This is a genomic window from Pseudomonas fluorescens, from assembly GCF_019212185.1.
GTDB lineage: Bacteria > Pseudomonadota > Gammaproteobacteria > Pseudomonadales > Pseudomonadaceae > Aquipseudomonas.
Genome location: NZ_CP078138.1, coordinates 407,843 through 464,037 on the forward strand (window position 1 = coordinate 407,843; position 56,195 = coordinate 464,037).

Here is a 56,195-nt window from a genome sequence, read left to right on the forward strand (position 1 = left end):
TTCTGGGCCATCATCACCGCCCCCCGAGTGCTGGCGGCGTTGAAGTTGAGCTTCGGCACCGCGCTGTGCGCAGCCGTGATCAACGGCATCATCGGTACGCTGCTGGCCTGGGTGCTGGTGCGCTACACCTTCCCAGGGCGCAAAATCATCGACGCGATGATCGACCTGCCGTTCGCCTTGCCGACGGCGGTCGCCGGTATCGCCTTGACCGCGCTCTACGCACCTAATGGTTTGGTCGGTCAGTTTGCCGCGGACCTCGGTTTCAAGATTGCCTATACCCCCCTGGGTATCACCCTTGCCCTGACGTTTGTGACCCTTCCGTTCGTGGTACGTACGGTACAACCGGTGTTGGCCGATATCCCCAAGGAAATCGAAGAAGCCGCCGCGTGCCTGGGTGCCAAACCCCTGCAAGTGTTCCGCTACATCCTGCTGCCGGCGCTGCTGCCAGCCTGGCTGACCGGCTTCGCCCTAGCGTTCGCGCGCGGTGTCGGTGAGTACGGTTCGGTGATCTTCATCGCCGGCAACATGCCGATGAAAACCGAAATTTTGCCGTTGCTGATCATGGTCAAGCTCGACCAATACGATTACACCGGTGCCACTTCCATTGGCGTGTTGATGCTGGTGGTTTCCTTTGTCCTGTTGCTGCTGATCAACCTGTTGCAGCGGCGCATCGAAACCCCATAAGGAGGCGCGAACCATGTCCCAATCGTCTATTAGCGCCGCATCCTCGGCCAACGCCGCCCGCCGTGGCAGCCCCGGCGCCCGGCGCGTCCTGATTGTCCTGGGCTGGCTGATCTTTGCCCTGTTCCTGCTGTTGCCGTTGTTTATCGTGGTGTCCCAGGGCCTGAAACTGGGCCTGGGGGCTTTCTTCGCCGCGATCTTCGAACCGGACGCCCTGTCCGCGCTGAAGCTGACGGTAATCGCCGTGCTGATCTCGGTGCCGTTGAACCTGGTGTTCGGCGTCAGCGCCGCCTGGTGCGTGAGCAAGTACTCGTTCCGTGGCAAAAGCATGCTGGTGACCCTGATCGACTTGCCGTTCTCGGTGTCGCCGGTGATCGCCGGTCTGGTCTATGTGCTGATGTTCGGCGCCCAGGGCTTCTTCGGCCCGTGGCTGTCGGATCACGACATCCAGATTGTCTTCGCCTTGCCGGGCATCGTTCTCGCGACAATCTTCGTTACCGTGCCGTTCGTGGCCCGTGAGCTGATCCCGCTGATGCAAGAGCAGGGCACTCAGGAAGAGGAAGCCGCACGCCTGCTGGGCGCCAACGGCTGGCAGATGTTCTGGCATGTGACCGTGCCGAACATTAAATGGGGTCTGATCTACGGCGTGGTGCTCTGTACAGCGCGGGCGATGGGTGAATTTGGCGCGGTGTCGGTGGTGTCCGGGCATATTCGCGGGGTGACCAACACCTTGCCGTTGCACGTCGAGATCCTCTACAACGAGTACAACCACGTCGCCGCCTTTGCCGTCGCGAGCCTGTTGCTGATCCTGGCGCTCTTCATCCTGCTGCTCAAGCAGTGGAGCGAAAACCGTATTAACCGCCTGCGCGCCAGCGCCGCGGAGGAATAATTCATGTCGATCGAAGTGCGTAACGTCAGCAAGAATTTCAATGCGTTCAAGGCGCTGGACAACATCAGCCTGGACATTCAAAGCGGTGAGTTGGTGGCTTTGCTCGGCCCGTCCGGCTGCGGCAAGACCACTCTTTTGCGGATCATTGCCGGCCTGGAAACCCCGGATCAAGGCAACATCGTGTTCCACGGTGAAGACGTCTCCGGCCACGACGTGCGTGATCGCAACGTCGGTTTCGTGTTCCAGCACTACGCGCTGTTTCGCCACATGACGGTGTTCGACAACGTCGCGTTCGGCCTGCGCATGAAGCCGAAGAACCAGCGTCCAAACGAAAGCCAGATTGCCGCCAAGGTCCACGAATTGCTGAACATGGTGCAACTGGACTGGTTGTCGGATCGCTACCCGGAACAGTTGTCCGGCGGTCAGCGCCAGCGTATCGCCCTGGCCCGCGCTCTGGCGGTGGAACCCAAGGTGCTGCTGCTCGACGAGCCATTCGGTGCCCTCGACGCCAAGGTCCGTAAAGAACTGCGCCGCTGGTTGGCGCGCCTGCATGAGGACATCAACCTGACCTCGGTGTTCGTGACTCACGACCAGGAGGAGGCGATGGAAGTCGCTGATCGCATCGTGGTGATGAACAAGGGCGTGATCGAACAGATCGGCTCACCAGGCCAGGTCTACGAGAATCCGGCCAGCGATTTTGTCTACCACTTCCTCGGCGACTCGAACCGTTTGCACCTGGGCGAGGACAATCATGTGTTGTTCCGTCCCCATGAAGTGTCGCTGTCGCGCCATGAACTGGAAGATCACCACGCAGCGCAAGTGCGCGACATCCGTCCGTTGGGCGCGACCACTCGGGTGACCCTCAAAGTCGAAGGGCAGAGCGAGTTGATCGAGGCGGAAGTGGTCAAGGACCACGACAGCCTGACCGGCTTGGCCAAGGGCGAGACGTTGTTCTTCAAGCCGAAGGTTTGGCAGAAAGTCGCGAACATCTAGGTTCACTCGTCAAAAAAATGTGGGAGCGGTCCTTAGGGGGGCGGTTCACGCTGCCACATTTTTCTTGCTCACCCGCACCGGCCCCGAGCGCTGTTCGATCTGCTGCTTGAGCTCCTGGCGCATCCCCAGCAGAAACGCCAACTCCGCTACCACAAACAACGGCCCGACGATCAACCCCGACACGTCATCGACAAACGCCGGCTTCTTGCCTTCGTAGTAGTGCCCGACAAACTGGATCACCCAGCCCACCACAAACATCCCGATCCCGCTGCTGAGCCACACCATCGTGCTCTGCGCCGCCAGCGCGTGTCCGGCCCAAACCGACAGCCCCATCAGCACCGTCATCAGCACCCCCAGCGCCAGCTCAAGGCGCAGGTAGAACCACGCCGAAAACAACGCCACGATGACTGCCGGTGAAATCCAGAGGCTGCCCACGACCCATTCGGGGCGCGACAGCAGCACGGCCACCGCCACCACAATCAACGGAATCCCGATAAAGTGACTGGCGATGTTGCGCGGGTCACGGTGGTAGGCAGCGTATTGACTGAGATGGTCAACGAGGCTTTTCATTGTTATTTCCTCCTGTAGGGATGTCGATCATGCCCTGCGGTCCGTCGGCGCTCTGTCAGCCAGACGACAATCAGCTTGGAGAGTGCATGCAAATCCCGGTCTGGCGTTCGCGCCTGATGCAAGGCCAGTGGTTCAGCCACCTGGCGCCTGAGTTACAGGATAGTCTGCTGGCCCTGGCCCGTGTGCGACGGCTGACGCCGGGGCAGCGCCTGTTCGGCCGGGGCGACGCGCCCTGTGGTTTGTACGCGGTGCTCGAGGGGGCGGTGCGAATCGGCGCGGTGAGCGAGCAGGGCAAGGAAGCGCTGTTGAGTCTGATCGAGCCGGCACAGTGGTTCGGCGAGATTTGCCTGTTCGACGGCCAGCCACGAACCCACGACGCCTACGCTGTGGGGCCTTGCACCCTGCTGCAGATTCCCCAGGCGGCGCTGCTCGCCTTCCTCGACGAACACCCTCGTTACTGGCGCCAGCTGGCGTTATTGATGAGCCATAAATTGCGCCTGACCTTCATCAATATCGAGCAGTTGACCCTGCTGCCAGCACCAGCCCGCGTCGCCCAGCGCTTGCTGATGATCGCCGACGGCTACGGTGAAATCGAACCGGCGCGCCGGGTATTGCAGTTGCCCCAGGAGCAGTTGGCGCTGCTGTTGTCGTTGTCACGGCAGACCACCAATCAGATCCTCAAGGATTTGGAAAGCCAGGGGCTGCTGCGGATTGGATACGGCACGATCGAGATTCTCGATGCCGCAGGCCTGCGGAACATGGTTTGAAGGATTACCCCAACCCATCCCGAAACTGCCCCGGCGTCATGCCCGTCCAGCGTTTGAAAGCGCGGCTGAAGCTGCTGGTGTCGGCGAACCCCAGCAGGTAGCTGATCTCGCTGAGTGAACACTGCGGGTCGCGCAGATGCAGCAGGGCGAGGTTTTCGCGGCTTTCGTTGAGCAAGGTGTCGAAGCGACAACCCTCGTCCGCCAGGTGGCGTTGCAGGCTGCGCAAGCTCAGGTGCAGGGTATGGGCGATGCGTTCGGCGCTGGGCTCGCCTTCGGGCAATTGCTCCTCGATGGCATCGCGGACCTTGCGTTCCCAGGTCAGCGGCTTGAGTTGCGCCAGGGTGCGTTTGAGCACGGTTTCGTTGTGCTCGGCCAACTCCGGGTTGGCGTCGTCCAGGTGGCTGTCGAAGTCATCAAGAGAGAATTCCAGGCGGTCTTGCGCGGCGGCGAAATGCACCGGGGCGCGGAATACCTTGTGCCAGGGGTGCGGATCCGCCGGTTGCGGGCGGCGCAGGTACACGGCCAGCGGCGCGTATTCACGACCCAGGCGATTGCGGCAGGTGCGCACGTAGATCGCAGCGAAAGCATCGATGGCTTCCGGTGCCGGTGCCGGGCTGTTCTCGGGAACGCTGAGGGTGAAGCAGTAGCGGTCCTCGTCACGGCTCAGGTGCAACTCCAGGGCGTCGCTGACCACCTGGTGATAGCGCACGATGCGCTCGAACACTTCGCGCAGACTGCCGCTGGCCACCAACGCATAGCCCAGTGCGTGAAAGGTGGTGGGGCTGACGAAGCGCGAGACCCGCAGGCCGATCGCCGGGTCGCCGCTGACCTGCACCGCCAATTCCCACAGGCGAGTGGTGGCTGATAGCGGGTAGCGGGCATTCGGATCGTCCATCAGTTGCGGGTCGAGTCCGGCCTGCAGGCACAGGGCGCCGCTGTCCAGGCCCAGGGCATCGAGTTGTTTGCGCAGTGCGCGCGTCCAGCTGGCGAGGGAGGTGGGTTCAATCATGATGATTGGCGCTTCCGGTCAACAGGTTGGCGTCCACAGCTAGCGCCCGGGGCGACCGCGCAAGGCAGCATGCGAACCTCAATAACCAGAGGATGGAAGCATGCACGGTACTTCTGCAAGTCCCGATCGCCTGAATGCCCAGCAACGTTCGGCGCATATTCGTGAAGTGGTGCTGGCCAAGGGTGTCGAATTGCGTGAGCGCTATCCGTTGCTCAAGCATCAGGATGCGTTGGGAGCGGGCATCCTGGCGTTCGCCCTGGCCGGGATGGTCGGCTCGGCGGTGTTGTACATCAACGGTCACCTGGTGTGGTGGGCGTGCCTGCTGCTCAATGCTTTTCTGGCGTCGTTGACCCATGAGCTGGAGCACGACCTGATCCACAGCATGTATTTCCGCAAACAGCGCGTGCCCCACAACCTGATGCTCGGGCTGGTCTGGCTGGCGCGGCCGAGCACCATCAATCCGTGGATCCGCCGCCACTTGCACCTCAATCACCACAAGGTGTCGGGTACCGAGGCCGACATGGAGGAGCGCGCCATCACCAATGGCGAACCCTGGGGTGTCGTGCGTCTGTTGATGGTCGGCGATAACCTGATGGCGGCGTTGATTCGCCTGTTGCGGGCGCCCACCTGGGCGCATAAGTGGAGCATCCTGCGCCGGGTGCTCAAGGTCTATGCACCGCTGGCGTTGCTGCATTGGGGCGCGTGGTACGTGTTTCTCGGCTTTCACGCCATCACCGCCGTGGCTTATCTGGCGGGCACTTCCGTGCCGTGGTCGGACTCCACGCTGGCGGTCATGCAGGTGATTGATATCGCGGCGGTGGTGATCATTGGACCGAATGTCTTGCGCACCTTTTGCCTGCACTTTGTCAGCTCCAACATGCACTACTACGGCGACGTCGAACCGGGCAACGTATTGCAGCAGACCCAGGTGCTCAACCCCTGGTGGCTGTGGCCGCTGCAGGCGTTCTGCTTCAACTTCGGCAGCAGCCACGGTATCCATCATTTCGTGGTCAAGGAGCCGTTTTATATCCGCCAGTTGACCGTGCCGGTGGCGCACAAGGTGATGCGCGAGATGGGGGTGCGCTTCAATGACTTCGGCACCTTTGGCCGGGCCAACCGCTTCACGCGCAAGGCTGCGCCGCAGGCAGAGGTCGCGCCGGGGTTGCGGGTGTGAGCGCGGGCTGCGGTGGCTGATCCAGCATCTGCAGAATGTCGATCAGGGCCCGTGCGGCGGGGGACAGTCGATACCCGGTGCGGGTGACAATCCCGCAGCGGGTGCTCAAGCTCTCGAGGTGCGGCGGCAGGTTGCGCCACTGCAGCAGGGCCACGCTGTCGTCGGTGATCTCCTCGGCACTGGCGACGCCGATGGCGTTGGACTGCAGCACGATTTTCAGCAGCGCGGGCACGTGCTCGGTCTCGATGCTCGGCGAAAAATCGCTGCGGCCACTGAGGTTGGCCAGTGATTTGCGAATGCCCGCCGGCAACTGCGTGGTCGCCAGCGGATAGACGAACATGTCATTGGTCGACAGACTTTCCTTGGCCAGCAGTGGGTGCCCCGGTCGGCAGAAGAACACGCTGCGTCTTGGGGTCAGCGCACGGGTCTGGAAATTCGGATCGGCCTCGAAATGACGGATGTCGGCGATAAAAAATTCGATCTCTTCGCGGCTCAGGGCGCGGCTCAGTCGCTGGCCGTTATCCACCTGAAAACAACTGCGCAGCTTCGGGTGTGAGTTGACCAGGCGCGCCACCGCGTCCGGCACCAGCCTGGCGGCCGCCGCCGGGTCGCAACCGAAGCGTACTTCACCGGCATCGAGCTTGGTCATCTGCGTCACCTGGGTGCTGAGCAAGGCAGCACCCTGGACCAGGCTCAAGGCATGCTGCAACACCACCTGGCCCTCGGGTGTGGGGCGCAAATCCTTGTGCCCGCGATCCACCAGCACGCAACCGAACTCCTGCTCCAGCCCCTGGATGCTACGGCTGAAAGCCGGCTGCGTGATGCCCATGGCGTCGGCGGCACGGACGAAGCTGCGGTGCTCGTTGAGGGCGATGAAATAGCGCAGCTGGCGGAGGTCCATGGTTTTTGCGGCGTCCTGGAAAGGGCTTGGTGGTGAGGGATGCCTGAGGTTTTAAAGGGGATTTGATATGCCGTCAATTGATCAGTTTTTATGTTGTTAGATGATATTGGAATATGCACGCCCTCCCTGGAGCGAGCCTGCTCGCGATGCTCGTCAACGATGACGCGCGGCAGCCTGAATCCACGCGGCGTCCTCAGGTTCTTCGCGGGCAAGCCCGCTCCAGGGTTTGGGGTCGGTCAACAGAGCGTGGATCATTCGCCCAAATGCATAGCCCTGGGCTGATCAATCCGCTCCAGTGTCTGCTCCACCAACAGAGCGCCTAGCGAAACCATCTGCTGGATCGCCAGCGCCACATGGCGCTGTTTGCCTTCCAGCTCGAAGGCCAGATCAGTGCTCATGACATCGACCGCCGCCAGGGTTTGCGAGGCGTGGATCAGCAGGGTTTCGGTGTCCTGATTGGGGATCACGCTAAAGACATGCGAGGCGGGTTTTTCTGGTGGTTCGGAAGGTCGGGAGGCCGGGCCGAAGTAGTGGTTCAGCGCGCGTTCGGCGGCGTCGTGGAGGGTGCGGGTGTCGGGGCTGGCGTAGGGGGAAAAGGTGTGGGGTGGCGGGGGATTTTGAGTGATTTTGTGCATGGTAAAGCTCCTTGATTGGCGGAGCTGCCACACATCGCCGCGACGCGATGGAGGGTGGCAGCTGTACGCAGGTTCGCGGACCGGGAATCAAGGAACCCGGCATACCCGAAGGTATCCCGCGCACAGCTGCCATAACGCAAAGCAGTAGACGATAAAAAAGCGCCAACTCAAAGCGAATGATGGCGCTGTGCGCCTTGATTGATCCGGGCCGCGACGCCCGATCGCTGAATGGGCAGCGACCGTCGAAGCCTAAAGAGACCGCTTCCGAGCGACAACCTGAAAGCCTTGTCAGATATTTCCCGCAGGGTTTGTGGTGACCGCAGATCCCGAGATCAGCCACATCCCATCGTAGGAGCGAGCCTGCTCGCGATGCTCGTCAACGATGACGCGCGGCAGCCTGAATCCACGCGGCGTCCTCAGGTTCTTCGCGGGCAAGCCCGCTCCTACAGGGGGTGTTGTCAGTACTGGCCTTGCGCTGGTAACTCGCCGGACTGAACACCCGCGTCAGCACCAGCATTGCCAGCACCGTGACAATCAATACCCACCAGGCGCTGGTGAAGCTGCCGGTGAGTTCGCGCAGCCAGCCGCTCAGCCACGGCGAGATGGCGTTGATCAGAAACCCTACGCCTTGCACAAAGGCCGCCAGTTGCCCGGCTTGCCGTGGGTCGCGGCGGTGGTCGAGGGTCAGCAGCAGGCTCAGGGCAAAGCAGGCGCCAAGGCCGAAACCGATCAGTGCTACCCAGACATGCGGTGCATCCAGCGGCCACAGCACCAGGCCCGAAAAACCCAGGGCCTGGGCGACGAGGCTGATAGTCAGCAACGGACGCCGGTCAATACGCCGTTGCGCCAGGGCTGGCATCAGTAGGGCGGCGCTGACCTGGAAAATGGTCATGAACGCCAGCAGCGAGCCGCTCTGTGTAGCGCTCCAGCCCAGTTGCAGGTAATAGGCCGGCAGCCAGGCGACCATGCTCATGTAGCCGCAGTTGATCAGGCCGAAATACAGCGCCAGCATCCACGCTCGCCGCTGCCGCCACAGCGCTTCGTCGGACGTGGCGACGCTGGCGTTGTGTGCGCCGCTCGCCGGTACACACAGCCACAGCATCAGGGCCGCCAACGCCGGCAACAACCAGACGCCGAGCCCAGCCTGCCAATGACTGAAATGGCTCGCCAGGTGCGGGCTGAGCAAGGCCGCGAAGCCGCCACCGCCCATCAGCGACGCCGAGTACACGCCCATCGCCAGGGCCACGCGGCCGGCGAAGCGGCGCTTGATCAGGGCTGGCACCAGCGCCTGGATCAAGGCCACGCCGACACCGCCCAGCAGGGCCGTGGCGAGCAGGGTCGCGGCCTGGTCGAGCAGCAGGCGCAGCAGGCAGGCGAGGGCGATCAACAGCAGGCCGAGGGCAATCCCGCGACGTTCACCCAGGCGCGCTTCCAGGCGAATGCCCAGCAGGGCGACCAGGCCCATGCAGATCACCGGCAGGCTGGTCAGCCAGGCACTGCTTTGAAAGGTCATGCCGGTGGCGCCGCGGATCTCGTTGAGCAAGGGACTGACTGAGCTGAGGATCGGCCGCAGGTTCACACCCAGTGCGATCAATAACAGCCAGCCCGCGAAGGACTGCAGGCGCGATGAGGTCATGGAAAATCCTGGGAGGTCACGAGGCGCCAGCGTCGCGCAGCAGTTTGGCGATGGCTTGTTGGCCGCGTTGTTCGGCGTGACGCAACGGGCTGACGCCAGCGTTGTCCGGCAGATTCAGGTCGGCCCCGGCGGCGATCAGTTGGGCGACGATCTGCTGGTGCGCCGGGCCGCCGTCGGCCAGCACGATCGCTTCCAGCAGGCAGGTCCAGCCCAGGCGGTTGACGTGATTCAGGTCGACACCGGCGGCAATCAGCAGGCGCACGGTTTCGACGTGGCCACGCTCGCACGCCGGGATTAGCGCCGTGCCGCCGTAGCGATTGGTGCTTTTCAGGTCGGCGCCGTGGCTCAGGGTCAGACTGAGGATCTGGTTGTAACCGCTGGCGCCGGCCAGCAGGTAGGGGCTGTCCTGAATCAGGTTTTTCTGATTGACGTCGGCCCCGGCCTCGATCAGCGCCCGGGCGATTTCGACCTGATTGTCGGCGGTGGCCAACAGGAGTGGGCTGCTGCCATCCAGACCCCTAACATTCACCTCGGCGCCTTGCTGGATCAGGCTTTGCACCTGCTGCAGTTGCCCTTCGCGTACTGCTTTGAGCAATGCATCGTTATTGGCCATGACCTCTCCCACCATAAACAGCCCAGCGCACAGGAGGCTGTATTTAAGCTTTTTGCGCAGGGTCATCGACAGACTCCCGAGACGACAGATTGGCCGCCAGTATGGTGAGGCCCTGTTGTATTCTGAAATTAAATATAACCATGCCAATCAGTGGCAAGCGTAATGGTGGCGCCCATGTTCGATCCGGTATTGCTGCGCAGTTTTGTTGCCGTGGCCGACAGCGAAAACTTCACCCGCGCCGCCGAGCGCCTGCACCTGACCCAATCCACCGTCAGTCAGCAGGTGCGCCGGCTTGAAGAGAGCCTCGGCTGCAAGCTGCTCGATCGTGATCAACGCCGCGTGGTCGCTACTGCGGAAGGCGAGCGCCTGCTGGCGTATGCCCGGCGCATTCTGGCCTTGCATGACGAAGCGGCGGACGTGTTGATTCATCAGCAAAGCGAAGGGGTGTTGCGCCTGGCGGTGCCGGAGGACTTCGCCGCCGAGCGTCTGATGCCGTTGCTCTCGGCTTTTGGCGTGGAGTATCCCGGGGTGCGCCTGGAGGTCACCAGCGGCCTGGGGCCGGAGTTGCGCCGCTTGTACCAGCGCGGTGAGTTCGATCTGTTGCTGGTCAAGCAGATGGGCCACAACGATGAGTGCCTGGCCTCTTGGCCGGAGCCCCTGTGTTGGGTCGACAGTGTCGAGAACCCGGCATTCGGTCGCGAGCCGTTGCCCCTGGTGGCGTTTCCGGTGGGCGGGCTGTATCGCCACGAAATGCTCCATCACCTGGAGGTCGGTGGCTGGCGCTGGCGCATTGCGTATTCCAGCGCGAGCCTGGCCAGTGTTTGCTCGGCGGTGACTGCCGGGTTGGGCATCAGCCTGTTACCGGTGCGCGTGGTGACGGCTGGACATCGGGTGCTCGAGGCCAGCAGCGGCTTGCCGGATATCCAGGGCGTGCGGCTGGCGCTGTATGCGCGCAGTGGCTTGAGCCGGGCGGGTAAGGCGCTGGAAGAGCAGTTGCTGGCGTTGGGTCGTAGGAGCGAGCTTGCTCGCGAGAAACGTTAACGATGACGCGTTGTACCTGAAAGTCCGCAGCGCCCTCAAAATCTTCGCGAGCAGGCTCGCTCCCACAGGGAAGGTGGGTTTTCCATGCCTTGCGTGAATATTTTTGATGCCTGCAAAGCATCGACTTTCGCTCCCTTCGCTGCAGCCCTTGATCGGCGCGGTTCTGCGTCATTCCGCAAAGTTACATATTCCTTTCTGATCTATACGAAGCCTTAAAAATTACTTTAAGGGATAAGCCATCCACGCCAATCATTCACCCCCTGACACCAGCGCGGGGGGCTGTACAAGCGTGGGTGGCGGGTTATTCGCAAAGAGACCTTAGGGAGTCATTCAATGGGCAACGTCCAGACCGCCGCCAGCGCACATGAGGTGTCGTGGCGCCAGGCACCGAGTGCCGAGCTGGTCGATCTAGGTCGACCGTACCGCACGCCGCTGGGCCAATTGCGCCTGCAGCAGACGCCGAAAAGCAGTCTGCGTCGGCGTGAGGCGATTGCGCTCGCGGTGCTGGCAGTGCTGGTGCATGGCGCGGTGATTTACTGGGTCAATCAACAACCGACCCCGGCGCTGCCGATTGTCCCGCCGGAAATTCCGCCGATGACCATCGAGTTCTCGCGTCCGGCACCGCCGGTGGTCGAGCCGCCGCCACCTGCACCTGCGCCGCCCGTGGTTGAGCCACCGCCACCGCCACCGGTGGTCGATGAACTGGCCACCAAGCCGGCGCCAAAGCCCAAGCCCAAACCGGTGGTGAAACCGACGCCCAAACCTGCGCCCAAGGCGGTTCAACAACCGCCTGCACCCGCGCAACCGGCAGCGCCTGTGGCGGCTCCGGCCCCCCCTGCACCGTCGGCGCCCGCGCCTGTGACGCCGGCCTCGGCCAACGCCGCTTACCTGAAAAATCCGGCGCCGGAATACCCGTCGCTGGCTCAGCGCCGCGGTTGGGAAGGCACGGTGCTGTTAAGGGTGCATGTGTTGGCCAGCGGCAAGCCGGGTGAGATCCAGATTCAGAAAAGCAGTGGCCGCCAGCAACTCGACGACGCGGCTTTAAGCGCGGTGAAGCGCTGGAGTTTCGTCCCGGCCAAACAGGGCGACGTGGCCCAGGACGGCTGGGTCAGCGTGCCCATCGATTTCAAGATTCATTGAACAGCAACCTATTCGCGCTAAACGTTTACACAGAGGGAACACATCATGACGTTACTGGCATCTCCACTCGAATCCATCGAAAGCGCGGTGATCTGGCTGCTGGTGGTTTTTTCCGTCGCCACCTGGGGCCTGGCGTTGCTCAAGGGCGTGCAGTTCGCTCGCCTCAAGGCGCAGGATCGCAAATTCCATAAGCAGTTCTGGGCCGCCTCCAGCCTCGACGCGGCGGCCGAGCTGAGCGAGACCCAGCCCGGTGCTGCAGCCCGAGTGGCGCAGGCCGGTTACGCAGCGATCCAGGTCGGCGACGCACCGGCGGCCGATCTGAGCCAGGCGATCAACCATCAAGATCGCCTGGAGCGCGCCTTGCGCCAGCAAATTGTGCGGGAGCGGCGTTCACTGGAAACCGGTTTGGCGGTGGTCGCGAGCATTGGCAGCACGTCGCCGTTCATTGGTTTGTTCGGCACCGTGTGGGGAATCATGGAAGCCTTGAAAGGCATCAGCGCCGCCGGCTCGGCGAGTCTGGAAACCGTGGCCGGGCCGATCGGCGCGGCACTGGTGGCGACCGGCGTGGGGATCGCGGTCGCTGTCCCGGCAGTGCTGGTTTACAACTATTTCCTGCGGCGCCTGAAGCTGACCGCCGCCGATCTCGATGACTTTGCCCACGACTTTTACAGCCTGGCGCAGAAGAGTGCGTTCCGCGTGCTGCTGCACCCCGCCGCACAGAAACCGGCGGTGCAGGGCGGCGCGCTGAAAGTGAAGGAGGCGTCCTGATATGGCCTTCTCCACCCAAGACAGCGATGAGGTGCTGAGCGAGATCAACGTCACGCCCCTAGTGGACGTAATGCTGGTGCTGCTGGTGGTGTTCATCGTCACTGCACCGCTGTTGACCAATGCCATTCCGATCAACTTGCCGAAGACCGAGGCGGTCGCCCCGGTGGAGCAGAAAGACCCGTTGGTGGTGAGCATCGACGGCGCTGGCAAGCTGTTCATCAACAAGGATGAAATCGCCCCTGACCTGCTGGAGTTCAACCTGCAGGCCGCCAAGGCCAAGGACCCGGAGGTGCGTGTGCAACTGCAGGCCGACGACGGTGTGAATTACGGCGAAGTGGCGCGGGCAATGGCTTCGATCGAGCGAGCGGGCATCACCAAGTTGTCGGTGATCACCGCACGGTAATTAAATTTTGCTTTTCAAGGGCCGTCTCCTTGGCAGGGTGCGGCCCTTTTTTTATGCAAAAAGGAAAATGGTTTTATATTCCTTATGAGTATTAATAAATAGCTTCTTATTCCTTAACGAATATATGACTCGTCCCTATACTGGATCAGGAACAGACACGCACAGGAGAGCTTCCCCATGCGCAACGAATCCATTCGCTATCTGATTGTGCCGGGCTGGCAGGGATCGCCAGAAGATCATTGGCAGAGCCACTGGCAGAACAGTTTGCCGAATAGCGCACGGGTCGAGCAGGCCGACTGGCTGACGCCGCGCCGTGAAGATTGGGTAGCGGCCCTGGCCGAGGCGATTGCCGCTGACAGCACGCCGGTGATCCTGATCGCCCACAGCCTGGGTTGCATCACGGTGGCGCATTGGGCGGCCACTGCACCGCTGCAGATGCTGCGCCAGGTGCGCGGTGCCTTGTTGGTGGCGCCGGCCGATGTCGAGCGTCCGGCGTGCGCCCCGGCGTTGCGCAACTTCGCGCCGATCCCCACGCAGTTGTTGCCATTCCCGAGTCAGGTGGTGGGCTCCGACAACGATGCTGCCGTCAGCGCCCCGCGTGCGCTGGAACTGGCACGCCACTGGGGCGCCGAGGCCGGCATCCTGGCCGGTGCCGGGCACATCAATGTGAAGTCGGGGCACCAGCGTTGGGAGCAGGGCTTTGCCTACCTGTATCGCCTGCAAAACCGCATGGAACATCACCAGCTGCGACGCGCCTGATTGTCCTTTTTCATTTAAACGCCCCCGTCCGCCGGCGGTTTTGGGCGGGAGCCTGCCATGAGTTTGCATGAATCTTTCGGTCAGCCGTTGCTGACCTTTCCCGACGCTGAAAAAAGCCCGTTGAGCATTCGCGCCAAGGCGCTGGTGTTCGTCGACCCGCGCTCGCGCACCTTGCGTCATGAACTTGAACAACTGGCCCCGCGCTCGACCAGTGTGCTGATTCGCGGAGAAACCGGCAGCGGCAAAGAGCTGCTGGCGCGGCATATCCATCGGGCCAGTGATCGCGGCGGGCTGTTCGTCTCGGTCAATTGCGGCGCAATCAGTCCGACTTACGCCGACGCCGAACTGTTCGGCTATGCCGCCGGCAGTTTCAATGGCTCAGCCAGCAGTCGCGCCGGCTGGTTCGGCTCGGCCAACGGCGGGACGCTGTACCTGGACGAAATTGGCGATTTGCCGTTGCCGATCCAGATCAAATTGCTCGCTGCCCTGGAAAACCACGAGGTCACCCGGGTCGGCGCCCAACATCCAAGCCCGGTGGATGTGCGTCTGGTAGCGGCAACCAGCATCGACCTGGCCCAGGCAGTGGCGGCCGGGAAGTTTCTTGAGCGGCTGTATCGCTACCTCAGCGAAGGCCAGTTGCAACTGCCGGCGCTGCGCGAGCGCCCGGGTGACATTTTGTCCCTGGCTGAATATTTCCTGGGGATCTACAGCCAGCGGCTGGGCTTGCCAGTACCGCTGATCAGCGAAACCGCGCAGCTGGCGCTGGAGCGCCACAGCTGGCCGGGCAACACCCGGGAGCTGGAAAACGTCATTCACTTTGCGTTGCTGGTCAGCACGGGCGACGAGATTCTGCCGGAGCACCTGAACCTGCCGCCGCTGTTGTCACCGGTGCAGCAGGTGGAGGCGCAGGTCCAACGTATTGTCCAATCGGGTTCAGCGGCGGAACGTGAAGCGCTGAAGCGGGTACTCACGCAGACCGGACTGCTGTAACGGTTCTGTATGAGCAAAATGGAATATGAAAGTGAATAAAAGATATTGTTCAGGAATAAAAAACCTCGGTATCTTCCGCTTCACGCCAGCGATAGCACTTCACTGGCAACCCACTTTTACGCCGTTGTCGACAACGACAATTAAGGACACTGCATGAAAAAGGTTCTGTTGTTTACCGCATTGGCGGCTGCCCTGACGGCTGGTTTGGCCCAGGCCGGAGAGAAACTGGTGGTCGCTGCGACGCCGGTGCCGCATGCCGAGATTCTTGAACTGATCAAGCCGACCCTCGCCAAAGAAGGCGTGGATCTGGAAATCAAAGTCTTCACCGACTACGTGCAACCGAACGTACAGGTCGACCAGAAGCGTCTGGATGCCAACTACTTCCAGACCCTGCCGTACCTGAAAAGCTTCAACGAAGGCAAAGGCACAAACCTGGTGACCGTGATCGGCGTGCACGTCGAACCTTTCGGCGGCTACTCGAAGAAAGTCAAAAGCCTGGCAGAGCTGAAAGACGGCGCCACCATCGCCATCCCCAACGAAGGCAGCAACAGCGGCCGTGCCCTGATCCTGCTGCAGAAAGCCGGCCTGATCGAGCTCAAGGATCCGAAAAACGCCCTGGCCACGCCAAAGGACATTGCCAAGAACCCGCATAACTTCAAGTTCAAGGAACTGGAATCGGCCATGCTCCCGCGTGTGCTGGATCAGGTCGACCTGGACATGATCAACACCAACTACGCGCTGGAAGCCGGTCTGAACCCGGCGAAGGACGCTCTGGTCATCGAAGGCGCGGATTCGCCTTATGTGAACTTCCTGGTGGCTCGTCCAGACAACAAGGACAGCGTCGCCATCCAGAAACTGGCCAAAGCCCTGACCAGCCCTGAGGTGAAGGAATTCATCGCCAAGAAGTACAGCGGCGCGGTATTGCCTGCGTTCTGATAACGCTCTAAACCCCTTCAAGGTTATAACGCCGACGGCTGATGCAGCGTCGGCGTTTTTTTGCCTGCAACTGTGAGCTGTGCCCTTGTGGGAGCGAACTTGCTTCGGGCGGCGTTCCGACGAAAAACCTGAGACCGCTGTGTTTTGCGCCGTTAATCCGGCCATTTCCACGCTGGCTCGTCCAGCATTCCCTGACCCACCACCTCGGTCTGGCCGAAATTCTTTTCCAGCACGATGCAATTGCATTGCTCATCCTGCTGCAGCGCCGCAATCAGCCGGCTGGCATGGGACACCACCCACACCTGGCAATCCTGCGAGGCGCGGATGATCAGGCGGGCCAGCGCGGGCAGCAGGTCCGGGTGCAGGCTGGTTTCCGGCTCGTTGAGCACCATCAGGGTCGGCGGGCGCGGGGTCAGCAGGGCGGCAATCAGCAGCAGATAGCGCAAGGTGCCATCGGACAGTTCGGCAGCCGACAGTGGCCGCAGCAAACCCTCCTGATGGAACTCAATGGCAAAGCGCCCGCCATGCAGCGTCACGATGTTCAGTCGGGCGCCGGGGAAGGCATCGCTGACAGCCTGTTGCAGCGCCTGGGGATCGCCGATTTCGCGGATGGTCTGCAGCGCGGCGGCCAGATCACGGCCATCGTGATGCAGCACCGGCGTGCGGGTGCCCAACTGCACCTGGCGCGCGGGCGCCTCGGCGTCGCTGCGAAAATGATCATAAAAGCGCCAGCCGCGAATCTGTTCGCGCAGCAGCAACACCTCGGGTGAAGCGCGCAGGCTGCCGACCTGGTCAAACAGGCTGTCGAAGGCCGGCGTGTGTTGGGCCAGGACATCCCAGTCGCGACCTTCACGGGCCTTGATCATCGGCCCGGCGCGATTGACCAGCAGACTCGCCGGTCGATACACCGCGCCCGCCCAGATGCATTCACGCTTGATTTCCGGATCCAGGGAAAAATAGGAGACTTCTTCGGGCAATGGCTTCGGCAAACCCAGTGCGATGGCGTAGCTGAAATCCTCACCGGCGAATCCCAGGCGCAGGCGCTTGGGCCCCTGGCTCACACTGGCCTCGATGGCGACTTCGCCATTGCGCATGCGTCGACTCAGGGTCTGCGGGCCGGCCCAGAAGGTGGAGTCCAGCCCGCCTTCCCGTGCCAGCGCATTGACCACGCCACCCTGGGCCGTCTCGGCCAGTAGGCGCAAGGCGCGGTACAGGTTGGATTTGCCGCTGCCGTTGGGGCCGGTGATCAGGTTCAGCCGACCCAGCGCAATCACCAGTGTGTTGATCGAGCGGTAGTTGGCGACCGCCAGGGTCTTGAGCATCCGCAAATTCCTTTGATGCGCGACGGGAAATGTGGCCGGGTTTTGATGTCGGACACCAAGCAATCGATGCTGAATGTCATGATCCGGACTGTTTAATTCGTGCAGTTTGCATTGATTTTTCAATGGCTGCAGGCGCTGTGTCTTCCCTGATCTAAGCTCATCGGTCGTACGTCGCGCAATTGTAGGAAACAAGCAAAGGAGCTTGCATGACTGGTCCCGCAATGAAGTTCATCGTTTACCTGAGTCTCTGTGGGTTGCTGACCGCATGCAACGACAAGCCGGTAGTAGAAAAAGAACGCCCGAGGGTGTTTGTACAAGAGGTCAAACCCGCTGATTTTGCGGCGTCGGTGACGCTGACCGGGGATATTCAGGCGCGGGTGCAGACCGATCTGTCCTTCCGCGTCGCGGGCAAGATCATCCAGCGCACGGTGGATGTCGGCGACCGGGTGACGGCTAATCAGGTCCTGGCCCGCCTTGATCCCAAGGACCTGCAGACCAATGTCGACTCGGCCCAGGCTCAAGTGGTTGCCGAGCAGGCGCGCGTCACACAGATGGCGGCAGCGTTCGTGCGTCAGGAAAAACTCCTGCCCAAGGGCTACACCAGCCAGAGCGAATACGACTCGGCCAAGGCCGCCTTGCTCAGCAGCAAGAGCGCCCTGGTGGCGGCTCAGGCGCAACTGGCCAACGCCCGCGATCAACTGAGTTATGCCGCGCTGGTGGCCGATGCCCCCGGCGTGATCACGGCGCGCCAGGCTGAAGTCGGTCAGGTGGTGCAGGCCACGGTGCCGGTGTTCAGCCTGGCCCGCGATGGCGAACGGGATGCAGTGTTCAACGTTTACGAATCGCTGCTGATGGAGGCGCCCAGCGCCAAGGATATTGTGGTCAGCCTGCTGGACAACCCAAAGATCCAGGTCACCGGCTCGGTGCGTGAAGTGACCCCCTCGGTGTCGGCGCAAACCGGCACGGTGCAGGTCAAGGTGGCGCTCAAGGAGCTGCCCGCAGGCATGCGCCTGGGCTCGGTGGTCAGCGCCACCGGCAATGTCGCGGCGCAGAAGGTCGTCGAGTTGCCATGGTCGTCCCTGACCAAAAAAATCCATGAACCGGCGGTATGGCTGGTGGACGACGAGGGCAAGGCAAGCCTGCATGCGGTTCAGGTTGGACGCTACCAGACTGGCAGCGTGCTGATTCGCGACGGTCTGACGCCGGGGCAGAAGGTGGTCACGGCCGGGGGGCAACTGCTCCATCCGGGGGTTCTGGTGGAGATCGCCTCGCCGTCTGATAAAAGCTCGGAGAGCCTGCCATGAAGCGTTTGTTAGTAATGTCGGCGGGCCTGTTACTGGTGGCTTGTTCGAAACAGGAAGAACCGCCGGCACCGATTCGCCCGGTCCTCTCGGTGGTGGTCGAGGCGATGGGGCAGCAGGATCTGGGGCGATTTGCCGGGAGTATCCAGGCGCGTTACGAGAGCAATACCGGGTTTCGCGTGGGCGGACGTATTGCCAGTCGCAGTGTTGACGTCGGCAGCGAGGTCAGCGCTGGTACGTTGCTGGCAACCCTCGATCCGACCGATCAACAGAACCAGTTGCGCGCCGCCGAGGGCAGCCTGGCGCAGATCCAGGCGCAACTGATCAATGCTCAGGCCACGGCTCGGCGACAACAGGAGTTGTTCAATAAAGGCGTCGGTGCCCAGGCGCAACTGGACACGGCCAACACCGACCTGAAAACCACCCAGGCTTCGATGGATCAGGCCAAGGCCGCGGTCGACCAGGCCCGTGATCAATTGTCGTACACCGAGTTGCGTGCCGATCACGCGGCGGTCATCACCGCCTGGAGTGCGGAGGCCGGGCAAGTGGTGACAGCCGGTCAGCAGGTGGTCACCCTGGCGCGTCCGGACATCAAGGAAGCAGTGATCGACTTGCCGGCGGAGCTCGCCGAACAGTTGCCGGCCGATGTGGTGTTTGAGGTGACGGCACAACTGGACCCGAGCATCCATACCACGGCTGTGGTCCGTGAAATCGAACCTCAGGCTGAAAGCACCACCCGCACCCGACGTGCGCGCCTGACCTTGGCCGAGACCCCGCCGGGCTTTCGCCTCGGCACTTCGATCAGGGTCAGTCTCAGCTCGAGCGTCGCGCCGCGAGTCGAACTGCCGTTGACGGCCCTGCAGGACGTGGATGGCAAGCCGCGCATCTGGGTCGTCGACCCTGCGACGAAGACCGTTTCGCCTCGGGACATCACCGTTATCAGCCGCAGCGGCGGCAGCGCGACGCTTGCCGGTGGCGTGAGCCAGGGTGAGCGCGTGGTCACTGCCGGGGTGCACAGCCTGAAACCCGGACAAACAGTCAAAATCGACGAAGGAAGCCCGCAATGAAAGGGAGTTTCAACTTATCCGAATGGGCTCTGAAGCATCAGTCATTCGTCTGGTACCTGATGTTCGTCGCCTTGTTGATGGGGGTGTTCTCCTACCTCAACCTGGGGCGCGAGGAAGATCCGTCGTTTGCCATCAAAACCATGGTGATCCAGACCCGCTGGCCGGGCGCGACCCAGGATGAAACCCTCAAACAGGTCACTGACCGGATCGAGAAAAAGCTCGAAGAGCTGGACTCCCTCGACTATGTGAAAAGCTACACCCGTCCGGGCGAGTCGACGGTGTATGTGAACTTGCTCGACACCACGCCGGCCGAGTCCATTCCGGATATCTGGTACCAGGTGCGCAAGAAGATCGGCGATATCCGTGGCAGCTTCCCCTCCGGCATCCAGGGGCCTTCGTTCAACGACGAGTTCGGTGACGTCTACGGTTCGGTTTATGCGTTTACCGCTGACGGCTTGACGATGCGCCAGTTGCGCGACTACGTCGAGCAGGCCCGCCTGGAGATTCATAGCGTGCCAGGGCTGGGCAAGATCGAGATGGTCGGCCAGCAGGACGAGGTGCTGTACCTGAACTTCTCGACCCGCAAACTGGCGGCCCTGGGCCTCGACCAGCGCCAGGTGCTGCAGAGCCTGCAATCGCAGAACGCGGTGACCCCGGCGGGGGTGATCGAGGCCGGTCCCGAGCGTATTTCCGTGCGTACCTCCGGGCAGTTTGTCTCGGAAAAGGACCTGCAAGCCGTCAACCTGCGACTCAACGACCGCTTCTACCGCCTGGCCGATATTGCCGAAATTACCCGTGGCTACGTTGACCCACCGGCGCCGATGTTCCGCTTCAACGGCGAGCCTGCCATTGGCCTGGCGATCAACATGAAGGCTGGTGGCAACATCCAGGAATTCGGCAAGTCGCTGCACGCACGCATGAACCAACTGACCGCCGACCTGCCGGTGGGCATCGGCATCCATGTCGTTTCCGACCAGGCGCAAGTGGTGGAAGAAGCGGTCGGTGGCTTCACCAGCGCCTTGTTCGAGGCGGTGATCATCGTGCTCGTGGTGAGCTTCATCAGTCTCGGGGTGCGCGCCGGGCTGGTGGTGGCCTGCTCGATTCCGCTGGTGCTGGCGATGGTCTTTGTGTTCATGGAATACAGCGGCATCACCATGCAGCGGATTTCCCTCGGCGCCTTGATCATCGCCCTCGGGCTGTTGGTGGACGATGCGATGATCACCGTGGAGATGATGGTCTCGCGTCTGGAGATGGGCGACACCAAGGAGCAGGCGGCGACCTTTGCCTACACCTCGACGGCGTTCCCGATGCTCACCGGGACCCTGGTCACCGTCGCCGGTTTTGTGCCGATCGGCCTCAACGCCAGTTCGGCCGGTGAGTACACCTTCACCCTGTTCGCGGTGATTGCGGTGGCGATGATCGTGTCCTGGATCGTGGCGGTGCTGTTTGCCCCGGTGATCGGCGTGCATATCCTCAGCACCAAGGTCAAAGCCCACTCCACCGAACCCGGGCGGGTCGGTCGGGCGTTCAACAACGGCTTGCTGTGGAGCATGCGCAATCGCTGGTGGGCCATCGGCATCACCGTGCTGTGCTTCGCCCTGGCGCTGTTCTCCATGCGCTTTGTGCAGAATCAGTTCTTCCCGGCCTCGGACCGGCCGGAAATTCTGGTCGACCTGAACCTGCCGCAAAACGCTTCGCTGGAGGAAACGCGCAAGGCGGTCGATCGCCTCGAGGCCACGCTCAAGGGTGACCCGGACATCGTGCGCTGGAGCAGCTACATCGGCCAGGGCGCGATCCGTTTCTACCTGCCGCTCGACCAGCAATTGCAGAACCCGTACTACGCGCAATTGGTGATCGTCAGCAAGGACTTCAAGGCTCGCGAGATGCTCAGCCAGCGCCTGCGCGAACGCCTGCGCAAGGATTTCGTTGGCATCGGCAGCTACGTCCAGGCTCTGGAAATGGGCCCGCCGGTAGGGCGTCCGATCCAGTACCGGCTCAGTGGCAAGGACGTCGATATGGTGCGCAAACATGCCATCGACCTGGCCGCTGAGCTAGACAAGAACTCGCACATCGGCGAGATCATTTTCGACTGGAACGAGCCGGGCAAGGTGTTGCGCGTCGATATTGCGCAGGACAAGGCGCGTCAGTTCGGCTTGTCATCCGAAGACGTCGCCAGCTTGATGAACGGCATTGTCAGCGGCTCGACCGTGACTCAGGTCGACGACGATATTTACCTGATCAACGTGATTGGGCGGGCCGTGGATTCCGAACGGGGCAGCACCAAGACCCTGCAAAACCTGCAGATCGTCACCCCGAGCGGCACCTCGATTCCGCTGCTGGCGTTTGCCACGGTGCGTTATGAACTGGAGCAACCACTGGTGTGGCGCCGTGATCGCAAGCCGACGATCACGGTAAAGGCGGCGGTGCGCGACGAGATCCAGCCCACGGACCTGGTGCGCCTGCTCGAGCCGAAGATCAACGAGTTCGCCGCGGCGTTGCCAGCCGGTTACACCGTGGAAACAGGCGGTACGGTGGAGTCCAGCGCCAAGGCCCAGGGGCCGATCGCCAAGGTGCTGCCGTTGATGGTGTTCTTGATGGCGACCTTCCTGATGATCCAGTTGCACAGCGTGCAGAAGCTGTTCCTGGTGGTCAGCGTCGCGCCGCTGGGCTTGATCGGCGTGGTGTTGGCGCTGGTGCCGACGGGCACGCCCATGGGCTTTGTGGCGATCCTCGGGATTCTGGCGTTGATCGGTATCATCATCCGTAACTCGGTGATCCTGGTGACCCAGATCGACGAATTCGAACGCAATGGCTCGACGCCCTGGGATGCGGTGGTGCAGGCCACCGAACACCGACGGCGACCGATTCTGCTCACGGCCGCTGCGGCGAGCATGGGCATGATTCCGATTGCCAGGGAGGTGTTCTGGGGGCCGATGGCCTACGCGATGATCGGCGGGATTGTGGCGGCTACCTTGCTGACCCTGTTGTTCCTGCCGGCGCTGTATGTGGCCTGGTACAAGATCAAGGAGCCGAGCCAACAAGCCGCATAAATCGCGTGCTGCGCACATCGCGGGCTTGCCCGCGATGTGTGAGTTGATTACACCACCTTGCGCCAAACACTCGCCAACCACGGCTGCTGCTCACGCGGTAGCCCTGCCGGGCGGTAGTAGTGCTCCAGCTCGACAAACCCTGCCTCGGTCAGCAACTGCTGCCACGCCTGCAGATCGTGATACGACCCATAACGCGGCCCGTTCCAGCCTTCCTGGTTGTCACCGCGCGGATTGGAACTGAACAACACGCCCCCCGGTTTCAGCGTCGCGTGCAGCTGTCGCAGCACCCGTGGCAGTTCCTGCAGCGGGATGTGGAACAGCACGGCGTTGGCAAAAATCCCGTCGAATTGTTCGCGGGGTAACTCGAGTTTGAGGAAGTCCTGCTGCCAGACTTCACAGCCGCTGTCCTCGCGGGCCATTCGGGCGAACTCGGCAGAGCCATCCAGGCCCACGGCAACATGGCCCATGCGGGTGAAGGTTTGTAAGTCACGCCCCGGGCCACAGCCGAAATCCAGCAGGGTGAAGGGCGCCGTGGCGTTGATATGACGCAGCAGCGCCGCGATGTTCTGGCTGACGTCGTGATCGCGAGTCCCTTCGCGAAAGCCTTCGGCCACCGAGTTGTAATGGCCCAGAGTGGTGCGGGTGATCTGTTCGAGGTCGGCGTCGGTGTGTTTCATGATCGGCTGCGCAGGCAAGGGAGTTGCCTGCGACTATAAGCGCTTTTCGTCGCTCAGCGCTTGTTCAGCACCCGCGCCAATCGGTCGCCGCCGAGCTGGATTACGGCCACCAGAATCACCAGCAACACAATCACGGTCAGCATGATCTGGCTGTCGAAACGCTGGTAGCCATAGCGGTAGGCGATGTCTCCCAACCCACCGGCGCCAATGGCCCCGGCCATTGCCGATGAGTTGATCATGGTCACCAGGGTAATGGTGAAACCGCCGACGATCCCCGGCAGTGCCTCGGGCAACAATACGTGGCGGATGATGTGCCAGCGCCGGCAGCCCATGGCCTGTGCCGCCTCAATCAGCCCGTGATCGACCTCGCGCAAACTCACTTCGGCTATTCGCGCAAAAAACGGTGTGGCTGCAATGGTCAGTGGCACCACGGCGGCCCAGACACCATAGGTGGTGCCGACGATCAGGCGGGTAAAGGGGATCAGCGCGACCATCAGGATCAGGAACGGAATCGAGCGGAACAGGTTGACGAAGGCGCCCAGCGCGCGGTTCAGCGTCGGTGCTTCGTAGATCCCGCCCTTGGCGCTGGTGACCAGGATCACCGCCAACGGAATCCCCGCCAGCAGGGCGATCAGCGACGACACGCCGACCATCAGGAAGGTGTCGATGAAACCTTGCAGCAAGCGATCAAACCACATAACCCAGTACCTCCACCTGTTGTGCCCAATTGCCGGCGCGCTGGCGCAGTGCATCGGCCGTGTGCGGCGAGCCGGTGACCGCCAGCAGCAGTTGCCCCAGGGCATGCCCCTGGATCCGTTCGACCCCACCCTGCAGCAGCCGCACACGACCACCCAGGGCGCTGAACAGCGCAGCGAGATCGGGCTCGTCGGCGCTGCTGCCAGTCAATTGCAGGCGCAGCACCACAGCGGCATCCGCCGAGGGTGGCTGAGTGTGCAAACGGTTCTGCAGTTCAGCCGGCAGGGCGTGTTGCAGCGGCGTCAGCAGGGTTTTGCTGACCTCGTGTTGTGGGTTGCCGAACACTTCCCAGACCGGACCCTGTTCGACGATGCGCCCATGTTCGAGCACCACCACCCGGTCGCAGATGTCGCGGATCACCGCCATCTCGTGGGTGATCAGGACGATGGTCAGGCCCAGGCGCTGATTGATCTCGCGCAACAGGCCGAGAATCGACTGGGTGGTCTCCGGATCGAGCGCGGAAGTGGCCTCGTCGCACAGCAGGATCTGCGGGTCATGGACCAACGCCCGAGCGATGCCGACGCGCTGTTTCTGGCCGCCGGAGAGCTGTGCCGGGTAAGCCTTGTGTTTCTCCTGCAGGCCCACCAGCTCAAGCAGTTCCCGGACCTTTTTTTCCCGCTCGGCCTTGGCCACGCCCGCCACCTTGAGCGGCAGCTCGACGTTCTGCCAGACGGTCTTGGCCGACATCAGGTTGAAGTGCTGGAAGATCATGCCGATGCGTCGTCGTAGCGCCACCAGCCGGTCTTCGTCGAACTCGCCAATGTCGACCTGATCAATCAGCACCCGACCTGAAGTCGGTTGCTCAAGGCGGTTGATAGTGCGGATCAGCGACGACTTGCCCGCGCCGCTGCGGCCGATGATGCCGAACACCTCGCCACGCTGGATCGCCAGGTCGATGCCCTGCAGCGCCGCGACCGGACCCTGCTGGCCGTTGTAGGTCTTGCCCAGGCCGACGAAGCGCACGTGGGCGTGATTAAGCTCGGGGTGCAGCTCGCTACGCACCGCCGAAAGGGGCTCTGGAATTTCCAGTCGCCGTTGGCTCGCGGCATTCATCCTCAGCTTTCCCAGCCGGCTTGGTAGAGCTTGCCGTGGGCCTTGTCGAGGGCGGCGCGCACGGCGGGCGAGTGTTGGTAGATGTCGACGAACTTGATCAGGCGCGGGTCGGTCTTGTGGTCCGGCTGGATCACGAACTGGATCACGTATTCCTTGTGATCGAGGCCGTCGAACAGCAGCGCCGAGCCGGCGTCGAAAGTCTTGGCCAGGCGAATGTAGGCCGGATAGCCCTGGACCAGATCGGCGTCGTCATAGGCACGGACCAGTTGCACAGCCTCGACCTGGAGAATCTTGATCTTCTTCGGGTTGGCGACGATGTCGTCTTCAGTGGCTTTGTAGCCAACACCTTGCTTGAGCGTAATCAGACCGGCCTTGGCCAGCAGCTGCAGGCCGCGACCGCTGTTGATCGGGTCGTTGGCGATCGCCACGCTGGCGCCTTCGGGCAACTCGTCGAAGCTTTTGTATTTCTTCGAGTACAGGCCGACGTTGTTGATGATCCCCGGCGCGAACGGCACAAGGTCAAAACCGGCGGCCGCCTTGGCGTTTTCCAGGAAGGGGATGTGCTGGAAGTAATTCACGTCGATATCCCCGGAAGCAAGGCTGACGTTGGGCGCGATCCAGTCGCTGAACTCCACCAGCTCGACTTTCAGGCCTTGCTTGCCGGCTTCTTCGACGGCGGCTTCAAGGGGAATGGCGAAGGCGGCGGTGGTGCCGACTTTCAGAGGGGCGTCGGCGGCGAAGACTGCCGAGCTGAAGAGGCCGAGGGCCAGGGCCAGTGCTTTGACTGGGTGGGTGAGGTAGGTTTTGGTCATGGTGGTTTTTCCAGTCAGTGCATGAATTTTGGGTGTCTGGTGGGGCCTCATCGCGAGCAGGCTCGCTCCTACACAGTTCACCTAACCCTTGTAGGAGCGCGCTTGCCCGCGAAGCGCTTAGCGTCTGAAGGTCGCGCCCGTATGTCGGTCAGGCAATTGCGCTTGTTCCTGGAACAGCTTTTCGCGAAACGTCCCTTGCTCATAAGCAGTCTTGTACGACCCCCTGCGCTGCAATTCGGGAATCACCAGCTCGATAAAGTCCACGTAGCTTTCCGGGGAGACGATGCGCGTCAGGTTGAAGCCGTCCAGGCCGGTTTCGGCGATCCACGATTCCAGTTCGTCGGCGACCTGCTCCGGGGAGCCGACCAGGGTGATGTAGCGCCCACCGAGGGCGTGTTGTTCGAGCAATTTACGCCGGGTCCAGTCGTTGTTTTTCAGGTGCTGGGTTGCGGACTGAATGGCATTGCTCTTGACGTACTGGATCGGCTCGTCGAGTTCGTACTCGGAAAAATCGATGCCCGTGGATGCCGAGAAATGCGCGACGCCGGCTTCGGCGCTGGCATAGCTAAGGTACTCGGCATGCTTGGCCCAGGCCGCCTCTTCGCTGGCACCGACTATCACGTTCAAGCCCATGAATACCTTGATGTCCTCGGGGTTACGCCCCGCACTCAAGGCACTGGCGCGAACCTTGTCCACCTGGGCCTTGGTCGAGGCCTTGGTTTGCCCGCTGATGAACACGCATTCGGCGTGCTGCCCGGCGAACTGCAAACCGCGCGCCGAACTGCCGGCCTGGAACAGCACCGGGGTGCGCTGCGGCGAGGGTTCGCACAGGTGATAACCCTCGACCTGATAGAACTCGCCACGGTGCTCGACCTTGTGCACCTTGTCGGGTTGGGCATAAACCCGCTGTTCGCGGTCATTCAGCACCGCATCGTTTTCCCAGCTGCCTTCCCAGAGTTTGTAGAGCACCTGCAGGTATTCGTCGGCCTGGTCGTAGCGCCGGTCATGTTCGACCTGCTCTTGCAAGCCCATGGCCTTGGCGGCGCTGTCGAGGTATCCGGTGACGATGTTCCAGCCCACCCGTCCACGGCTCAGGTGATCGAGGGTGGACAGGCGCCGGGCGAACAAATAGGGCGGTTCGTAAGTCAGGTTGGCGGTCAGGCCGAAGCCGAGATTTTTTGTCACCGCAGCCATGGCCGAGACCAGCAGCAACGGGTCGTTGACCGGCAACTGGATCGATTCCTGCAACGTCACATCGACCGACTGCTGGTAGACGTCATAGACCCCGACAATGTCGGCGATGAACAGGCCATCGAACAAACCGCGCTCCAGCAACTGAGCGAGTTCGGTCCAGTATTCGACGCTCTTGTACTGGGTCGAATTGTCCCGTGGATGGGTCCATAGGCCGTGATTGATGTGGCCGATGCAGTTCATGTTGAACGCATTGAGGAGAATTTTTTTCCGGGCTGGCTGGACGCTCATCAGATCGTCCCTCGCAGTGGCGGATTTTCCTGATTGAGGTAGTAATTGCCGACGGCGTGGTACTTCCAGCGCACCGGATCGTGCAAGGTGTGCACGCGGGCGTTGCGCCAGTGGCGATCAAGGCCATGTTCGGCCAGGGTCGCCCGGCTGCCGGCCAATTCGAACAGAGTGCTGCCGGCTTGCAGCGAGATCTCGGTGCTGATGGCGCGGGCCTCGGCCACGGCAATCGAGGCCGCCGCGACGCTCTGTGCGTCGGTGTTGGCCTGGGCCAGGTCGAGAAACTCGCCAGCACGTTCGAGCAGGGCTTCGCTGGCGTGCAAGCGAATGCTCAGGTGGCCGAAGCTTTTGATGGTCAATGGGTCGGCAGTCGCCTGGTCATGGCCGGAGTCGATCCAGGGGCGAGTCTTGGTGCGCACGAAATGCAGCGCGTCTTCGTAGGCGGCGCGGGCGATACCGGTGTCGATGGCAGCATGGAGAATCTGCGCCAGCGGGCCGACGGTGGTCGGTCGCTCGAACGCGCTCTGGAAAGGGATCACATCATCTGCCGCGACGTAGACGTCCTCGAACACCACCGAGCCGCTTCCGGTGGTGCGCTGGCCGAAACCGCTCCAGTCGTCGATCACGCTCAGGCCCTGACTGTCACGCGGGACAAACGCCAGGTGCTGGACGCCGTGCTCATCGACCACCGACGTCGGAATTCGCTGCGCGTAGATCGCGCCGGTGGCGTAGAACTTGCGTCCGTTGATGCGATAGCCGCTGCCGTCCTGGCTCAAGCGGGTCAGGCGATCATGGGCGGTTTTGGTGCCCAGTTCAGCCAGGGCGTTGCCGAAGCGTTGTCCGGCGAGGACCTCGGCATACAGGCGTTTTTTCTGCGCCTCGCTGCCGTTCACCCGCAGCACTTCGAGGGCATAGAAATGATTCTGCGGGATCTGTCCGAGGGAGCCGTCCGCCTGGGCGATGAGCGCGATGACCTTGGCCAGGGTGACGTTGGAGACGCCGGCGCCACCGTATTCTTTCGGCACGCTGATGCCCCACAGGCCCGAGCGGGAAAACACTTCCAGCTCCGGGTGCGGCAGGCGGCGTTCGCGGTCGCGCAGGGCGCTGTCGCGCTGGAAGTCTTCGGCCAGGTCGCTGGCGACAATAAGGGCTTGTTCATCGCTGGTAATGACCGCGACTGAGGGGGAGTACGTCATGTTTTTCTCTCCAGAGGTCTGGTCGGTCAGATCCAGGAATGCCGGTTGGGCAGGGTGCCGTTGAGGTGATAGTTACCCACGGCGTGGTACTTCCAGCGCACCGGGTCGTGCAGGGTATGCACCCGGGCGTTGCGCCAGTGACGGTCGAGATTGAACTCGGCGAGGGTGGCGCGACTGCCCGCCAGTTCGAACAGCTTTTCGCTGGCCAGCAGCGAGATCTCGGTGGTCAGGACCTTGGCCTCGGCGACGGCAATCGAAGCGCGAGCCGCGGCGGCTGCGGTGACCGGCGCGGCCTTGACCTGGTCGAGGACTTTGCCGGCGTTGCGCAGCAAGGCCTCGGCGGCGTGCAGCTCGATCTTCAGCTTGCCGATATCGGCGATCACGTAGAGGTCATCGCTGGCACGCTCGACCTTGGCGTCGATCCAGGGCCGGGCGCGGGTGCGGACGAATTCGATGGCGTCATCCAACGCGCCACGGGCAATGCCGAGGTCGATGGCGGCCTGGATCAATTGCGAGACTGCGCCCTGGATGTTCGGCGTGTCATTGATCCGCCAGGTCTCGACCACGAGCTCTGCGTCGACGCGCACTTCGTTCAGCAGCACGGTGCCGCTGGCGGTGGTGCGTTGGCCGAAGCCGGACCAGTCATCGACAATGCGCAAGCCCGGGGTACCGCGCCGCACGAACGCCATCACCTGGCGGCCTTCATCATTCAGTGCCTTGACGGCGACCCAGTGAGCGAACAGGGCACCCGTTGAGTAGAACTTTTCGCCATTGAGGACAAATCCATCACCGTCGGCGGTGATACGGGCCTTGAGCTCCAGGGTGTTCTTGCTGCCGCGTTCCGGCCCGGCATTGCCGATGCGCCAGCCATCGAGCACGCTGCGGAACAACTGCTGTTTTTGCACTTCGCTGGCGACCTGCTGCAGCAGGTTGAGGATGCCGAACTGGTTTTGCGGAATTTGTCCCAGGGCCGGGTCCGCCGCGCTGATGATCGCGAAGACTTCAGCCAGGGTGACATGGGAAATTTCGGGGCCACCGAAGGCCTTGCCCAGGGTGATGCTGCCCAGGCCACTGCGGGTGAATTGCTCGATCTCGGCCCAGGGTAATTTGCGCTGCTGATCGCGTCGCGCGGCTTGCTGGCGGGCGACTGCGGCGAGTTGGCGGGCGGCTTCGAGAGCCTCGGCATCGTTGCTCAGCACCTGTGCAGGCAACAATGCCGGGGAGACATCCAGATCGCTCTGGATAGTTGCTTCGGCCAGATTGGACATCACTGCCACTCCTTGGCTGCACGCAATGCCCTGGCTGGGGTGATTGGGTTCCGGACCATACCTACCTCACATCTCATGGATAAGCCGCGCGATGCGGCGTAATCAAATTCAAGAATGTCCGGTGGTCCGGTTTATATACCTTAATGACTTATAAAAAATAAATGAACTAACTTTTGGGAATATACATAGAAGGTCAGCGTTGCTTTCTTTTCGAGTGAGCGGTGCCATTGCGCAGGGCGGATTGGCACAGCGACTTCAGGCCGGGATCGCTGTCACCGACCTTCAGCGTGCGGCTGGGGGCCCAGCGTGAGTTATTGCCGACCCGGTCGAGGATGCAATAGGTGACTTCGAGCCGATTGTCCTCACCGGCTTCGCTGATCACCTCTGGCGGCACCCAGACATGAATGGGCTGGCCAACCTCATCGGGCGCGATCGTGGGCAGGTCCATGCGCACATCGCCCCAACGCAGGGTGATGGAGTCTTGCGCTGCCATGTTCAGATAAGGCGCGATGGTCAGGGGTACGCCACGCCTGATCTGGTTCACATTGACCCCGTGGCGGGCAATCATCAGCGGAATGATCAGCGGCTTCAGGCGTTGATTCTCCTCGGCGCATTCACTCAGCGGCTGGCCGCCGGGGCAGTCCAGCTTGGCCTCCAGCTGTCTGGCCGGTGAGGTTGCCGGATGCTGTCCGACCTGCATCAGTCGATAGTGAACCTGCGACTGGCCGTTGTGGATGAAGCTCTCCGGAATCCGCAGGCTCACCGGGTGGCCGATGTCCTCGCGGCAGAGCATCCGCGAGGCGACGTAGCAGTTGTCCCAGAACAATTCGATCAAGTCGCCTTCGTCCATACAGGCGCAGGGCGGGATCTCGATTAGCAAATGGGCGGCTGAGGCGAGATTGATGGCTGATCCTGGAGACTGCGCCAGGCAGGGGGTCGACAGTTCAATGTGGGTCGACAGGCAGGTCATAGGTGTATCTCCTTGAAGTACCGCTGCGAAGTCCATTTCGAAAGTTTGTTAGTTCATATCGGTTGAAGCGTGGGGAAGTTGCTAAGCCAGGTTGGGACCCCATCGACGAATAGATAAAAGTGCGCTCGACAAGCAGTCAATAGAGATAACTTGGGAGTACGCCAGGGGTTCCGATAATCAGAATTTTCTTACATGTAGTGGTTGTTTAGCGTACGGCAGGCCTGGCAATTTCTTTGTGGTGCGTCGGCCGGAAGCCAGATTGTGCGGGGACTTTGCTCGCTGGAAGCAACCGCGCCTGTGCCAAGTTACGGCACATGTCGGTGGAGGGAGTGGTATCTATTTATGGTGAGGATGTACAGAGAGAAGTTGGAAGGGGTTCAGGCTTTATTGTTTCGTTAAACGTCATTTCCATCCGTGGAGAATGAGGGGCTTAGAGAGTGTTGTGGACGAGGGTTTAGTGCTTCATGCGTTAAGAAACTTGCTGAGGAACTGCCGTGTTCGCTCTTCTTTTGGGTTGGCAAACAAAGCTTTGGCTTCTCCCTGTTCGACGATCACGCCTTTGTCGAAAAACACCACGCGATTGGCCACGTCGCGGGCAAATGCCATTTCATGGGTGACGATGACCATGGTGCGGTTTTCTTCGGCCAGGCCACGAATGGTGGCCAGGACTTCGCCCACCAGTTCCGGATCCAGTGCTGAAGTCGGTTCGTCGAAGAGGATCACCTCGGGTTCCATGGCCAGCGCCCGGGCGATGGCCACGCGTTGTTGTTGACCGCCGGACAGGCGCCTTGGGTAGGCGTCCTCCTTGCCCGCCAGACCAACCTTGGCTAACAGCTTGCGCCCCAGTGCCAAGGCTTGTTCGCGAGGGACTTTCTTTACCACCAGCGGCCCTTCGGTGACGTTTTCCAGGGCCGTGCGGTGGGGGAATAGGTTGAAATTCTGGAACACGAAGCCCACATGCTGGCGCAGGGTGCGCACCTGGTTTTGCTGTTTGCTCAGCGGTCGACTGCCATCGATCTCGATGTCGCCGACCTTGATTCGCCCGCTGCTGGGCTCTTCGAGAAAATTCAGGCAGCGCAGGAACGTGGTCTTGCCCGATCCGCTGGGGCCAATGATGGCGACCACTTCGCCTTCCTTGACCTCAAGGTCGATGCCGTTGAGCACCACGTGACCCTTGAACTGCTTTGTCAGTTTTTCCACGACAATCATTGGGTCAGGACTCCTGGTCATGCCGATTGACCCGCTCTTCCAGCTTGTTCTGCAGGTGCGAAAGCACCGTTGCCAGAACCCAGTAGATCAGCGCGGCGGCTAGATACATGGTGAAGATTTCGAAGGTGCGGGCGGTGATCAGTTGCGCCTGGCGGAACAACTCCGGCACCTGGATGGTGGCAGCCAGCGCGGTGTCCTTGACCAGCGAAATGAAACTGTTGCCCAGCGGCGGCAAGGCAGTGCGTGCCGCTTGTGGAAGGATCGCACGGCGCAGGGTTTGCGCCCGGGTCATGCCGATACTGGCCGCCGCTTCCCACTGACCGCGCTCGATCGAGCTGATGGCAGCACGCAGGATCTCGCAGGCGTAGGCCGCCATGTTCAGGGAGAAGCCGATCAGCGCGGCCGGCAGCGGGTCCAGTTCGACGCCCAGTTGCGGCAAGCCGTAATAGATCACGAACAGTTGCACCAGCAACGGCGTGCCACGAAAGAACGATACGTAGATGCGAGCTATCCAGCTCACCAGCTTGAGGCGTGACAGGCGCATCAGCGCCAGGCCAAAGCCCATCAGCAGGCCGAAGAACATCCCGCCGAGGCTGAGAATCACCGTGTAGTACGCGCCCTTGAGCAGAAAGGGCGCGGAGTCCAGTGCGAGTTGGAAAGCTGCTTCCATTATTGAGTGACGTCAGCGTTGAAGTACTTTTCAGAAAGCTTTTTCAGGGTGCCATCGGCGCGCAGTTCATCCAGTGCCTTGTTCACTGCGGCCAGCAGTTCAGGTTCGCCTTTGCGCAGGGCAATACCGGCTTCCTGACGGGAGAAGGCGTCACCGGCGGCGACAGTTTTCGGTGCTTTCTTGGCGTATTCGAGTGCAGCCAGGCGGTCGATCAGAATAGCGTCGGTACGGCCGTTGTTCAGGTCGGCGAACTTGGTCGGATCATCGTCGTAAGTGCGCACGTCAGCGCCCGGCACGTTGGCACGAACCCATTGCTCATAGTTAGTGCCCAGGCCGACACCGACTTTCTTGCCGGACAGGTCAGCGGCGGTCTTTATGTTCAGCGTGGCTGCCTTGTCTTTCAGCACCAGCGCCTGAATCCCGGACACGGTGTAGGGCTCGGAGAAGTCGTACTTCTTCTTGCGCTCTTCGGAGATGGTCACCTGATTGACCACGGCGTCCAGGCGTTTGGACTCAAGGGCGGCGAGGATGCCATCCCATTTGGTCTGTTGCAGTTTGGCTTTGACCCCGAGTTTTTGCGCCAGGGCTTCGGAAAGCTCGACTTCAAAACCGGTCAGTTTGCCGTCGGCATCGACGAAACTGAAGGGTGGGTAGGTGCCTTCAAGGCCGATGTTGATCGTGCCCGCGTCCTTGATTTTCTGCAGTTGCTCACCCGCTACCGCTTGCCCCAACAGACCGGCGCCCAGCGCCAGACCCAGCGAACCCACCAGCAGATTTCGACGTAGTGCGGAAAAATTCATGACAAGCCCCTGTGTGTTTTTATCAAGACGTTTGTTATCGAGCAGGCAACATCGGTTATCGAGCGATTGCAGCATCCTGCATTAAAGCAGCGTATGCGTCCCGCGGCGATTGCGCCTGCGGCGGGACTATATGACGCCGCTTTTAGATTGGAAAATACTATTAAACTACTTGCTTATAACCATTATCTCTCCGCTCAAGCGAAGGAATCTGCATAGGCAAACAACGCCGGGGCGCCGCCGGTGTGCAGGAAAATGATCGGACCCTCATCGAAGCGCTGGCGGCCAATGCCATCCAGCAGACCGGCCATGGCCTTGCCTGTGTAGACCGGATCAAGCAGCAGACCTTCCTGGCTGGCGAGGAGTTTCACCGCGGCCAGGGTGCCGGCATTCGGCTCGCCGTAGCGCGGGGCAAAGTACTCGTCCCACAGTTGCACTTTGAACGCTGGCGGCAGATTCACGCCCAGCAATTCAGCAGTGCGCTCGGCCAGGCCCTGGACCTTGGGCCGTTGATCTTCATCGCTGCGCGACACGGTAACGCCGATCACCGGCAAGTCCGGCAGGGCTTCGCCAAGGGCCAGGCCCAGGCCGCTGTGGGTACCGGCGCTGCCCGAGGCCAGGACCACCGCGGCGAACTCCAGGCCGGTGTCCTTGATTTGCTCGGCCAGCTCCAGGCCGGCGCGCACATAACCCAAGGCACCCAAGGCGTTCGAGCCGCCAATCGGCACCAGGTAAGGCTGCTTGCCGTTGCTGCGCAGGCGCTCGGCGAGGGCTTGCAGTTGCTGGTCGGCGTTGTCGAGGTTGTCGACCAATTCGACCTTGGCATCGAACAGATCCAGCAGCAGGCGATTACCATTGCCCAGGTAATTCGGGTCTTCGGTCGCGATCGGATTTTCCAGCAAGGCGACGCAGCCCAGGCCCAGTTTCGCGGCAATGGCTGCGGTCTGGCGCACGTGATTGGACTGGATGGCACCGGCGGTGATCAGGGTGTCGGCGCCTTGGGCCAACGCATCGGCGGCGAGGTATTCGAGTTTGCGCAGCTTGTTGCCACCCATGGCCAGCGGCGTCAGGTCGTCACGCTTGACGTAGACATCACGGCCCAGCCAGCTCGACAGGCGCTCGAGCTTTTCCAGGGGCGTGGCGTGGTTGAGCAGGTCCAGACGGTTAAAACGAGCCAGCTGTTGTTTGATCATGGGGCCGCACGGGTTGTAGGAAGTCTCTGGACTATAGGCAGGGGGATTTACTCGGGCAACCGTCAATCACTTATAGCCAAAAGTGCTGAGAGCAGGAAAATTCGTTCTTAAACGCGTTTTGAGCCGATGTCGTACAGTGATCGGCATTTCAGCGGCCCTATGGTGCGGTCGCAGCGTGTGAGGAGTCTTGACCGTGAGTGAACGTTCCAGCCATTGGCAATTACAGACCATCGTTGGCCAACTGCGCGCAGCCCGCGACCAGTGGCGCACGCAGAATGGTCGCAGCAGCGGCGAGCAGGGCGGCCGTGAGCTGCCTTCACGCGCGGCGATGGCGGAGATTCTCGAAGCGCTCTGTGGCGCCTTGTTCCCGATGCGCCTGGGGCCGGTGGACCTGCGCGAGGAAAGCGAGGACTTCTACGTCGGGCATACCCTGGATGTGGCGCTCAACGCGCTGTTGGGCCAGGCCCGCCTGGAGCTGCGTTACGTCGCCCGGCAGAGTGCGCAGGTCGACAGCGAAGTCGACGCACGCGCCATCAGCCTGATCCAGGATTTCGCCCTGGCGTTGCCGGCGCTGCGCAGCCTGCTGGACACCGATGTGCTGGCGGCCTTCCACGGCGACCCGGCGGCGCGCAGCGTCGACGAGGTGCTGCTGTGCTACCCGGGGATTCTGGCGGTGATCCACCATCGCCTGGCGCACCATTTGTACCGGGCCGGTTTACCGTTGCTGGCGCGGATCAGTTCGGAAATTGCCCACTCGGCCACGGGCATCGATATTCACCCCGGCGCGCAAATCGGCCGCAGTTTCTTCATCGATCACGGTACCGGCGTGGTGATCGGCGAAACTGCGATCATTGGTGAGCGGGTGCGCATCTACCAGGCAGTGACCCTGGGTGCCAAACGCTTCCCGGCGGACGAAGACGGCCAGTTGCAAAAGGGTCACCCGCGTCACCCGATCGTCGAGGACGATGTGGTGATTTACGCCGGGGCGACTATTCTCGGGCGAATCACCATCGGCAAGGGCTCGACCATTGGCGGCAACGTCTGGCTGACCCGCAGCGTTCCCGCCGGTTGCAACCTGACTCAGGCCAACCTGCAGCACGATGACGGGACGCAGAAATAAGTTTTTGCCGAAAGGACGCGAGCCCTTGCCAGCAGGGGCTTTGCGAGCGTGATAGCGGTTGGCGAGGGGCTGCCGTCGAGCCCCGGGATTAGTCCTTAGCCCCCTATTCATGTTTAACTTGAACGTTCATTCAAGTTAAACCGGCAGCTCGCTGCCCGCTCACAACAGGAGGCTTGCCTTTGCTGAGTCCGATTTTTACAGCCACGTCCCACCCACAAAAGGTGCACCGAACATGAGTGCATCCGCTCCTGCTGCAAACAGTCAAATCCGCATGAATCCGCCGGTGTTTTACTTCGCCGCGACCTTCATTCTGCTCTTCGGCCTGGTGGTCATCGCTTTTCCGCAACAGGCCGGTGCCTGGCTGCTGGCGGCACAGGACTGGGCGGCCAATACGGTCGGCTGGTACTACATGCTGGCGATGACCCTGTATCTGGTCTTCGTGGTGGTCACCGCCTTGTCTGGCTACGGCAAGATCAAGCTCGGTGCCGACCACGACGAACCCGAATTCAGTTACCTGTCCTGGGCTGGCATGCTGTTCGCTGCCGGGATCAGCATCACCCTGTTTTTCTTCTGTGTTTCCGAACCCCTGACCCACCTGTCGCTGCCGCCCCAGGGCGAAGCCGGTACTGCCGATGCGGCGCGCCAGGCGATGCAGATCCTGTTCTTGCACTGGGGCCTGCACGGCTGGGGAGTGTTTGCCTTCGTCGGTATGGCCCTGGCGTACTTCGCCTACCGGCATAACCTGCCGTTGGCCCTGCGCTCAGCGCTGTACCCGCTGATCGGCAAGCGCATCAATGGCCCGATCGGTTACGCGGTGGATGGTTTCGGCATCATCGCCACCGTGTTCGGCCTGGGTGCCGACATGGGCTTTGGCGTGCTTCACCTCAACTCCGGGCTCGACTACCTGTTCGGCATTGCGCATACCCAATGGGTGCAGGTCGGCCTGATCACCTTGATGATGGGCGCGGCGATCATCGTCGCGGTCGCCGGCGTCGACAAGGGCGTGCGGGTGATGTCTGACATCAACATGCTGCTGGCCTGCGCGCTGTTGCTATTCGTGTTGTTCGCCGGCCCCACCCAGCACCTGCTCAATACGCTGATCCAGAATCTCGGCGACTACCTCGGCGCCTTGCCGATGAAGAGTTTCGACCTCTACGCCTACGACAAGCCGAGCGACTGGCTGGGCGGCTGGACCGTGTTCTATTGGGCCTGGTGGATTGCCTGGTCGCCGTTCGTGGGCCTGTTCATTGCGCGCATTTCCCGCGGCCGGACCATCCGTGAATTCGTCTTCGGCGTGCTGTTGATTCCCCTGGGCTTTACCCTGGCGTGGATGTCGATCTTCGGTAACAGCGCCATCGATCAGGTGCTCAATCACGGCATGAGCGCGCTGGGCATGTCGGCCATCGACAATCCGTCGATGACCCTCTACCTGCTGCTGGAAACCTATCCGTGGAGCAAGACGGTGATCGCCGTGACGGTGTTCATCAGCTTTGTGTTTTTCGTCACCTCGGCCGACTCCGGTACCGTGGTCCTGTCGACCTTGTCCGCCAGGGGCGGCAGTGCCGACGAAGACGGACCGAAATGGCTGCGGGTGTTCTGGGGCGCGATGACGGCGCTGGTCACCAGTGCCCTGTTGTTCGCCGGCAGCATCGACTCGCTGAAGTCGGCGGTGGTCCTGACTTCATTGCCGTTCTCGATGATTCTGCTGCTGATGATGTGGGGGCTGCACAAGGCGTTCTATCTCGAGTCGCAGAAGAAAATCGCGCAGATGCATTCGCTGGCGCCGGTCTCGGCTTCGCGTCGGGGCAAGGGCGGCTGGCGCCAGCGCTTGAGCCAGGCGGTGCACTTCCCGTCGCGCGACGAGGTCTATCGTTTCCTCGACACGACGGTGCGCCCGGCCATTGAGGAGGTCACAGCGGTGTTTGTCGAGAAGGGCTTGAACGTGATCGCGCAGCCCGACCCGGCCAACGACAGCGTCAGCCTGGAGATCGGCCATGGCGACCAGCATCCGTTCATTTACCAGGTGCAGATGCGCGGCTACTTCACGCCGTCCTTTGCCCGTGGCGGGATGGGGCCCAAGGAACTGCGCAATCGGCGCTACTACCGGGCTGAGGTGCATTTGAGCGAAGGCAGTCAGGATTACGATTTGATGGGCTACACCAAGGAGCAGATCATCAACGACATCCTCGACCAGTACGAGCGGCACATGCAGTTCCTGCATCTGGTGCGTTGAGCGAGTGCCGGGGCTGCTCAGGTGTTGGCCGTCAAGGCCATGTACAGCACCAGGGTGGCCACCGGTACGGCAAACACCATGCACCCGGTCATCAGTTCGTCGCGCAGCGAGCGCTCGGCGATTTTCACGCCAATGGCGCCGTTGATCGTCGTCAGCGCCAGCCACAGCAGGATGAAACTGTAGGTCCGGACCTCGGGCGTGAAGCCCAGTTGCTGGCCGATGAATAGCATCAGCGCCAGCAGAATCAGGCCGAACGCGATGATGATGGTGGTGTGCATGGGCGAGCGCTCCTGTGCCGTCTAACGAGCATAGGCGGCGTTCAGGCGCACAGTCCGAAAAGTTAGAACGGCACGTCGCCCAACACCGTGGCGCGGTGCATCACCCGGCGTGCCGGACGGTAATCGTCAACGGCAAAATGCTGGGTCACCCGGTTGTCCCAGAAAGCCACGTCATGAGTTTGCCAGCGCCAGCGGATGGTGAACTCCGGGCGGGTGGCGTGGGCGAACAATAGCTTGAGGACCGACTCGCTTTCGGTCTCCGACAGCTCGTTGATGCGGGTGGTGAAGCCCTCATTGACGAACAGCGATTTACGTCCGCTCACTGGATGGGTGCGGATGACCGGGTGCGACAGTGGCGGATTTTTCTTGCGCGTGGCTTCCCACTGGGCGAGGGCTAGCGGGGTACTGCCAAAGCGCTCCAGCGGGAAGGATTTGACGAAGTCGTGGGTCGCGGTCAGGCCCTGCAGCAAACTCTTGAACGGCTCGGACAACGCCTCATAGGCGGCAATGCCACTGGCCCACAAGGTATCGCCACCAAACTCGGGCAACAGCTTGGCACTGAGCACCGCCCCTAACGCCGGAGTCGGCAGGAAGGTCACGTCGGTGTGCCACACGGCATTGTCGCGCACGTCGGTTTCGGCGGTGTCGAGGATCAGCACTTCCGGCTGTTCCGGGACGTTAGGGTAGATCGGGTGAATGTGCAGGTCACCAAAGTTGGCGGCGAACCGCGCCTGCTGTTCCGGGGTGACGGGCTGATCACGGAAGAACAGCACTTGATGCTTGAGCAGGGCTTGCTCGATGGTGTCGCGTTGTTCGACGTTCAGCGGCTGGGCAATGTCGACGCCGCCGATCTGCGCGCCGAGGGCACTGCTGAGTGGGGTGATGGTCAGGCTGCTCATGGGATTCTCTTCATTACAAACCGTAGGAGCGAGCCGGCTCGCTCCTACAAGGGGGGCAGGGTGCAACTCAATGGCTCTGGCCGTGCCAGGGCACCAGCTTGCGTTGCAGGGCGCGCAGGCCCATTTCCATGGCAAAGGCGATCAGCGCGATCACCAGGATCCCTAGCACCACTACATCGGTGACCAGGAACTGCGCCGCCGACTGCACCATGAAGCCGAGGCCGCTGGTGGCGGCGATCAGTTCGGCGGCGACCAGGGTCGACCAGCCGACACCCAGACCGATGCGCACGCCGGTTAAAATGTCCGGCAGGGCGCTGGGCAGAATCACATGGCGGATCAACTGGCTGCGGGTGGCGCCCAGTGACTGCGCGGCGCGCAATTTCGCCGGGTCAACGGTGCGCACCCCGGTCGCGGTTGCGATGGCAATAGGGGCGAAGATCGCCAGGTAAATCAGCAGCACCTTGGACAGCTCGCCGATACCGCACCAGATCACGATCAACGGCAGGTAGGCCAGTGGCGGAATCGGCCGGTAGAACTCAATCAGCGGATCGAGCACGCCACGGGCGATACGGTTGTGGCCGATGGCAATACCCACCGGCACTGCGGTCAGTACCGCAAAGCCGAGGCCCAGGCCGATACGTTGGAGACTGGCGGCGAGGTGCTGCCACAGTGTCGAGTCCATGTAGCCGCTGGTCGCCAGCATCCAGCCTTTTTGCACAACGGCCGAGGGCGGCGGCAGGAACAGCGGTTCGATCAGGCCGGTGGCGGTCACCGCCCACCACAGGGCAATCAGGCTGATCAGCGTCAGGATGCTGATCCAGCGAATACTCAGGCTGCGTCGGCCCGGGCGCGATGGGGCTGTGGTCGGCGCCGCTGCGCTGCTGATTTCATAAGTGCTCATGCGCGCTCCTGCCGCTGGGCGGCGCTGCGTTGCGAGAACACACGGGCCAGGACGTGCTCGCGGGTTTCGATAAAACGTGGGTCGGATTTGATCGCGCGGGCCGATTCGCCGGCGGCATAGCGCTGGCCGAAATCCAGTTGCAGCCGTTCGACGATCTGTCCAGGATTGGGCGCCAGCAGAATCAGGTCAGTGGCGAGGAACACCGCTTCTTCGATGTCGTGGGTAATCAAAAACACTGGCTTGCAAGTGCGCCGCCAGACTTGCAGGAGCAACTCCTGCATCTGTTCGCGGGTGAAAGCGTCGAGAGCGCCGAAAGGTTCGTCCATCAGCAACACACGTGGATCGGCGGCCAGGGCGCGCGCCAGGCCGACGCGCTGTTTCTGCCCGCCGGAAAGCTGCCAGATACGCCGACTGTCATAGCCGGCGAGGTCGACCAGGGCGAGCATTTCCCGGGCGCGGGCCTCACGTTGCGCACGGGGTATTCCGGCCAGTTCCAGACCGAAAGCAACGTTGGCCAGAACATCCTGCCAGGGCAGTAAGGCGTCGTCCTGAAACACGACGCCGCGTTCGGCGCTCGGGCCTTTGACCTGTACCTCATCCAGAGTGATCCGCCCGGCGCTGGGTTCGACGAAGCCGGCGATCAGGTTCAACAGCGAGGTCTTGCCACTTCCGGATGGGCCGAGGGCGACCAGCAGTTGCTGAGGCCCCAGGGTCAGGGAAATATCCGCCAGTACCGGTTCCGGGTTACCTGGGTACTGTGCGCTGATGCGCTCCAGTTGTAGCAAGGCCATCGCAGGGTGCTCCGATCAGTTGGGGATGAACTTGGCGCTGACGTACGGCGCGTAGTCCGGCAGGACGGCCTCGACCTTGCCTTGTTCCTTGAGGAATGCGGCGGTGTCGGTGATGGCTTTGGTGGTCGGCGCGCCGAGGCTGATGACCTGGTCAGCGGCCAACGGGTAGACGTTGCCCTGCAACAGCAGCGGGATATCGCTGGCCTTGGCGCCGGAAAGTTTCACCAGCTTGTCGACGTTGCCTTGATTGGTCAGCCAGGCTTGTGGGTCTTTGCGGTAATCGGCGTAGGCATCGAGGGTGACCTTGGCGAAAGCGCTGACGATCTCCGGGTGTTTCTCTGCGAAGTCTTTGCGCACGATCCAGGCATCGAAGGTCGGCGCGCCGAATTTGGCCAGTTCACCGGAAGTGATCAGCACCTTGCCGTTTTCCTTGGCGACGCCCAGCGCTGGGTCCCAGACGTAAGTGGCGTCGATGTCACCGCGTTTCCACGCAGCGATGATTGCAGGAGGGGCGAGATTGAGCACGGTGACTTTCGACGGGTCGATGTTCCAATGCTTGAGCGCGGCCAGCAGGCTGTAGTGACCGGTGGAGACAAAGGGCACGGCGATTTTCTTGCCGATCAGGTCTTGCGGGGTGTTGATCCCGGCACCGTCACGAGCAACCAGCGCTTCAGCGGCGCCGATCTGGGTGGCAATGAGGAAGGTCTGCACCGGTACTTTGCGGGTAATGGCGGCGGTCAGCGGGCTGGAACCGAGGTAACCGATCTGCACATCGCCCGAGGCGATGGCAGTGATCACGTCAGCACCGTTGTCGAATTTGCGCCAGTCAATCTTGGCATGGGTGGCTTTTTCATAGCTGCCGTCGGCCTGGGCCACTTTGGCCGGATCAACGGTGGTCTGGTAGGCGACGGTGAAGTCTGCCGCTTGAACGAAGAAGCTTGCAGCCGCCAGGGACGCGGCCGCCAGGAGGCGTAGGGGGAAGTGTCGTTTCATGATCGAGGTCTCATCAGGCGGCCGGGGTTTCGGCGAGTAATGAGACTAAATGATCTAAGAATCCGAAAATAAATAACCTTTTCGAATTAGCTTATGTGAGGAAGTTTTTCAGGAAGGTCCGCTGTGCTGTCTTCGCGGGCAACCGCAAGCGCGAGACCGCTCCCACAGGTCCACTGTAAGCCTGTGGGAGCGGTCTCCCGCGATAAAGGTCCGCAGGACCTTCAACCGCTAGTTGCTGATCGCCAGGATGCTCGCCTGGTACGAACCGACAAACACATCGAAGTCACCGACTTCGTTCTGTTCCAGCTCGCTTTGCTGTTGCAGTGAAGTGCGCGCCAGTTCTTCGAACTTGGCCTGCTCCTCAGCCGGCAACGGCTCGCTGCGGAAGAACTCGGCGTGGGCCTCGCTCTGGTGCAGGGAGAATTGGGCGAAGCTCTGCTGGTGCTGCTTCATCGCCGCCAGCACCTGGGCAGACGGGGTCAACGACGAATCGCGAACCTTCGCCAACTGTGCATCGAGGGCCTGACTGTGGGCGTCGCCGCCATGGCTCTGGTCCAGTAAAGCCGCCAGCGGTGCGATGTTTTCCAATAGCTCGCTGGCCCAGTCCTTGAGGTCCACTGACTGACCGTCACGCTGCAATTGCAGGCCCGGACGGCGGCCTTCCTTGACCACGCTGAGGAAGTTCGAGGTGGCGTTACTGCAGGTGTCGCCGGTCAGCAGCGGGCTGTCGTTCAACGCGCAATACAGCAGGAAGGCGTCGAGGAAGCGCGCTTGCGGCAGGTCGATGCCCAGCGGCAGGAACGGGTTGATGTCCAGCAGGCGCACTTCGACGTACTGAATGCCCCGGGCCATCAGCGCCTGGATCGGCCGCTCGCCGGTGTAGGTCACGCGTTTCGGGCGGATGTTGGAGTAGTACTCGTTTTCGATCTGCAGGATGTTGGTGTTGAGTTGCACCCACTCACCGTCCTTGTGCGTGCCGACTTCGACGTAGGGCGGGTACGGCGTGGCGACGGCCTTGCGCAGGCTGTCGGTGTAGCTGTTCAGGTCGTTGTAGCACGGCGTCAGGCCGGCCTGGGCGTTGCTCTGGTAACCCAGGTCGCTCATGCGCAGGCTGGTGGCGTAGGGCAGGTACAGGGTGTCGGCGTCCAGTTGCTCCAACTGATGCGCACGACCGCGCAGGAAACCGGCGTCGAGTGCCGGCGAGGCGCCGAACAGGTACATCAGCAGCCAGCTGTAGCGGCGGAAGTTGCGGATCAGGGCAATGTAGGCGACCGACTGATAATCGCGGTCGCTGCCAACGAAACCTTCTTCCTGCTTGAGCAGGGGCCAGAGCTTTTCCGGCAGCGAGAAGTTGTAGTGAATCCCGGCAATGCACTGCATGGTCTTGCCGTAGCGCAGGGCCAGGCCCTTGCGGTACACGTACTTGAGCTGCCCGATATTGGAGGTGCCGTAGTAGGCGATCGGGATGTCTTCCTCGGCCGGCAACGGGCACGGCATCGATGGACTCCACAGGTACTCGTTGCCGAGTTTGCTGTAGGCAAAGCGATGAATGCTGTCCAGGCTCGCCAGGGTGTCGGCCGGGTCGGGCAGGGCGGGCGTGATGAACTCCAGCAGCGACTCGGAATAGTCGGTGGTGATCTGTTCGTTGGTCAGCGCGGAACCCAGACTTTCAGGGTGCGGCGTTTGCGCCAGGCGACCTTCCTCGGTCACGCGCAGGCATTCACGTTCAATTCCGTGAAGACACTGCTCGAGCAGAGAGAGGTGGGCGCGCTCGCCGAGCAGAGCCAGGCGGCGGTTGAGAAGTTCGCTCAAGTTGGATTCCTTCACGCGTCAGTCGCCCCAATATGGGGGTGGGCCGGACGGTCTACAAGGGTGAAGTAGAAACTGGCGTTTTCGCCTTGTTTTTCGACTCATCAAAACCATTGTGGGAGCGAGCAGGCTCGCTCCCACAGAAAATCCCGGTGCTGCGGTCACAGCACCGAAATTAACCCAAATTGATGACGGCTAGCTACAGGACAGCGAACGTGCCTTGTGCTTTTGCGACCAATTTGTCGCCCTGGGTCACATCGGCCTCGACCACCAGCGTGCGCCGGCCGGGGTGAATTACCCGGGCCGTGCACAGCACCTCGCCGTCGGCGACGGCGCGGATGTAGTTGATCTTGCACTCGATGGTCGCGCTCTGCTGGTCAAAACCATGGGAACTGGAACAGGCCAGCCCCATGGCAATGTCCACCAGGCTGAACAGGGCACCGCCGTGCAGTTTCCCGGCACGGTTGCGCAGCTCCGGCACCCACTCCAGGGCCACTTGTGCAACCCCGGTTTCGAGGCTGTGCAAGCGGCAACCCAGCAACTTGAAAAAGGCGCTTTCGGTGTACCCGGCAGGGACTTCCATCAGCGCTTCTTCAACTGTTTGGCGTTGGCGAACAGCGAAGCCATCGCGTTGTTGCTCGGTGCTGCCGCCGTGGTTTCCTTGCGTGGCGCGTTGCCCTGCGATTGACGGGGCGCCGAGCCAGGACGGGCACCACGGGCACCGTCGACCTTCTCGCCCGGGGTGTCGCTCATGCGCATCGACAGACCCACGCGTTTGCGTGGGATGTCGACTTCCATGACCTTGACCTTGACCACGTCGCCGGCCTTCACCGCTTCACGCGGGTCCTTGATGAACTTCTCGGATAGCGCGGAGATATGTACCAAACCGTCCTGATGCACGCCGATATCGACGAAGGCACCAAAGGCCGTCACGTTGGTTACCACACCTTCCAGAATCATCCCCGGTTGCAGGTCCTTGAGGTCTTCGACGCCTTCCTGGAACTCGGCGGTCTTGAACTCGGGGCGCGGATCGCGGCCGGGTTTATCCAGCTCTTGCAGAATGTCGGTGACCGTCGGCAAGCCGAAGGTTTCGTCGGTGTACTTTTTCGGGTCCAGGCGCTTGAGGAAACCGCTGTCGCCGATCAGCGAGCGAATGTCGCGATCGGTCTCGGCGGCAATGCGCTGCACCAGCGGGTAGGCTTCCGGGTGAACCGCGGACGAGTCCAGCGGATTGTCGCCATTCATCACGCGCAGGAAGCCGGCGGCCTGTTCGAAGGTTTTTTCACCCAGGCGTGCGACTTTTTTCAGCGCTGCACGGGTTTTGAACGCGCCATGTTCGTCACGGTGACTGACGATATTCTGCGCCAGGGTCGCGTTGAGCCCGGAGATGCGTGCCAGCAGCGCCACGGACGCAGTGTTGACGTCGACGCCGACGGCGTTCACGCAGTCTTCGACGACTGCATCCAGGCCGCGCGCCAGTTTCAGCTGCGACACGTCATGCTGGTACTGGCCAACACCAATGGATTTCGGATCGATTTTCACCAGCTCGGCCAGTGGATCCTGCAAGCGACGGGCAATCGACACCGCGCCACGGATCGACACGTCGAGGTCGGGGAACTCCTTGGACGCCAACTCGGACGCCGAATACACCGAAGCACCGGCCTCGGAGACCATGACTTTGGTCATTTTCATCGCCGGGTATTTCTTGATCAGGTCGGCGGCCAGCTTGTCGGTTTCCCGGCTGGCGGTGCCGTTGCCGATGGCGATCAGGTCGACGGAGTGCTTGGCGCACAGGGCCGCGAGCACGGCGATGGTCTGGTCCCACTTGTTGTGCGGCACGTGCGGGTAGACCGTGGCGTGGTCGAGCAGCTTGCCGGTGGCGTCGACCACCGCGACCTTGCAGCCGGTACGCAGGCCCGGGTCGAGGCCCAGGGTGGCGCGTGGACCGGCCGGAGCCGCCAGCAGCAGGTCATGCAGGTTGTGGGCGAAGACGTTGATCGCCTCGGCTTCGGCGCCATCGCGCAGTTCGCCCAGCAGATCGGTTTCCAGGTGGGTGTAGAGCTTGACCTTCCAGGTCCAGCGCACCACTTCCGACAGCCATTTGTCCGCCGGGCGATTCTGGTTGGAGATGCCGAACTGCTGGCCGATCATGCCTTCGCATGGGTGCATGGTGCCTGGCAGTTCATCGCCGACTTTCAGCGCCGAACTGAGGATGCCTTCGTTGCGCCCACGGAAAATCGCCAGCGCGCGGTGCGACGGCATGCTTTTCAGCGGTTCATCGTGTTCGAAGTAATCGCGGAACTTGGCGCCTTCCTCTTCCTTGCCGGCAATGACGCGGGCGCTGAGGGTGGCTTCCTGCTTCAGGTAGCTGCGCAGTTTGTCGAGCAGGCTGGCGTCTTCGGCGAAGCGCTCCATGAGGATGTACTTGGCGCCTTCAAGGGCAGCCTTGACGTCGGCGACACCTTTTTCGGCATCGACGAAGCGCGCCGCTTCGACATCCGGGGTCAGGCTCGGGTCGTTGAACAGACCGTCGGCCAGCTCGCCGAGGCCGGCTTCCAGGGCGATCTGGCCCTTGGTGCGACGCTTTTGCTTGTATGGCAGGTACAAGTCTTCAAGACGGGTCTTGGTGTCGGCGAGCTTGATGTCCCGTTCCAGTTGCGGGGTCAGTTTGCCCTGCTCCTGGATGCTGGCCAGGATGCTGATGCGCCGTTCGTCGAGTTCTCGCAGGTAGCGCAGGCGCTCTTCCAGATGACGCAGTTGCGTATCGTCGAGGCTGCCGGTCACTTCTTTCCGGTAGCGGGCGATGAAGGGCACCGTGGAGCCTTCATCGAGTAGCGCGACGGCCGCTTCGACCTGTTGTGGGCGGACACCGAGTTCCTCGGCGATGCGGCTGTTGATGCTGTCCATAAAACCACCTGACAAATTGTGAAAGCAGGCTCGCGGGCACAGGGATCAAGGCCCGGCGAGTCTGGTTGAGCGGCCTGGCCTGCGCCGCTACCTGGATCAAAGGCAGCCCATTGACCCGTGAAATCGAACAATTACTGCCCGGCGATGAAAAATAAAAAGTCGCCAGGGGCAGCAACGATCTGACGTTGCCTGACACAAAACGCCGCGCATTATAACCAGCGTTCCGCGCTTCGGGGGGCATCCCGACCTGTAGGCACAATGCCTGTCAGAGTGGCGGTAGAGGAAAAATCTGCTAACAATGCACACGGTACGTATAACGGCAGCTACGCCATAATGCGCGCCGAGATCAAAGGAGCATCCAATGAGCAGCACTGCACAAACTGCTGAAGGCGAAAAAATTCTTATTGTTGACGACGATCCGGGGCTGAGCAGCCTGCTGGAGCGTTTTCTCGTCGGCAAGGGTTATCGCGCCCGCACGGTGCCCAACACCGAACAGATGAACCGCCTGCTGGCACGTGAAGTGTTCAACCTGGTTGTTCTCGACGTAATGATGCCGGGCGAAGATGGCCTCACGGCCTGCGGCCGCCTGCGTAGGGAGAACAACCAGATCCCGATCATCATGTTGACCGCCAAGGGCAACGATGAGCTGAACCGTATCAAGGGCCTGGAACTGGGCGCCGACGATTACCTGCCCAAGCCATTCAACCCGGACGAACTGGTGGCGCGCGTCAAGGCCGTCCTGCGTCGCCAATCGGCTCCCGTGCCGGGCGCACCGGGTAGCGAGGACGAGAGCGTTACCTTCGGTGATTACGAGCTGTCCCTGGCGACTCGCGAGCTCAAGCGCGGCGATGAAGTGCACATGCTCACCACCGGCGAATTCGCCGTGCTCAAGGCGCTGGTGATGAACGCTCGCCAGCCGCTGACCCGCGACAAGTTGATGAACCTGGCCCGTGGCCGTGAGTGGGACGCCCTGGAGCGCTCCATCGACGTGCAGATCTCCCGCCTGCGCCGGATGATCGAGCCTGATCCATCGAAACCACGCTACATCCAGACAGTCTGGGGCGTGGGTTACGTGTTCGTTCCGGACGGTACCGCGACCAAGTGATGGGCGATTTGTAGGAGCGGGTCCGCCGGATAATGCGTTATCCGGTTGATTCGCGGTCCGCAATTCTGCGAGGCTCTCTCGCTCATGCAAAATGTGTAGCTGCCTCCCATGAAAACCCCCGTGTGGTTTCCCCAGAGTTTCTTCTCCCGCACCCTCTGGCTGGTGCTGATCGTCGTGCTGTTTTCCAAGGCGCTGACCCTGGTTTATCTGTTGATGAACGAGGACGTGCTGGTGGACCGTCAATACAGCCACGGCGTCGCGCTGACCCTGCGTGCCTACTGGGCAGCCGATGAAGACAACCGAACCAAAATTGCCGACGCCGCCGGATTGATCCGCGTGGTTGGCGCAGGCGTGCCCGAAGGCGAGCAGCACTGGCCATACAGCGAGATCTATCAGCGGCAGATGCAGGCCGAACTGGGTGGCGACACCGAAGTGCGCTTGCGCATGCACGCGCCTCCCGCCCTCTGGGTGCGGGCGCCGAGCCTCGGGGACGGCTGGCTGAAGGTGCCGCTGTATCCGCATCCGCTGCGCGGGCAGAAAATCTGGAGCGTGCTGGGCTGGTTCCTGGCCATTGGTTTGTTATCCACCGCTTCGGCGTGGATTTTCGTCAGCCAGCTCAACCAGCCACTCAAACGCCTGGTGAATGCGGCCAGGCAACTGGGCCAGGGGCGCAGTGTGCGCCTACCGATCAGTGATACGCCTAGCGAGATGGCCGAGGTGTATCGCGCCTTTAACCAGATGGCTGAGGATGTCGAGCAGGCCGGGCGTGAACGCGAGTTGATGCTGGCGGGGGTCTCCCATGACCTGCGCACGCCGCTTACTCGCTTGCGCCTGTCGCTGGAGTTGATGGGTAACCGCAGCGATCTGACGGACGATATGGTGCGCGATATCGAGGACATGGACGCGATCCTCGACCAGTTCCTCGCGTTTATCCGTGACGGTCGTGACGAGTCGGTGGAGGAGGTCGACCTCAGTGACCTGGTACGCGAGGTGGCGGCGCCCTACAACCAGAACGAAGAGCGCGTACGTCTGCGTCTGGAGCCGATCCAGCCATTTCCGCTGCGCCGGGTATCGATGAAACGCCTGCTCAACAATCTGATTGGCAACGCCTTGAACCATGCCGGTAGCGGTGTGGAGGTAGCGGCCTACGTCTCGGGCGACGTCAGCGCGCCTTACGTAGTGCTGAGCGTGCTGGACCGTGGGGCGGGCATCGATCCGTCGGAGCTGGAGGCGATCTTCAACCCGTTCACCCGTGGCGACCGCGCCCGGGGCGGCAAAGGTACCGGGCTGGGCCTGGCCATCGTCAAGCGTATTGCGGCGATGCATGGCGGCAATGTCGAACTGCGCAACCGCTCCGGTGGCGGCCTCGAAGCGCGGGTGCGATTGCCGCTGGGGCTGATGTTGCCCAGGGATGCGGTTTAAAAGCAGAGGTGAGTTTCAAGCGACAAGCTGCAAGTCAGGAGCAAAGGCAGTCCGCGCCTGGAATGAGCGACGCGTACGGCCCTTGCTTGCAGCTAAAAGCTCACAGCTGCTCTTATCCTTTTCCTTTTGTTCTGGTCATGTTCGGCCCGCCGTTTTTCTCCAGGTGCTGAATGATGATTCCCGCCACATCCTTGCCAGTGGTGGTTTCGATGCCTTCCAGGCCGGGAGACGAATTGACCTCCATGACCAGGGGGCCGTGATTGGAGCGCAGGATATCCACACCGGCCACTGACAGGCCCATCACCTTGGCGGCACGCAATGCGGTCATGCGTTCTTCCGGGGTGATCTTGATCAGACTGGCGCTACCGCCACGGTGCAGGTTGGAGCGGAATTCGCCGGGTTTGGCCTGGCGTTTCATCGCGGCGATGACCTTGTCGCCGACCACGAAGCAGCGAATGTCGGCGCCCCCCGCTTCCTTGATGTACTCCTGGACCATGATGTTCTGCTTGAGGCCCATGAACGCCTCGATCACCGACTCCGCCGCAGTCGCCGTTTCGCACAACACCACGCCAATGCCCTGGGTGCCTTCCAGGACCTTGATCACCAGTGGCGCGCCGTTGACCATATCGATCAGGTCGGGAATGTCGTCCGGGGAGTGGGCAAAGCCGGTCACCGGCAAGCCAATGCCACGGCGTGAGAGCAATTGCAGTGAGCGCAATTTGTCTCGCGAGCGGGCAATCGCCACTGATTCGTTGAGCGGGAACACCCCCATCATTTCGAACTGGCGCAAAACCGCGCAGCCATAAAACGTCACCGATGCGCCGATCCGTGGAATCACTGCGTCGAAGCCTTCCAGGGGTTTGCCCCGATAGTGGATCTGCGGCTTGTGGCTGGCGATGTTCATATAGGCGCGCAGGGTGTCGATCACCACCATCTCATGCCCGCGCTCGGTCCCGGCTTCAACCAAACGACGAGTGGAATACAGACGCGGGTTCCGCGAAAGCACAGCGATCTTCATGCAACACCTGTGGGGGAAAGATTGGACACCGGGAACACCGGCTTGTCTTGAACGTACTTGATGCCGGGATTGACGACCAGATGGCCGTCGATCAGTGCCTTGGAGCCGAGTAGCAAGCGATAACGCATGGACTTGCGGCAGGCGAGGGTGAACTCGACTCGCCATACTCGATCGCCGAGCGCCAGGGTGGTGCTGATCACGTAGCGAACCTGGGCCTGGCCGTTGGAGCTTTTGATGGTCTTGCGGGTCACCAGCGGTGCTTCGCAGCGGCGGTGCCGCAGTTGCACCACGGTGCCCAGATGCGCGGTAAAGCGCACCCATTTTTCGCCGTCGCGTTCGAAGGGTTCGATCTCCGTGGCGTGCAGGCTGGAGGTACTGGCGCCGGTGTCGATTTTCGCTCGCAGGCCGGCGACTCCCAGGTCGGGAAGGGCCACCCACTCGCGCAGACCAACAACGGTCAAATGGTCAAATGTCTTCAAATGTGCTCAGCCGGTGAGAGACCCGCTCGCCGCGCAATGCGGACGAATGAGCGGTATTCACGCAGAATAGTGGTTAAAAGGCGACAGATATCTACAGCCCGGATTGCCGGCCCTCGAACGCAGTCCGAGGAGGTCGCGCATTGTATGCTGAGCCGGTGAAAATCATGGCACGCCAGAAACGGTAGTACAGTTCAGAAATATTTCAGAATGAGGAAATCCCATGGCACAAAAAACCGAAGAGGACGACAAAGTCCGTCTCGATAAATGGTTGTGGGCGGCGCGATTCTACAAAACCCGCGCGCTGGCCAAGGCGGCCATCGAGAGTGGCAAAGTGCATTGTCGGGGTGAGCGCTGCAAGCCGGGCAAGGAGCCGCGAGTCGGTGACGAATTTCAGATTCGCGCCGGTTTCGACGAGCGCACGGTGGTCGTACAGGCCCTCTCGATTGTTCGCCGTGGCGCTCCGGAGGCACAGACCCTGTACCGCGAGACTGAGGCCAGCATCGCCAAGCGCGAGAACGCCGCAGCTTTGCGCAAGGCGGGAGCCCTGGGCGTCAGCACCGATGGCAAGCCAAGCAAGAAACAACGTCGTGACCTGTTCAAATTCCAGGGCAGCACCCAGGACTGAACAGCCAGGATCGCGACCTGTCGATGCGATCCTGGCGTAAGGCTGTGGTCAGGCGCTACGCACCACGCTCATCCGGGAAATCACCGGTAATGCGCCCAGCAACTTGAAAAGTGGTGCCGTCAGCCGCATTAACAGTTCCGACGCCTTGGCGGCGAATGGGGTGTAGTAGCCCCAACCCAGGGCCCAGACCGCCAGCAACAAGCCGCCGATGTAGTCGTCCTGGCCCCAGTGTGCCCCCGCCACCAGGCGCGGCAGCATGAACACGACGGCCAGGCCCCAGATCACCAGCCGTTGCCCGAGGGTGCGGCTGAACAGGCCCATGAACAGGGCCCAGATAATCAGTACGGACGCATGATCGCCAGGGAAGCTCTGACTGGAGCGGTCCTTGAGCTCCCAGGTTTTTTCCAGGCCCGGGAAGTAGTCGCTCATTTGTACAGCGCCGGCGATCACCATCGACGGGCTCTGATGCTGCCAGCCCAGGTGGGCGGCGACTTTGGAGAACAGCGTGCGGATCACCAGCATCAACAGCAGGATGGCGAAGAAACCGAAGAAAGCCCGGCGCACATCACTGGCTTTGAACACCCAGTTGCCGCGTATCAGCAGCGCCAGGAGGATGACGCCGACTATTGCGTCGAAGGGGCGCAGACTGGCGATTGCCCAGATATGCAGCCAGCTGGCACTGGTCGCCAGCGGATCGTTGAGCAGATGAAAAAGCCATTCGTCGAAAATTACACACAGCATTTGTCCCGCAGGCCATAACCAGAAACTCAGTAAAGCGAGCGGGATCAAATTACACAGCGTCAATCGGCCGAGGTTCCACCTTGCTTGGAACAGACTCGGATTGTTCATAAAATGCCTCCCATGGCAAAAAATCACGCACCAAAATAGTGCGATGCCGTGATTTTCAGCCCTTGGACATATTTTGTCATTACTTCAGATACCTAGACCTATGACTGATCTACCGGATACCGACTTCACCCAACGCTTCATCTTCGATGACAGCGACACCCGCGGCGAGCTCGTTGCGTTGGAGCGTAGCTACGCCGAAGTCCTCGCCAAACACCCCTACCCGGAGCCGGTTGCGCAGTTGCTCGGCGAACTGATGGCGGCTGCTGCGTTGCTGGTCGGCACCCTCAAGTTCGATGGCCTGCTGATTCTCCAGGCGCGTTCCGAAGGGCCGATTCCGCTGCTGATGATCGAGTGTTCCAGCGAGCGTGAAATCCGTGGTCTGGCGCGCTATGACGAAGCGAAGATTGCTGCAGGCGCGACACTCGCCGACATGATGCCGGAAGGCTCGTTGACCTTGACCGTCGACCCGCAACACGGCCAACGCTACCAGGGCGTCGTCGATCTGGATGGTGAAACCCTGTCCGATTGCTTCACCAACTACTTCGTCATGTCCCAGCAGATTGGCACGCGCATTCAGCTGTGCGCCGACGGCCGTCGCGCCCGCGGCATGCTGCTGCAGCAACTGCCGGCCGATCGCCTGAAGGATGAAGAAGATCGCGCCGCCAGTTGGCAGCATCTGACGGCCCTGGGCGGCACGCTGAAGGCAGACGAGCTGTTGAGCCTGGACAACGAAACCGTTCTGCATCGCCTGTATCACGAAGAGCAGGTACGCCTGTTCGATGTGCAGAAGTTGCGTTTCCATTGCAGCTGTTCGCGTCAGCGTTCGGGCAATGCATTGGTCAGCCTGGGGCAGGAAGATGCTCAGGCATTGGTCGTCGAACATGGTGGCAACATCGAGATCGATTGCCAGTTCTGCAACCAGCGCTACCTGTTCGATTCGGCCGATATCGCTCAATTGTTCTCCGGAGCGGGCGTGGATACGCCATCGGATACTCGGCACTAAAACGCTTCAGCACAGGTGAATTCACTGCTTTGCGCCGGATTTGCGCCGTACTGACGGGAGGACTCTACTCTTTTCAGGCTTTTCTGGCATAATCCGGCCCACTTTTTTCACGGTAGTAGTGCAGGACTTTCTACTACAAAACGTTCGGAGCACTCGGCCAATGGCCGACGGGGAACCTCATGACGCAAGCCAATAACGCCGTGTACACCGATCTGAGTGTTGATGATCTGGTTAAAGAAGCCCTCAATCGTGGTGAAGGCGAGCTTGCCGATACTGGCGCACTGGTAGTTCGCACCGGTCACCGTACCGGCCGTTCGCCAGTTGACCGTTTCATCGTTGAAGAGCCAAGCACTCAGGATGCCATCGCTTGGGGCCCAATCAACCGCAAGTTCCCGGCCGACAAGTTCGATGCCCTGTGGGACCGCGTTGAAGCGTTCAACAACGCTCAAGAGCATTTCGTTTCCCATGTGCATGTAGGTGCGGCAGCGGACCACTACCTGGCCGTGAAGATGACCACCCAGACTGCCTGGCAGAATCTGTTCGGTCGTTGCCTGTTCATCAACCCGGCCCAGTACAACCCGGCTGGCCGTGAAGAGTGGCAAATCCTCAACGTTGCCAACTTCGAGTGCGTGCCAGAGCGTGACGGTACTAACTCCGACGGCTGCGTGATCCTCAACTTCGCGCAGAAGAAAGTGCTGATTGCCGGCATGCGCTACGCCGGTGAAATGAAGAAAGCCATGTTCTCGGTGCAGAACTTCCTGCTGCCGGCTGCCGACGTACTGCCAATGCACTGCGCCGCCAACATCGGTGAAGAGGGTGACGTGACCCTGTTCTTCGGTCTGTCCGGCACTGGCAAGACCACCCTGTCGGCTGACGAAAGCCGTTACCTGATCGGTGACGACGAGCACGGTTGGGGCGAAGGCGTTGTCTTCAACATCGAAGGCGGCTGCTACGCCAAGTGCATCGACTTGTCCGAGAAGAACGAGCCGGTCATCTGGAAAGCCATCAAGCACGGTGCGGTCCTGGAAAACGTCGTTATCGATGATGCCAAGCACGCCGACTACAACGATGTCAGCCTGACCCAGAACAGCCGTGCGGCGTACCCGCTGGAGCACGTTGCCAAGCGTTCGGAAGCGAACCTGGGTGGCGAGCCGAACGCGGTGATCTTCCTGACTTGCGACCTGACCGGCGTCCTGCCGCCCGTGTCGATCCTCAACGAAGAACAAGCGGCCTACCACTTCCTGTCCGGCTACACCGCTCTGGTGGGCTCGACTGAAATGGGTTCGGGCAGCGGCATCAAGTCGACCTTCTCCACCTGCTTCGGCGCTCCGTTCTTCCCGCGTCCGGCTGGTGAATACGCTGAACTGCTGATCAAGCGCATCCGCGGTTTCAACTCCAAGGTCTACCTGGTCAACACTGGCTGGACCGGTGGCGGCTATGGTTCGGGCAAGCGTTTCAGCATCCCGACTACCCGTGCAGTGATTGCAGCGATCCAGAGCGGCGCACTGGTCGGTGCAGAGACCGAGCACCTGGGCACCATCAACCTCGACGTGCCAAAAGCCGTGCCGGGTGTTGAGACCGAGCTGCTGAACCCGCGCACCACCTGGGCTGACAAAGCTGCCTACGACGAAGCCGCCAAAGCACTGGCTGGCCTGTTCATCGAGAACTTCAAGAAGTTCGACGTGAGCGACGCGATCAAGGCTGCGGGTCCGCAGTTGTAAGCGTTAGTCTGATGCACTGAAAAAACCGCCTTTCGAGGCGGTTTTTTTTCGCCTGCATCATTACAGGCGCTCCAGTTCTGCGGTATCCCAGTGCTGGGTCTTGATCAGTTGATAAAGCATGCCAATGGTCATCGGCAGCTTTTCGCCACGACCCTTGGCGCGGCGTTTGAGCGACAGGTCCTGGCCTTCGGGGTGGAAGTAGCGATGGCTGTCGAAGTCATTCAGATCGACATCGAACTGTTCTTCCAGGGCTTCCATCAACTGCCGGGCGTCGGCGCCGTCACAGCCAAGGTCGAAATTGACGCAGGTGCCGAGGCTGATGGTTTTGCGTTCGGGCAGGCCGAGCTCTTCGTGCAGCAGCTGCATGAGCAGGTGCATGGGGCGGTCGTCGGGGAAGTGGGGAGCGAGATTCATGGTGCTATCCGTCCGGGGTAAGGCTGGATGGTAGAGCGTGGTGAGGCCGGGTGCAAAGCCTGGTCGTCAGCTCGAGGCCTGCCAGTCGAGCAAGCGCTGCTGGGCGACTTGCAACAGGTCGCGGCCGTCCAGCGTCAGCAGGCGCAGGGCACGGGTGAGATGGGAGATGTCCTTGATGTCTGCGTGGCTGAAGGATTGGCGGTGCAGGGCGTCGAGCAGGTCGCTGGCAGCGCGGATGCGTTGCAGAGCGACCTCCAGGATGTCCTGTGGATCGGCTTCGGTGTCGATCAGCAGAATCGGGGTGTCGCCCAGGTTGCTGCGCAGCGCTCGGCGGCGGGTGATGAACGGGTCCAGCGTGGCCACTGAAAGCTTCCTTTGGTCCGACATTGAGTAGAGTGAATCATTCTTGCGGAAATGATCGAGTCTGGCACGGTCAGTTTTTCGTCTGGTTATGACTGTTTTCAGGGTGTTGATAGTTGCTGCTGAACTACATCCAGCAAGTCGCTGCCATCCTGGGTCAGCAGGTATAACGCACTGACGACATGTGCCAGGTCCTTGCCGTCAGCCTGGTTGAAGCACAGGCAGTAGAGGGTTTCCAATAGCTCGCTGGCGGCGCGGACGCGTTGCTGGGCGGCCTCAAGCAAATCTAGGCTGTTGGCCTGGGTATCGATGACGAGTACCGGGGCATCGCCCGCGTTTGCTGTCAGGGGCTTATAGCGCTCGTTGGGAGGCGTCAGGCTTGTCATGTGCAGGGTTCCGGGAAGCGTTCGCCAACTATAGGGAGTGGCGCCGGAGCGCGGCAATACGGTGTATGTGGACGGCTCCTGTAGGGGATTTACGGGCTATTCAGATCTTGGCCTACAGGACTTTCAATGTGTTTTTTTGTCGGGCGGCAACCACTCG

Annotated in this window: 55 protein-coding genes (1 of these 55 cut by a window edge); 22 read left to right on the forward strand and 33 right to left on the reverse strand. The window is 61.5% G+C overall.

Features of this window, described 5'->3' with window-relative positions:
• The 3 genes in view from cysT to KW062_RS01735 are tightly spaced (at most 13 nt apart) and all read left to right on the forward strand, a layout consistent with a single transcriptional unit that may run on beyond the window.
• A protein-coding gene (gene cysT, locus KW062_RS01725) for a sulfate ABC transporter permease subunit CysT (RefSeq protein ID WP_105755916.1) crosses the window boundary here: on the forward strand, positions 1-684 show its 3' portion. It extends 135 nt beyond the left edge of the window; the window shows 684 of its 819 coding nt (coding positions 136-819); the start codon falls outside the window, past its left edge; it ends in the stop codon at positions 682-684.
• Positions 685-697: 13 nt separating this feature from the next.
• Complete coding sequence (gene cysW / locus KW062_RS01730) at positions 698-1,570, forward strand: sulfate ABC transporter permease subunit CysW (RefSeq protein ID WP_027617223.1); 873 nt, start codon at positions 698-700, stop codon at positions 1,568-1,570.
• Positions 1,571-1,573: 3 nt separating this feature from the next.
• Entirely contained in the window at positions 1,574-2,563 is a 990-nt protein-coding gene (locus KW062_RS01735; protein WP_027617224.1) for a sulfate/molybdate ABC transporter ATP-binding protein, read from the forward strand.
• A gap of 45 nt (positions 2,564-2,608) precedes the next feature.
• Here KW062_RS01735 and KW062_RS01740 read toward each other — a convergent pair whose 3' ends face one another.
• Positions 2,609-3,133, reverse strand: a complete 525-nt coding sequence (locus KW062_RS01740; protein WP_027617225.1) for an Mpo1 family 2-hydroxy fatty acid dioxygenase — start codon at positions 3,131-3,133, stop codon at positions 2,609-2,611.
• Between the two features lie 86 nt (positions 3,134-3,219).
• Between KW062_RS01740 and KW062_RS01745 the strand changes: the two genes are divergently transcribed.
• A complete protein-coding gene (locus KW062_RS01745) occupies positions 3,220-3,900 on the forward strand; it encodes a Crp/Fnr family transcriptional regulator (RefSeq protein ID WP_105755915.1) in 681 nt (226 codons plus the stop codon).
• A 4-nt stretch (positions 3,901-3,904) separates the two neighbouring features.
• Here KW062_RS01745 and KW062_RS01750 read toward each other — a convergent pair whose 3' ends face one another.
• Positions 3,905-4,909 carry an AraC family transcriptional regulator gene (locus KW062_RS01750; protein WP_027617227.1) on the reverse strand — a complete coding sequence of 335 codons (1,005 nt, stop codon included), beginning with the start codon at positions 4,907-4,909 and terminating at the stop codon, positions 3,905-3,907.
• Between the two features lie 100 nt (positions 4,910-5,009).
• Here KW062_RS01750 and KW062_RS01755 point away from each other — a divergent pair, with 100 nt between their 5' ends.
• Positions 5,010-6,083: a fatty acid desaturase gene (locus KW062_RS01755; protein ID WP_105755914.1), complete on the forward strand. Its 1,074-nt coding sequence runs from the start codon at positions 5,010-5,012 to the stop codon at positions 6,081-6,083.
• Here KW062_RS01755 and KW062_RS01760 read toward each other — a convergent pair.
• The 4 genes from KW062_RS01760 to KW062_RS01775 form a co-directional block, all read right to left on the reverse strand.
• Positions 6,031-6,984, reverse strand: a complete 954-nt coding sequence (locus KW062_RS01760) for a LysR family transcriptional regulator (RefSeq protein ID WP_105755913.1) — start codon at positions 6,982-6,984, stop codon at positions 6,031-6,033. The genes KW062_RS01755 and KW062_RS01760 overlap by 53 nt on opposite strands.
• Positions 6,985-7,235: 251 nt before the next feature.
• Positions 7,236-7,619 carry a DUF6124 family protein gene (locus KW062_RS01765; RefSeq protein WP_218424819.1) on the reverse strand — a complete coding sequence of 128 codons (384 nt, stop codon included), beginning with the start codon at positions 7,617-7,619 and terminating at the stop codon, positions 7,236-7,238.
• A 376-nt stretch (positions 7,620-7,995) separates the two neighbouring features.
• Positions 7,996-9,255 carry a CynX/NimT family MFS transporter gene (locus tag KW062_RS01770; protein WP_105754121.1) on the reverse strand — a complete coding sequence of 420 codons (1,260 nt, stop codon included), beginning with the start codon at positions 9,253-9,255 and terminating at the stop codon, positions 7,996-7,998.
• Between the two features lie 16 nt (positions 9,256-9,271).
• The gene (locus tag KW062_RS01775) at positions 9,272-9,934 is read right to left on the reverse strand and encodes an ankyrin repeat domain-containing protein (RefSeq protein WP_027617229.1); all 663 of its coding nucleotides are present in this window, start codon (positions 9,932-9,934) and stop codon (positions 9,272-9,274) included.
• A gap of 108 nt (positions 9,935-10,042) precedes the next feature.
• Here KW062_RS01775 and KW062_RS01780 point away from each other — a divergent pair, with 108 nt between their 5' ends.
• The 7 genes from KW062_RS01780 to KW062_RS01810 all read left to right on the forward strand — a co-directional run bounded on the left by KW062_RS01780 (position 10,043) and on the right by KW062_RS01810 (position 15,905).
• Positions 10,043-10,909 carry a LysR substrate-binding domain-containing protein gene (locus KW062_RS01780; RefSeq protein WP_027617230.1) on the forward strand — a complete coding sequence of 289 codons (867 nt, stop codon included), beginning with the start codon at positions 10,043-10,045 and terminating at the stop codon, positions 10,907-10,909.
• A 333-nt stretch (positions 10,910-11,242) separates the two neighbouring features.
• The gene (locus tag KW062_RS01785) at positions 11,243-12,049 is read left to right on the forward strand and encodes an energy transducer TonB (RefSeq protein WP_105754120.1); all 807 of its coding nucleotides are present in this window, start codon (positions 11,243-11,245) and stop codon (positions 12,047-12,049) included.
• Between the two features lie 45 nt (positions 12,050-12,094).
• A complete protein-coding gene (locus KW062_RS01790) occupies positions 12,095-12,817 on the forward strand; it encodes a MotA/TolQ/ExbB proton channel family protein (protein ID WP_027617232.1) in 723 nt (240 codons plus the stop codon).
• Between the two features lies 1 nt (position 12,818).
• Positions 12,819-13,220, forward strand: coding sequence for an ExbD/TolR family protein (locus KW062_RS01795; protein ID WP_027617233.1), 402 nt, complete (start codon positions 12,819-12,821; stop codon positions 13,218-13,220).
• A gap of 177 nt (positions 13,221-13,397) precedes the next feature.
• Positions 13,398-13,979 carry an alpha/beta hydrolase gene (locus tag KW062_RS01800; RefSeq protein WP_027617234.1) on the forward strand — a complete coding sequence of 194 codons (582 nt, stop codon included), beginning with the start codon at positions 13,398-13,400 and terminating at the stop codon, positions 13,977-13,979.
• Positions 13,980-14,036: 57 nt separating this feature from the next.
• Complete coding sequence (locus tag KW062_RS01805; RefSeq protein ID WP_027617235.1) at positions 14,037-14,969, forward strand: sigma 54-interacting transcriptional regulator; 933 nt, start codon at positions 14,037-14,039, stop codon at positions 14,967-14,969.
• Positions 14,970-15,122: 153 nt separating this feature from the next.
• Positions 15,123-15,905: a MetQ/NlpA family ABC transporter substrate-binding protein gene (locus KW062_RS01810; protein ID WP_027617236.1), complete on the forward strand. Its 783-nt coding sequence runs from the start codon at positions 15,123-15,125 to the stop codon at positions 15,903-15,905.
• A gap of 152 nt (positions 15,906-16,057) precedes the next feature.
• On the opposite strand, the gene KW062_RS01815 is transcribed toward KW062_RS01810, so the two are convergent.
• Positions 16,058-17,227, reverse strand: a complete 1,170-nt coding sequence (locus tag KW062_RS01815) for an AAA family ATPase (protein WP_105754119.1) — start codon at positions 17,225-17,227, stop codon at positions 16,058-16,060.
• 206 nt (positions 17,228-17,433) lie between these two features.
• Between KW062_RS01815 and KW062_RS01820 the strand changes: the two genes are divergently transcribed.
• Genes KW062_RS01820 through KW062_RS01830 form a run of 3 tightly spaced genes read left to right on the forward strand, consistent with a single transcriptional unit; the run spans position 17,434 to position 22,645 of the window.
• A complete protein-coding gene (locus KW062_RS01820; protein ID WP_105754118.1) occupies positions 17,434-18,531 on the forward strand; it encodes an efflux RND transporter periplasmic adaptor subunit in 1,098 nt (365 codons plus the stop codon).
• Entirely contained in the window at positions 18,528-19,595 is a 1,068-nt protein-coding gene (locus tag KW062_RS01825) for an efflux RND transporter periplasmic adaptor subunit (protein ID WP_105754117.1), read from the forward strand. The genes KW062_RS01820 and KW062_RS01825 overlap by 4 nt, the downstream gene beginning before the upstream one ends.
• Positions 19,592-22,645 (forward strand): efflux RND transporter permease subunit, encoded by a 3,054-nt coding sequence (locus KW062_RS01830; RefSeq protein WP_027617240.1) that lies wholly within the window; start codon positions 19,592-19,594, stop codon positions 22,643-22,645. Before KW062_RS01825 ends, KW062_RS01830 begins: the two co-directional genes overlap by 4 nt.
• Positions 22,646-22,692: 47 nt before the next feature.
• Here KW062_RS01830 and KW062_RS01835 read toward each other — a convergent pair whose 3' ends face one another.
• The 12 genes from KW062_RS01835 to KW062_RS01890 all read right to left on the reverse strand — a co-directional run bounded on the left by KW062_RS01835 (position 22,693) and on the right by KW062_RS01890 (position 34,725).
• Positions 22,693-23,322, reverse strand: a complete 630-nt coding sequence (locus KW062_RS01835) for a class I SAM-dependent methyltransferase (protein ID WP_105754127.1) — start codon at positions 23,320-23,322, stop codon at positions 22,693-22,695.
• 53 nt (positions 23,323-23,375) lie between these two features.
• Complete coding sequence (locus tag KW062_RS01840) at positions 23,376-24,020, reverse strand: methionine ABC transporter permease (protein WP_105754116.1); 645 nt, start codon at positions 24,018-24,020, stop codon at positions 23,376-23,378.
• Positions 24,010-25,131: a methionine ABC transporter ATP-binding protein gene (locus KW062_RS01845; protein ID WP_105754115.1), complete on the reverse strand. Its 1,122-nt coding sequence runs from the start codon at positions 25,129-25,131 to the stop codon at positions 24,010-24,012. Before KW062_RS01845 ends, KW062_RS01840 begins: the two co-directional genes overlap by 11 nt.
• A 2-nt stretch (positions 25,132-25,133) precedes the next feature.
• The gene (locus tag KW062_RS01850; protein ID WP_027617244.1) at positions 25,134-25,943 is read right to left on the reverse strand and encodes a MetQ/NlpA family ABC transporter substrate-binding protein; all 810 of its coding nucleotides are present in this window, start codon (positions 25,941-25,943) and stop codon (positions 25,134-25,136) included.
• A gap of 117 nt (positions 25,944-26,060) precedes the next feature.
• Entirely contained in the window at positions 26,061-27,425 is a 1,365-nt protein-coding gene (locus KW062_RS01855; RefSeq protein WP_033865997.1) for an LLM class flavin-dependent oxidoreductase, read from the reverse strand.
• Positions 27,425-28,618, reverse strand: coding sequence for an SfnB family sulfur acquisition oxidoreductase (locus KW062_RS01860; RefSeq protein WP_105754114.1), 1,194 nt, complete (start codon positions 28,616-28,618; stop codon positions 27,425-27,427). The genes KW062_RS01855 and KW062_RS01860 overlap by 1 nt, the downstream gene beginning before the upstream one ends.
• A 26-nt stretch (positions 28,619-28,644) precedes the next feature.
• Positions 28,645-29,886 carry an SfnB family sulfur acquisition oxidoreductase gene (locus KW062_RS01865; protein WP_027617247.1) on the reverse strand — a complete coding sequence of 414 codons (1,242 nt, stop codon included), beginning with the start codon at positions 29,884-29,886 and terminating at the stop codon, positions 28,645-28,647.
• Between the two features lie 193 nt (positions 29,887-30,079).
• Positions 30,080-30,856 (reverse strand): hypothetical protein, encoded by a 777-nt coding sequence (locus KW062_RS01870; protein WP_027617248.1) that lies wholly within the window; start codon positions 30,854-30,856, stop codon positions 30,080-30,082.
• A gap of 462 nt (positions 30,857-31,318) precedes the next feature.
• A complete protein-coding gene (tcyN, locus tag KW062_RS01875; RefSeq protein ID WP_105754113.1) occupies positions 31,319-32,065 on the reverse strand; it encodes an L-cystine ABC transporter ATP-binding protein TcyN in 747 nt (248 codons plus the stop codon).
• A 4-nt stretch (positions 32,066-32,069) separates the two neighbouring features.
• The gene (gene tcyL, locus KW062_RS01880; protein ID WP_033865998.1) at positions 32,070-32,735 is read right to left on the reverse strand and encodes a cystine ABC transporter permease; all 666 of its coding nucleotides are present in this window, start codon (positions 32,733-32,735) and stop codon (positions 32,070-32,072) included.
• Entirely contained in the window at positions 32,735-33,535 is an 801-nt protein-coding gene (tcyJ, locus tag KW062_RS01885; protein ID WP_027617251.1) for a cystine ABC transporter substrate-binding protein, read from the reverse strand. The genes tcyL and tcyJ overlap by 1 nt, the downstream gene beginning before the upstream one ends.
• Before the next feature lie 194 nt (positions 33,536-33,729).
• Positions 33,730-34,725 carry a D-cysteine desulfhydrase gene (locus KW062_RS01890; RefSeq protein WP_027617252.1) on the reverse strand — a complete coding sequence of 332 codons (996 nt, stop codon included), beginning with the start codon at positions 34,723-34,725 and terminating at the stop codon, positions 33,730-33,732.
• 193 nt (positions 34,726-34,918) lie between these two features.
• Here KW062_RS01890 and epsC point away from each other — a divergent pair, with 193 nt between their 5' ends.
• Positions 34,919-35,845, forward strand: coding sequence for a serine O-acetyltransferase EpsC (gene epsC, locus KW062_RS01895; protein ID WP_027617253.1), 927 nt, complete (start codon positions 34,919-34,921; stop codon positions 35,843-35,845).
• 232 nt (positions 35,846-36,077) lie between these two features.
• Complete coding sequence (gene betT, locus KW062_RS01900) at positions 36,078-38,078, forward strand: choline transporter BetT (protein WP_027617254.1); 2,001 nt, start codon at positions 36,078-36,080, stop codon at positions 38,076-38,078.
• Positions 38,079-38,095: 17 nt separating this feature from the next.
• Here the strand turns inward: betT and KW062_RS01905 are convergent, their stop codons facing one another.
• From KW062_RS01905 to KW062_RS01940, 8 genes are all read right to left on the reverse strand, one after another.
• Entirely contained in the window at positions 38,096-38,356 is a 261-nt protein-coding gene (locus KW062_RS01905) for a hypothetical protein (protein ID WP_027617255.1), read from the reverse strand.
• Between the two features lie 62 nt (positions 38,357-38,418).
• Complete coding sequence (gene tauD, locus KW062_RS01910; RefSeq protein ID WP_027617256.1) at positions 38,419-39,255, reverse strand: taurine dioxygenase; 837 nt, start codon at positions 39,253-39,255, stop codon at positions 38,419-38,421.
• Between the two features lie 67 nt (positions 39,256-39,322).
• The gene (tauC, locus tag KW062_RS01915) at positions 39,323-40,156 is read right to left on the reverse strand and encodes a taurine ABC transporter permease TauC (RefSeq protein WP_105754112.1); all 834 of its coding nucleotides are present in this window, start codon (positions 40,154-40,156) and stop codon (positions 39,323-39,325) included.
• Positions 40,153-40,947, reverse strand: a complete 795-nt coding sequence (tauB, locus tag KW062_RS01920; RefSeq protein WP_027617258.1) for a taurine ABC transporter ATP-binding subunit — start codon at positions 40,945-40,947, stop codon at positions 40,153-40,155. The genes tauC and tauB overlap by 4 nt, the downstream gene beginning before the upstream one ends.
• Before the next feature lie 15 nt (positions 40,948-40,962).
• A complete protein-coding gene (gene tauA / locus KW062_RS01925; RefSeq protein WP_105754111.1) occupies positions 40,963-41,940 on the reverse strand; it encodes a taurine ABC transporter substrate-binding protein in 978 nt (325 codons plus the stop codon).
• 228 nt (positions 41,941-42,168) lie between these two features.
• Positions 42,169-43,752 (reverse strand): glutamate--cysteine ligase, encoded by a 1,584-nt coding sequence (gene gshA / locus KW062_RS01930; protein WP_027617260.1) that lies wholly within the window; start codon positions 43,750-43,752, stop codon positions 42,169-42,171.
• Positions 43,753-43,948: 196 nt separating this feature from the next.
• Positions 43,949-44,332 (reverse strand): PaaI family thioesterase, encoded by a 384-nt coding sequence (locus tag KW062_RS01935; protein WP_051550482.1) that lies wholly within the window; start codon positions 44,330-44,332, stop codon positions 43,949-43,951.
• Positions 44,332-46,656 (reverse strand): Tex family protein, encoded by a 2,325-nt coding sequence (locus KW062_RS01940; RefSeq protein ID WP_105754110.1) that lies wholly within the window; start codon positions 46,654-46,656, stop codon positions 44,332-44,334. The genes KW062_RS01935 and KW062_RS01940 overlap by 1 nt, the downstream gene beginning before the upstream one ends.
• A gap of 361 nt (positions 46,657-47,017) precedes the next feature.
• Between KW062_RS01940 and ompR the strand changes: the two genes are divergently transcribed.
• Both ompR and KW062_RS01950 read left to right on the forward strand, forming a co-directional pair.
• Positions 47,018-47,761, forward strand: a complete 744-nt coding sequence (gene ompR / locus KW062_RS01945) for an osmolarity response regulator transcription factor OmpR (RefSeq protein ID WP_027617262.1) — start codon at positions 47,018-47,020, stop codon at positions 47,759-47,761.
• A gap of 108 nt (positions 47,762-47,869) precedes the next feature.
• Positions 47,870-49,183 (forward strand): ATP-binding protein, encoded by a 1,314-nt coding sequence (locus KW062_RS01950; RefSeq protein ID WP_027617263.1) that lies wholly within the window; start codon positions 47,870-47,872, stop codon positions 49,181-49,183.
• Positions 49,184-49,295: 112 nt separating this feature from the next.
• Here the strand turns inward: KW062_RS01950 and rimK are convergent, their stop codons facing one another.
• Together rimK and rimB are read right to left on the reverse strand one after the other, a co-directional pair.
• The gene (gene rimK, locus KW062_RS01955; RefSeq protein ID WP_010214091.1) at positions 49,296-50,201 is read right to left on the reverse strand and encodes a 30S ribosomal protein S6--L-glutamate ligase; all 906 of its coding nucleotides are present in this window, start codon (positions 50,199-50,201) and stop codon (positions 49,296-49,298) included.
• On the reverse strand, positions 50,198-50,680 hold the full coding sequence (gene rimB, locus KW062_RS01960) for a retropepsin-like aspartic endopeptidase RimB (protein ID WP_027617264.1): 483 nt from the start codon (positions 50,678-50,680) through the stop codon (positions 50,198-50,200). The genes rimK and rimB overlap by 4 nt, the downstream gene beginning before the upstream one ends.
• Before the next feature lie 220 nt (positions 50,681-50,900).
• Between rimB and KW062_RS01965 the strand changes: the two genes are divergently transcribed.
• Positions 50,901-51,305: an RNA-binding S4 domain-containing protein gene (locus KW062_RS01965; RefSeq protein WP_027617265.1), complete on the forward strand. Its 405-nt coding sequence runs from the start codon at positions 50,901-50,903 to the stop codon at positions 51,303-51,305.
• A gap of 48 nt (positions 51,306-51,353) precedes the next feature.
• Here the strand turns inward: KW062_RS01965 and KW062_RS01970 are convergent, their stop codons facing one another.
• Positions 51,354-52,154, reverse strand: a complete 801-nt coding sequence (locus tag KW062_RS01970) for a phosphatase PAP2 family protein (RefSeq protein WP_105754109.1) — start codon at positions 52,152-52,154, stop codon at positions 51,354-51,356.
• 100 nt (positions 52,155-52,254) lie between these two features.
• Between KW062_RS01970 and hslO the strand changes: the two genes are divergently transcribed.
• Both hslO and KW062_RS01980 read left to right on the forward strand, forming a co-directional pair.
• Positions 52,255-53,157, forward strand: a complete 903-nt coding sequence (gene hslO, locus KW062_RS01975; RefSeq protein WP_027617267.1) for an Hsp33 family molecular chaperone HslO — start codon at positions 52,255-52,257, stop codon at positions 53,155-53,157.
• Positions 53,158-53,336: 179 nt separating this feature from the next.
• The gene (locus tag KW062_RS01980; RefSeq protein WP_027617268.1) at positions 53,337-54,878 is read left to right on the forward strand and encodes a phosphoenolpyruvate carboxykinase; all 1,542 of its coding nucleotides are present in this window, start codon (positions 53,337-53,339) and stop codon (positions 54,876-54,878) included.
• Positions 54,879-54,938: 60 nt separating this feature from the next.
• Here KW062_RS01980 and KW062_RS01985 read toward each other — a convergent pair whose 3' ends face one another.
• The 3 genes from KW062_RS01985 to KW062_RS01995 all read right to left on the reverse strand — a co-directional run bounded on the left by KW062_RS01985 (position 54,939) and on the right by KW062_RS01995 (position 56,038).
• Positions 54,939-55,292, reverse strand: coding sequence for a DUF1493 family protein (locus KW062_RS01985; RefSeq protein ID WP_105754108.1), 354 nt, complete (start codon positions 55,290-55,292; stop codon positions 54,939-54,941).
• 66 nt (positions 55,293-55,358) lie between these two features.
• Entirely contained in the window at positions 55,359-55,655 is a 297-nt protein-coding gene (locus KW062_RS01990; protein WP_027617270.1) for a hypothetical protein, read from the reverse strand.
• Between the two features lie 98 nt (positions 55,656-55,753).
• Positions 55,754-56,038, reverse strand: a complete 285-nt coding sequence (locus KW062_RS01995; protein ID WP_027617271.1) for a hypothetical protein — start codon at positions 56,036-56,038, stop codon at positions 55,754-55,756.
• Positions 56,039-56,195: the final 157 nt, after the last annotated feature.

Coding starts and splice junctions, on each gene's coding strand:
- tauB (WP_027617258.1), bottom strand. CDS start 40,947: ATGGCCTTGCTACAACTGGAGCGCATCAGCGCACAGTACCCAGGTAAC.
- KW062_RS01850 (WP_027617244.1), bottom strand. CDS start 25,943: ATGACCAAAACCTACCTCACCCACCCAGTCAAAGCACTGGCCCTGGCC.
- KW062_RS01940 (WP_105754110.1), bottom strand. CDS start 46,656: ATGGACAGCATCAACAGCCGCATCGCCGAGGAACTCGGTGTCCGCCCA.
- tauA (WP_105754111.1), bottom strand. CDS start 41,940: ATGAAACGACACTTCCCCCTACGCCTCCTGGCGGCCGCGTCCCTGGCG.
- KW062_RS01780 (WP_027617230.1), top strand. CDS start 10,043: ATGTTCGATCCGGTATTGCTGCGCAGTTTTGTTGCCGTGGCCGACAGC.
- KW062_RS01760 (WP_105755913.1), bottom strand. CDS start 6,984: ATGGACCTCCGCCAGCTGCGCTATTTCATCGCCCTCAACGAGCACCGC.
- KW062_RS01805 (WP_027617235.1), top strand. CDS start 14,037: ATGAGTTTGCATGAATCTTTCGGTCAGCCGTTGCTGACCTTTCCCGAC.
- tcyL (WP_033865998.1), bottom strand. CDS start 32,735: ATGGAAGCAGCTTTCCAACTCGCACTGGACTCCGCGCCCTTTCTGCTC.
- KW062_RS01985 (WP_105754108.1), bottom strand. CDS start 55,292: ATGAATCTCGCTCCCCACTTCCCCGACGACCGCCCCATGCACCTGCTC.
- KW062_RS01775 (WP_027617229.1), bottom strand. CDS start 9,934: ATGACCCTGCGCAAAAAGCTTAAATACAGCCTCCTGTGCGCTGGGCTG.
- cysW (WP_027617223.1), top strand. CDS start 698: ATGTCCCAATCGTCTATTAGCGCCGCATCCTCGGCCAACGCCGCCCGC.
- KW062_RS01820 (WP_105754118.1), top strand. CDS start 17,434: ATGACTGGTCCCGCAATGAAGTTCATCGTTTACCTGAGTCTCTGTGGG.
- KW062_RS01830 (WP_027617240.1), top strand. CDS start 19,592: ATGAAAGGGAGTTTCAACTTATCCGAATGGGCTCTGAAGCATCAGTCA.
- KW062_RS01740 (WP_027617225.1), bottom strand. CDS start 3,133: ATGAAAAGCCTCGTTGACCATCTCAGTCAATACGCTGCCTACCACCGT.
- rimK (WP_010214091.1), bottom strand. CDS start 50,201: ATGAAGATCGCTGTGCTTTCGCGGAACCCGCGTCTGTATTCCACTCGT.
- tauD (WP_027617256.1), bottom strand. CDS start 39,255: ATGAGCAGCCTGACCATCACCCCACTCAGCAGTGCCCTCGGCGCGCAG.
- KW062_RS01810 (WP_027617236.1), top strand. CDS start 15,123: ATGAAAAAGGTTCTGTTGTTTACCGCATTGGCGGCTGCCCTGACGGCT.
- KW062_RS01845 (WP_105754115.1), bottom strand. CDS start 25,131: ATGAATGCCGCGAGCCAACGGCGACTGGAAATTCCAGAGCCCCTTTCG.
- KW062_RS01755 (WP_105755914.1), top strand. CDS start 5,010: ATGCACGGTACTTCTGCAAGTCCCGATCGCCTGAATGCCCAGCAACGT.
- KW062_RS01750 (WP_027617227.1), bottom strand. CDS start 4,909: ATGATTGAACCCACCTCCCTCGCCAGCTGGACGCGCGCACTGCGCAAA.
- hslO (WP_027617267.1), top strand. CDS start 52,255: ATGACTGATCTACCGGATACCGACTTCACCCAACGCTTCATCTTCGAT.
- KW062_RS01800 (WP_027617234.1), top strand. CDS start 13,398: ATGCGCAACGAATCCATTCGCTATCTGATTGTGCCGGGCTGGCAGGGA.
- KW062_RS01965 (WP_027617265.1), top strand. CDS start 50,901: ATGGCACAAAAAACCGAAGAGGACGACAAAGTCCGTCTCGATAAATGG.
- KW062_RS01770 (WP_105754121.1), bottom strand. CDS start 9,255: ATGACCTCATCGCGCCTGCAGTCCTTCGCGGGCTGGCTGTTATTGATC.
- tcyJ (WP_027617251.1), bottom strand. CDS start 33,535: ATGAATTTTTCCGCACTACGTCGAAATCTGCTGGTGGGTTCGCTGGGT.
- KW062_RS01870 (WP_027617248.1), bottom strand. CDS start 30,856: ATGACCTGCCTGTCGACCCACATTGAACTGTCGACCCCCTGCCTGGCG.
- KW062_RS01840 (WP_105754116.1), bottom strand. CDS start 24,020: ATGTGGTTTGATCGCTTGCTGCAAGGTTTCATCGACACCTTCCTGATG.
- tcyN (WP_105754113.1), bottom strand. CDS start 32,065: ATGATTGTCGTGGAAAAACTGACAAAGCAGTTCAAGGGTCACGTGGTG.
- KW062_RS01935 (WP_051550482.1), bottom strand. CDS start 44,332: ATGGAAGTCCCTGCCGGGTACACCGAAAGCGCCTTTTTCAAGTTGCTG.
- KW062_RS01745 (WP_105755915.1), top strand. CDS start 3,220: ATGCAAATCCCGGTCTGGCGTTCGCGCCTGATGCAAGGCCAGTGGTTC.
- KW062_RS01835 (WP_105754127.1), bottom strand. CDS start 23,322: ATGAAACACACCGACGCCGACCTCGAACAGATCACCCGCACCACTCTG.
- KW062_RS01860 (WP_105754114.1), bottom strand. CDS start 28,618: ATGACGTACTCCCCCTCAGTCGCGGTCATTACCAGCGATGAACAAGCC.
- KW062_RS01785 (WP_105754120.1), top strand. CDS start 11,243: ATGGGCAACGTCCAGACCGCCGCCAGCGCACATGAGGTGTCGTGGCGC.
- KW062_RS01865 (WP_027617247.1), bottom strand. CDS start 29,886: ATGTCCAATCTGGCCGAAGCAACTATCCAGAGCGATCTGGATGTCTCC.
- KW062_RS01980 (WP_027617268.1), top strand. CDS start 53,337: ATGACGCAAGCCAATAACGCCGTGTACACCGATCTGAGTGTTGATGAT.
- KW062_RS01855 (WP_033865997.1), bottom strand. CDS start 27,425: ATGAGCGTCCAGCCAGCCCGGAAAAAAATTCTCCTCAATGCGTTCAAC.
- KW062_RS01815 (WP_105754119.1), bottom strand. CDS start 17,227: ATGCTCAAGACCCTGGCGGTCGCCAACTACCGCTCGATCAACACACTG.
- KW062_RS01970 (WP_105754109.1), bottom strand. CDS start 52,154: ATGAACAATCCGAGTCTGTTCCAAGCAAGGTGGAACCTCGGCCGATTG.
- tauC (WP_105754112.1), bottom strand. CDS start 40,156: ATGAGCACTTATGAAATCAGCAGCGCAGCGGCGCCGACCACAGCCCCA.
- KW062_RS01950 (WP_027617263.1), top strand. CDS start 47,870: ATGAAAACCCCCGTGTGGTTTCCCCAGAGTTTCTTCTCCCGCACCCTC.
- KW062_RS01790 (WP_027617232.1), top strand. CDS start 12,095: ATGACGTTACTGGCATCTCCACTCGAATCCATCGAAAGCGCGGTGATC.
- betT (WP_027617254.1), top strand. CDS start 36,078: ATGAGTGCATCCGCTCCTGCTGCAAACAGTCAAATCCGCATGAATCCG.
- KW062_RS01765 (WP_218424819.1), bottom strand. CDS start 7,619: ATGCACAAAATCACTCAAAATCCCCCGCCACCCCACACCTTTTCCCCC.
- KW062_RS01825 (WP_105754117.1), top strand. CDS start 18,528: ATGAAGCGTTTGTTAGTAATGTCGGCGGGCCTGTTACTGGTGGCTTGT.
- KW062_RS01735 (WP_027617224.1), top strand. CDS start 1,574: ATGTCGATCGAAGTGCGTAACGTCAGCAAGAATTTCAATGCGTTCAAG.
- KW062_RS01795 (WP_027617233.1), top strand. CDS start 12,819: ATGGCCTTCTCCACCCAAGACAGCGATGAGGTGCTGAGCGAGATCAAC.
- ompR (WP_027617262.1), top strand. CDS start 47,018: ATGAGCAGCACTGCACAAACTGCTGAAGGCGAAAAAATTCTTATTGTT.
- KW062_RS01890 (WP_027617252.1), bottom strand. CDS start 34,725: ATGATCAAACAACAGCTGGCTCGTTTTAACCGTCTGGACCTGCTCAAC.
- KW062_RS01995 (WP_027617271.1), bottom strand. CDS start 56,038: ATGACAAGCCTGACGCCTCCCAACGAGCGCTATAAGCCCCTGACAGCA.
- KW062_RS01905 (WP_027617255.1), bottom strand. CDS start 38,356: ATGCACACCACCATCATCATCGCGTTCGGCCTGATTCTGCTGGCGCTG.